Raw genomic sequence first — 43,531 nt, forward strand, 5'->3', positions numbered from 1 at the left:
CTCATCGGTCAGGTCACTGTCGTAGTAAGGCTGACTCATATCCTCAAGCCATGTAGATGTCACTCTTCTGGTATCGCGCCTTTGTGACCGTAGTTGTCTTCTACTTCACATACATTTACAAACAGTTTCTTACTTTTCAGCGGTCAAGCTGGAACCTACTTCGGCACAGAATATGAAGGCTTACCCGCCGATGTGCATTCCAGCCTTCATGAGGTTGGGCAACTGCTTCTGAGTCAAGGTTTAGCGTATTTAGGCAAACTCACTTGCTCCCAATTTTCTCAGATAGAAGTGTATGCCTATGCCACGCCCGATCAACGTATCGCCGTCTCAGTCATGGCGACAGAATCGGGTTTAAGTGGGATTGATTGCGTTTCTAAATTTCTAGACGAGAGCTTTCTCACAACAACAACCGTGCAAGTTCTGCACAACGCCTACGACGAACAGAAGCTCTTTCGGCTTTCCTTTCCTGGCTTCAATGCTATAGAACTATTGGCACAGCATTTGACGTTTGTACAAGATTTTGAGCAGCGGTGTGGAGCGGCACAAGCGATCTTTGTAGACCTGTTGGCAATCGCTCAAATGGTAGATGAATACACGACCCGTCAGGAGTCCAACGTGGGGCACGGCTGGTGCCAATTCGCGGGTGGCTTTGCCCAGGCAAGTGTGGCTCGAATGATGGGGGATGATGCGGACGAGGCGGACGAAGATGATGAAGACAACGATGACGACGATGAAGAGCTTGACGACGATCGCATTGAATACGACGAAGACAACGTATCGCCGCTAATTCGAGCCATTCTTCAAGATGACCTTGCTCAGGTTGAGCGGTTGCTAGAAGCAGGTGCAGAACTAAATCCTAGTAGTTGGGATACAGAAGTTCCACTCGTAGCAGCCGTTTATCAGGGCGATCCGATGATGATTCAAACCTTGATTGCCGCAGGAGCCAATCTGGATAAACTCGACTTTTCTGTGGATGCTCGTCCGCTGGGGATGGCAATTAAGCAAGATCGCCCCGATCTGGTCAAACAGCTGCTGAACGCTGGCGCTTCCCCAGAAGGAGGTGATCTCAGTTGGACAGGCTTGACAGTAGCGATCGAGAAAAATAATCTGCCCATCTTGCAAATGCTATTAGAAGCAGGCGCAGATCCAAATACAGGGATGGAGGATGACGATCGCGCCATTATGCACGCGGTATGGCACGGCAATTTAGACATGGTAAAACTCCTTATTACTAATGGCGCTGATATTAATGCCTGGAGCCAAGGCGATACAGCCATTATGAGTGCGGCTCGAAACGCTCATCAAGCTGTTTACGAGTACCTTTATCCTCTTGTGGACGAGGAAACCCGCCGCCATGCGGATAAGCACGGTCAAAAGGACATTGCCAAAGCAATCAAACGCAAAGCTCGTGAAGCTAATAAATTGGCTGAGAAACTGGGGGATGCCGCCCTGTTTGGCAAATTAACCAAAGTGCAGCAACTGCTAGCAGAAGGCACAGACCCCAATGCCATTACCGAATGTGGCAAAAGTCCACTGATGTTGGCTGCGATGTATGGTCACACAAGCGTAATAGACGCACTGCTAGAGGCTGGAGCTGATCCTAACCTTGGCAGCGACGAAGAGTTTGAAGAAGGCACAACGGCTTTGATGTACATTGCCAGCAGTTTCTTTGCCTCAAACCGGGCTGAGGTGATTCGGTTTCTTGTCGAACGGGGAGGCAACGTAAATGCCCAGAATGACAAAGGGCAAACTGCACTCATTATGGCTGGCAGTAACACTGACGCAGTGAAGGCATTAATTGAGGCGGGTGCTGATGTCAACTTACGCGATAACGAAGACAACACTGCCATGATGCTAGGAAACTGGGCAATACAACAGCTACTACGTAAAGCTGGCGCATCTGAAGAAGGGCTAAATGATGTTGCTTTAGTGGATGCTGCTTACACAGGCGATTTAACGAAGCTAGAGGAATTATTGCAGTCAGGTGCAAACGTGAATTATAAGGACGGCAACGCATTGGTTGCAGCGGCGGGTAAAGGGAACTTAGCTATTGTCGATCGCCTGCTCCAAGCCGGAGCTAATGTCAATTTAGGCTGGAAAACTGGGGCTACCCGATCGCTAAGGCATCCTATGCAGGCTATCTAGATGTGGTAGAGCGCTTACTGACAGCAGGGGCAGATCCCTTCCAGCGTACTCATGGTGATGAGTTTGATGACGCATTGGACTACGCTCGACGAGGTCAAGCCGAAGGGCACCATCCAGGCAAAGATCACGCAGCAATTATTGAACTTCTGAGCCGTCAACCGCGTGAGTGAGAAAGACGAGCGGGCGGTTGACATCACAAGCGCAATGAGCAGTTGTTGCGTTCTTCACGTTGTGATATCGCAGAGGTATTCAGAGAGATGCGATCGCCTAAGCCAGCCGGAATCCTTACTAAGGCTGTGGTGGCAGCAGCCGATCGACAATAGCTGCCAGACGGTTAATCGCCTCTGATTGGCTACGGTTGCTTGCTTCCATAGCGGCGGCGATGCGATCTATACTACGGCGCTGCTCTTCAGAGCTTTTTGCCAGTTGCTCGATACGTTCGCCCTGTTTGTCGATCGCCTCAAGTTGCTTTTGGGCGGTTTCTGCCTGGGCTTGCACTAAGATCCTGAGTTCTGTTAAGCCCTCAGTGAAGTACCCAACCTGGTCAATCAGGATGTCGAGCTTGTCAGTGGATGGAGGTTGCGTATTGCTAGTCATGAGAATGATCCAAAAATGACGTGCGCCGATCGCCTCAGTTGCCTGCCAGAAGTGTACAGTGGTTGGGCTAAAACCTATGCAGAGAGATAGGTATAGCGGCTCAAGCTACGCTCGTAGTTTTGCAGCAGCAGTTGAGACTCTTGCAGCGTGATGCGTTTTTCTTGCAATGCTAGTTCGGTTTGCTGACGAATGCTTTCGATCAGGTCTTCAGAGTCGTACTGGACATAGCCCAGCACTTCTGTCATCGTGTCGCCTTTAACAACGTGTTCAATTTCGTAGCCTTTAGGCGTGAGATGAATGTGAACCGCATTCGTATCGCCAAATAGGTTGTGCAGATTGCCCATGATTTCCTGGTAGGCACCGCCGAGGAACATTGCCAGGTAGTAGGGTTCGTGAGAGTGAGGAGTAGCCTCTGCCTTCTGCCCTTTGCCTTCATTCTTTCTCAGCGGATGCAACTCCAACACGGGTTTCACATCCTTCAGGTCAATGAATTGGTCGATTTTACCGTCGCTATCGCAGGTGAGGTCAGCAAGAGTAGCGCGTTTTGTGGGTTCTTCGTCCAAACGATGGATGGGCATAATGGGGAAGAGTTGGTCGATCGCCCAGCTATCCGGTGCCGATTGAAACACCGAGAGGTTGATGTAGTAGATCGATGCCATGATCTTTTCTAGATCTTCCAGGTCATCTGGGACGTATTCTTGCTGACGGGCAATCACCAGAATCTTCTCGCAGCACAGCCAGTAGAGGCGTTCGGCTCTGGCGCGTTCGGGTAGGCTGACGTAACCAAAGTTAAAGAGGCTAATGGCTTCTTCTTTGAACTGGGTCGCGTCGTGGTATGCCTCCTGGTAGTTTTCGACAGTGATGGATTCGTAGGTTTCGTACAGGTTGCGGATGATGAGATGTTCCGTTTCCTGAACGGGGTCGGGCACACCGGAGGGTACTTCACTGGTGCTAAGGACATCAAACACAAGGACGGATTGGTGCGAGGCGATCGCGCGTCCGCTTTCGCTTACTAACGTGGGTACGGGCAACTTGCGCTCGTCGCAGGCTTCCTTCACTTCAGCAATTACGTCGTTAGCGTAGTTCTGGACATTGTAGTTTTTGGAGGCGTAGAAATTAGTTTTGGAGCCGTCGTAATCTACGCCTAAGCCGCCGCCAACGTCTAGATATTTCATGTTTGCGCCAAGCTTTGCCAGTTCCACATAGATCTGGCTGGCTTCTTGAATGGCAGTTTTAACAACGGCGATCGAGGAAATTTGCGAACCGATATGGTAATGCAGCAGTTGCAGCGAGTCCAGCATATTCGCCGCGCTGAGCTGCTCCACTGTGCTGAGAATTTCGGGAACGGTCAAGCCAAACTTGGCACGATCGCCGGCTGATGTGCCCCAACGTCCAACACCCTTGCTGCTTAGCTTGGCGCGTACGCCCAAAATGGGACGAATACCCAACTTGCGACCCGCTTCGATCACTAACGGCACTTCTTCAACTTGCTCCAGCACAATGATGGGAATTTGTCCCAACTGCTGTGCCAGAATTGCCATTTCAATGTATTCCCGGTCTTTGTAACCATTGCAGATCAGCAGCGCACCGGGAGTTTTCAACGTTGCCAGCGCAATCATGAGTTCAGGTTTCGACCCTGCCTCTAAGCCAAACTGATGCGGTTTGCCAAACCGAACGAGCGCTTCGACTAAGTGCCGCTGCTGGTTGCACTTGACGGGAAACACACCACGATACACGCCAGGATAGTTGTAGCGGGCGATCGCTTTTGCAAAGGCAGCATTCAACCGTTCAATGCGGTCCTCCAAAATGTCGGAGAAGCGAATCAGTAGCGGCAGCCCCAGGTTTCGCTGCTTGAGGGCATTAACGAGGTCAAACAGGTCAAGGGAGCCGCCGCGATCGCCTTCGGGAGAGACGGTAACGTGTCCAGCCGCATTGATCGAAAAATATGGTTCGCCCCACCCTGTAATACGGTAGAGTTCCTCACTTTTCTCGATCGACCAGCCATTAGTCGAGGGGTTCACCGCTGTCTCTTTGATCCCGTTATTTGCTTGAAGCGCTGCTTTTGCCGCCTGTCGATCGGCTGTATCGGTCGCGTCCGTTTTCAAGCTAGCCTTTGCAGCACGTGCCCCCATTCTTTTTGACCTCACAATCGTTTCTGAAGTGCTAGTCTATCGCATCCATCTAGCTGGCGTAGGTAAGGCAGGGCACGTAGCTGCCTAATCAGAATCTAACGAAGACAGACTAATCAGAATCTAACTCCTCTGTGTTTGGGGCTGGGGGCGTTGAGGGTTTAAACGGAGGCTCCGGTGTCGGTGTGGGTGCAGGTGTAGGCGTGGGTGTGGGTGGTGGCGTTGAAGCGGATGGCGCGCCTGCGAAGAGCGGTTCTGCCTTGTCTTCAATGCCGAGCTGACTCTTAGCTGTAGCGATTGCGTTAGAAAAAGCTGCTTTACTGGCTTCTAGCAACCCTTGACCTGCATCTTGTGCCACGCGCTCAGTGTCCGGTTTTTCAAAATTGTTGATCCATTCGCGGGTGCTCCAGCCAGTGCGGTAGCCAGTGCGCCACAGCCAGTCGCCAAACACCAGCGTTAGGCAAACGACGAGCCAAAGCAGATAGCCTGTTTCTTTTAAGATGAGCCAGGTTGTGGTAGCCGTTTGAGTATAAGTTTCGCCTGTTGCTGGATCTTTGATAATGCCCCAAACTCTTGCAGCTTGCGATTGAATTTGATTATTCATCTAGAATTCTCCTCATTTCCTCATTTAGTTATAAGCGTCAATGGTTCTTCTTTCGGCACTGCTGCCAAATCTCCATCGTTAGCAGTAGCTAGAGCGACGCATAACAAACTCTTTATATAGCTTGCTTAAGTCATATCACTAAGTTCTAGCGCTTACACAATACGATCGTTTTCACTAGAATATCGAAACTGGCTGAAAGATTTTCGCCATCGGTCTGATCCTGGCTTTCTCACAAGGAATTCAGACACTTTTAGATTTTTCGGCGCTGTGGTTGACAAAGACATGACATTGGTTGTTGCTACGTTTTACAAATTTGTCAGGCTTCTGGATGCTGCCGAAAAGCAGTCGCCATTGCTGTTGCAGTGCCAGTCGCAGGACGTGAAGGGCACGATCTTACTGGCAGAAGAAGGGATCAACGGCACGATCGCGGGAGCACGAGAGGCGATCGATGCGGTGCTGTCTTTTTTACGTAGCGATCCCCAACTCACCGATTTGGAGCACAAAGAATCGTTTGCTGATGTGCAACCGTTCGACCGCATGAAAGTTCGCCTGAAAGCAGAAATCGTCACGATCGGCGTACCTGAAGCAGATCCCAATGCTCAAGTCGGTACTTATATTGACCCTCATGACTGGAACGCAGTCATTTCTGATCCTGACGTGACCGTCATTGACACTCGTAACGAGTACGAAGTCAGCATCGGTAGCTTTCGGGACGCAGAGAACCCACACACGCGATCGTTTCGCCAGTTTCCAGACTACGTTCGCACGCACCTTGATCCGGCAAAGCAGAAAAAAGTGGCGCTCTTTTGCACAGGTGGCATTCGGTGCGAAAAAGCGTCTGCATTCATGCTGGCGCAAGGCTTCGAGGAAGTCTACCACCTCCAAGGCGGCATTCTAAAATATTTGGAGGAAGTGCCGCCCGACGAAAGCTTATGGGAAGGCGAATGCTTTGTCTTCGATCAACGGGTTGCCGTGCAGCATGGTTTGGTACCCGGAACTTATGCCATGTGCCGTAGCTGTGGACATCCCATCTCTGAGGCGGATAAGGCTTCTCCAGCTTACGAAGACGGCATTGCCTGCCCTTATTGCGTTGACCAACTGACAGAGGTCAAGCGAGACCGTCGAGAAGACCTTTCTGTAGGGACGTTACAGGTAGCGTCTCTACAGACGAAACCAGCATCTTAAACCAAATTGCCTAATGCTTTCGTGCCAGCGTTAGACCATCGCCGATCGGCACCATGCTAAGGCTTACTCGCTCATCTTCGTGTACTTTCTGGTTAAAAGCGCGAATGCTGTTAGTGCGGTTGTCTTGCACCTGAGGATCAACCACACGTCCAGACCAGAGGACGTTATCGATCGCTACCAGTCCCCCCGATCGCACTAGTTGGAGCGATCGCTCGTAGTAGCCATCGTAGTTACTTTTGTCGGCATCAATAAACGCAAAGTCAAAGGTGCCTGCCTGCCCTGCTGCCAGCAGTTGATCTAACGTCTCTAGAGCAGGGGCAAGGTGAAGGTCAATTTTGTCTGCTACACCTGCTTGCTGCCAATAGCGACGAGCGATCGTGGTGTATTCTTCACTGACATCACAGGCAACTACTTTGCCATCGGGTGGCAACGCCAGCGCAACGACCAGCGCACTGTAGCCTGTAAAAACTCCAACTTCCAGCGTTTTCTTTGCGCCCATCAATTGCACCAACAGCGCCATAAACTGTCCTTGCTCTGGTGCAATCTGCATCTGGCTCATGGATTGTTGCGCCGTTTCCTGCCGTAGCTGCGTGAGGATGGCTGGTTCCTGCAAGGAGACAGACTGCAAATAGCGGTACAGTTGGTCGTCGAGTTCGATCGTTTGGTTTGCCATAACGTTAACGCCTTCAAAAGTTGCGATGGCACAGGACAGCTCTAGCAAGCAGCAAGTGCTGCAATGCCGCTGTGAAAACTATAGTTGAGCGATCGAGCGTTTCAAGCAATGTCCGCTTGAGCCTCAAGCACTTGATGAATGTTTTCCAAAAGCTCTTTAGTGGTGAAGGGCTTGGATAGTACTGTTGACGTATGAATGCCTTCCAGTTCAGATATTTGGGTACTTGAGAGCAAGCCACTCAGGGCTAGCGTTTTTACCTGAGGGTTCATTTTCAGCAGTGTACGAATCGTTGTCATGCCATCCATTGACGGCATCATCATATCAACCAAGACTAAACGGATCGTATCTCTGTGCTGAGCATAGAGCGCGATCGCCTCAATGCCATCGCTGGCAGTTAAAACCTGGTAGTTATAAGCTTCGAGCGAGGCTTGAGTCGTTTGGCGAATCATCGCTTCATCGTCTACGACCAAAATCAACTCACCCTTCCCATGGGGCAATTCATTGTCCTGCACGGGTGGCGCTTCGTGCACTGGGATGGCTGGTAGATACACTTTAAAGTGAGTACCCCGTCCCATCTCGCTCACCACATCAATAAAACCACCATGACTTTTGACAATACTAAGCACGGTTGAAAGCCCTAAACCTGTGCCTTTACCTAGATCTTTAGTGGTGAAGAATGGTTCAAAGATGCGACCAAGCGCGTCGGCGGGAATGCCCGTGCCCGTATCTGAAACCGTTACGAGAATGTGGGCACCCACCTGAGCTTCAATGTGCATACGAGCAAAGCTTTCATCAATCATGAAATTGTTCGCGGCGATGTTCAGCGTGCCACCATTAGGCATCGCATCACGGGCGTTGACACAGAGATTCATGAAGACTTGGTGCAAGTGCGTTGCATCGCCAGAAACAAGCCAGAGATCATTGGCAGAATCAACGCTCAGATCAATAGACTTTGGAAAGGTCTCAAAGGCGATGTGCTGAATTTCTGAAATCAGATGACGTACTTGTAGAACAGCTCGCTTTCCTTCTACTCCACGGGCAAACGACAGCACTTGCTTAACGAGTGAGGCACCCCGCTTGGCGCTTAATTCGATCGTTTTCATAAAGTGCTGCTTGCGATCGTCTGTCAGCGTGTTTTGCATTAGCAGCAATTGCGCCGAAGACAAGATGGGAGTCAAGATATTGTTCAAGTCGTGGGCAATACCACTTGCCAGGGTGCCAATACTCTCCATCCGTTGCACGCGTAGGAACTGCGCTTCTAACTGTTTCTTCTCAGTGATATCAGTGTTTACAATCAGAATGGCTTTTGGCACGCCCGTTTCATCCAGCATGAGAGTCCAGCGACTGGCGATAGTAATGGCTTGACCAGTTTTCGAAACCTGAGTCAACTCTCCCTGCCAATCGCCCTGCGCAACAACAATTTTCAGCGCCTCGTTCAGTTGCGTCAGGTCGTCTCGATGCAGTAGCTCGATCGCATTCTTACCCAATGCCTCGGCTGCCTGCCAACCATACAGCCGTTCAGCACCCTTGTTCCAATAAAGAATCTGGTGGTCTAGGCTGCGTACAAAAATGGCATCAGTGGCGACATCGAGCAACGCCGCCTGCTCAAGAATTTTTTGTTCTGCCTGCTTACGGCTGGTGATATCAAGCGTGATGCCATCCATCCCTATCAGTACACCATCGCCGTTGTAGGTGGGTCGCCCAAACGCCAAAATCCAGTGAATGCTGCCATTGGGCCACACGCAGCGGTACTCGGCTTCGTAATCGGAGAGGGTTGCCAGAGCTTGTTGGACTGACTCTCGTACCCGTGCCCGATCATCCGGATGCATCCGCTCAAATAAGGTTTGATACGAAAAGTTTGCTGTCGCTGCAAGACCAAAGTTCGCTTTGCACTGGTTTGACACCGAAAGCTCATTGGTCTGCAAGTCCAATTGCCAGAAGCCAAGCTTTACCGCTTGCAAGGTCAGCTTGAGATGTTGTTGGCTTTCCTGCAGCGCTAACTGTGCTTGCTGCCGTTCGACTTCATGCTGCTTACGCTCTGTGATGTCTTGAAAATAAACGGATAGTCCGGCTTTGGCAGGATAAGCATGGACAGCAAACCATGAATTGAGAGGCGGATAAAACGTCTCAAATTGGACGCTGACTTGTTCTAAAACAACCCGTTTGAACTCCTCGTAGAAACTGGCTTTTACCGTTTCTGGAAACTCATCCCAAAAGCTTTTGCCTAGCAAGTCAGCTTTCGATCGCTGAAGCAAGTGTTCGCCTTGATGATTTAGGTAGGTAAAGCGCCAGTCATCATCAAGCGCAAAAAAGGCATCGGTGATACTTTCCAGAATATTGGTAATCCGTTCTCTGGCAACTTCGGCTTCTGCCCGGGCTAGCCGTTCCCGCTCCAAAAATTGGGTACGTTCTTCCTCTGCCAGCTTGCGATCGGTAATATCGGTCTGGATACCGACAAAATAGAGCAACGCTCCTTGCTTAGATCGAACAGGAGCAAGCTTTAACTCATTCCAGAAGGGTGTGCCATCTTTGCGATAGTTTAGCAGCGTCGTTTGAATCTCGCGCTGTTCGTCCATGGCGGCTCGAATATCTGCTACAACGGCGCGATCGGTGCCAGCACCCTGCAAAAAGCGGCAGTTGCGACCCACAATTTCCGAAGCTGAGTAACCCGTAATGCGAGAAAACGCAAGGTTAGAGTAAATGATGGGGTTATCAGCCTGGTGCGGATCAGTGATGACCACTCCATCTGAGACCGATGCCATCGCCTGCGCCAATTTGAGGTTCTCTGCTGCTGCCTGCCGAAGGGAGGCTTCTGCCTGCTGATATTGAGTTGTGGTACGCGACAGGCTAAATAAATTTCGTCTGAGTTCTAGCTGACCAACTACCTGGCGGCTCAACGCTCGCAGTGCCTCTACCTGTTCTGGAGCGAGTTGCTTGGGTACAGCGTCAATGACACACAGCGTTCCAATGGTATGTCCCTCTGGTGTTTTTAACGGCATACCCGCATAGAAACGAATGTAGGGATACGACGTTACTAAAGGATTACTGGCAAGAACAGGGTCTGCTACTGTATCCGGCACAACAATAACATCCCCATGCTCGACGCAAAGATAGGAGAGACCCACATCGCGCGGCATCTCTGAAACATTTAGCCCCACCCTTGCCTTAAACCATTGGCGCTTTTCATCAATAAGGTTGACGATCGCGATCGACGTGCCGCAAATATAGGCAGCAAGACGCGCAATATCGTCAAAGACTGTTTCCGGTTCAGTATCAAGAATTTTGTATTGGTAGAGAGCTTCAAGTCTCGCTACCTCTTCAACAGACCGTAATACGCTCATTTTTGACCCTAGAGATTGAAGTGCTGTGTGGCGAAGGTTGCATTTTCTGACTTGAGGTGTGGCTTGAGGGGTACTGCCACTTCTGCAAGGCAAAAAACGGCTGATGCTTCAATACGAGGACACTCGGCAAGCCCAGATGGCTTTAGAGGGAGAGCCAGATCAGTCAAATGATTGCCCCCTTATTTATGATAGACATCCCTTCTCGTAGCTGGAGAGCATTCAGAAAAACACTACTCCCTAAAGATAGAGATGCCCTAAAACCTGCTCTATCTCAACAATAGAGCGACAAAACTAAAAGCTGAAAATTCGCGTTTCAAAGCTTAATATTAGTTAACACAACGGCAACATTTCGACTTCAAAGCCCTTTTCTATAAAGCCACTTTTTATACAGATAGTTCAGCGATACGTAGCTTTGCTGATCGCGCTCTCACATTCTCTGCCACTTCATCCTCCTGGGGCAGAATTGGCTTTTTGGTCAGCACTTTGAGTAACTCTGACTCGCGAAAGCGATGTTTGACAATGCGGTCTTCGAGGCTGTGGAAACTGATGATGGCAATTTTGCCGTCTGGTTTAAGCCAATGAGGAGCACGCTCGATGAACGTCTCCAAAACGCTCAGTTCTTGATTGACCGCAATGCGTAACGCCTGAAAGACACGAGTAGCAGGATGGATGCGTCCGTAACGGTAGGACTTGGGCACGGAGTAGGCGATCGCCTCTGCCAAAGCGGTTGTGGTTTCAAAGGGTCGCCGCTCGACAATCCGGCGGGCAATCCGTCGCGAAAGCCGCTCTTCGCCGTAGGTATAAAAGATATCAGCGAGTTTCGTTTCGTCCCAATGGTTAATTAAGTCGGCGGCGGTGAGGTCTTGCTGCTGATCCATCCGCATATCGAGGGGGGCAGCATGGCGAAAGCTAAAGCCGCGATCGGGGATATCGAACTGTGCAGAACTCACGCCTAGATCCGCCAAAATTCCGTCAAAACGTTGTGCTCCTGGTTGAAACGCGGCAAAGTTAGTACGGTAAAACTGCACGCGATCTTTGAACTCTACCAATTTTGCCTGGGCTGCGGCGATCGCTTGTTCATCCTGGTCGATCGCCGTCACCCGTACATCCGGTGCAGCAGCCAAAATCAACGCGCTATGCCCACCGCCACCTACGGTTGCATCCAGGTAATGCCCGCCTGAGCGCACTGCCAAACCCTCTAGCACCTCACGGCTCAAAACAGGAATATGTACAAATGCCGTTTCTGGGGATGGATCAGGCAAAGTAGATGCGTCGTCGGGTGGGTCTTGTACAGGTGCCATGTAGCGGGTCTAGGGTAAGAAGGAATGCGATCGGGTCGTTCGACCCTACTCTATCGCTTTCCTTTCAAAGCCTGATACCGATCGCCGTCAGCTTCGACACTTCTGCCGTCGATCAATCCGTATAATCTAAAGAGAACGCAGTTATGAGTTGTTAGTTCTTAGGTGTTAGTTGTTCGGTCGCCTCTTCACTAACAACCAAAAACTAAAAACTAAAAACTAATCCAACCGCTCAGAGGGAGACTGTTCACCTATGTCAATGATCGAGACCAAGACAGAACCCATGGTGATCAACATGGGTCCTCACCATCCTGCGACACACGGATGTTTCCGACTGGTTGTGACGTTAGATGGTGAAAATGTCATTGACTGCGAGCCTGTTCTGGGCTACCTGCATCGGGGCATGGAGAAGATTGCCGAAAACCGTACCAACATCATGTACGTCCCCTACACCAGCCGATGGGATTACTACGGCGGGATGTTTAACGAAGCTGTCACTGTTAATGCAGTGGAAAAATTAGCTGGCGTGCCCGTGCCCAAACGTGCCAGCTACATCCGCGTGATCATGCTGGAACTGGCACGAGTGGTAAACCATTTGCTGTGGCTGGGTCCATTTGTGGCGGATTTGGGTGCACAAACGCCGTTTTTCTACACCTTGCGCGATCGTGAAATGATCCTTGACTTGTACGAAGCGGCAACTGGCTATCGTATGGTCAATCACAACTACTTCCGCATTGGTGGCATCGCTGCTGATGTGCCCTACGGTTGGGTAGACAAGTGTGAAGACTTCTGCACGTACTTCATGCCCGTTATTGATGAGTACGAAAGACTAATCACCAACAATCCGATCTTCCGTCGCCGTCTGGAAGGGGTCGGTGTTTTAACTCGTGAGGAAGCCATTAGCTGGGGCTGTTCGGGTCCCATGCTGAGAGCCTCTGGCGTGCAGTGGGATCTGCGGAAGGTGGATCACTACGAATGCTATGACGATTTTGACTGGGAGGTTGCCTGGGCAACTGAGGGAGACTGTCTGGCACGCTACGTAGTGCGGATGGCAGAAATGCGCGAATCGGTGAAGATTATTCAGCAGGCGATCGCGGGTCTGCCAGGTGGTCCCTTCGAGAACCTGGAAGCGAAGCGCATGGAAGCAGGTCCCAAATCTGAATGGAATGGCTTTGACTACCAGTACATTGGTAAAAAGATTGCGCCCACCTTCAAAATTCCTAAAGGCGAACATTACGTCCGTATTGAAGCGGGTCGGGGTGAAATGGGCATCTTCATCATCGGCAACGATACTGTCTTCCCCTGGCGGTGGAAAATTCGTCCTGGTGACTTCAACAACTTACAGGTTCTACCCAGCCTGGTAACGGGGCACAAGGTCGCGGATATTTTTGCGATTCTGGGTAGCGTTGACGTGGTGATGGGATCGGTCGATCGCTAACTGCTTCCACTTAATCTGTTAGAGACTATTAGAGAAGCCAGGGTTTGCCCTGGCTTTTTTGTTGTCACCATCACACAATCACTTCATCAAAAAGCGAGACGGCAATTCCCGTTTGAACCTGCTAGAACAGATGTGTAGACCACAGGATGCAGGCTATGAACTGGCGATCACAGTTAGCAACCGCACTATCCCTTTCCCTTAGCACTGTCGCGCTAGTCGGTGTTTCGGCGCAGGCAGTCAAACTAGCAAATGGCACAACCCATTTCGTTCAGCCGCCGCGTTTAGAGAGTGCTGTGGCGACCCAAAAAGTTGCTCGTTTTCTGGGATCAACATACTACTTCACACTGACGTTACCTGAGAATGCGGGAGAGTCATTGCAAAAAGTGGTGATCTCGCCTCAAGAAGCGCCCGATCGTGCACGGTTTGATGTCAATCGCACAGAGGCGTTTGAAGGCACGTTCGAGCGAGAAGGCAACAAGCTACCGCTTCAATCAGTGACACAAGATTCTAAGACGCAAGCGATTACGATTACCTTTGACCCAGCAGTCGCAGTCGGCAAAACGGTGACGATCGGACTTTATGCTGACCGCAACCCCGATCTCGGTGGCACCTACCTTTATGGCGTTACAGCTTTTCCAGCAGGCGATCAGTCGTCTGGACAGTTCCTGGGCTACGGACGCATCTCCATCTACGATGGTGGTCAGGATTCTTAGTGATTCCGTCAGGGTAGATGGATGCGATCGCTGGGCAGCGTGCAGGCATACGGATGGGCTGTAGATGTAGAGATTGCTACCTAGTATCAAGATAAGAAGACGAGATGAAAATCGGTAAATTGTGCTTAAGTGCAGTCTTAGTGCTAGCAGCAAGCGGTGGTATCGGCTTACCGATGCAGGCGGTGCAGTTAGCAAATGGCAAAACATATTTTGTGCAGCCACCACGGTTTGAGGGTGCAACGGCAACGCAAAAGACAGCTTACTCTTGGGGTTCGACCTACTACTTTACGCTGACTGTGCCTGAGAATGCGGGGGAATCCTTACAACGGGTTATGATTGCACCCGAAGCCGCACCCTCTCGTGCCCGCTTTGATGTCCGGCAAACAGAAGCAGTGGGCAAACTGGGCGATCGCCAAACGAGACTTTCAATCCAGGACGTAACTGAAGATCCCAGAACACGCGCTATTACTGTGACGTTTAATCCACCAATTGAACCAGGTAGCCAGGTTAAGATTGGGCTGTACGCCACGCGCAACCCAGACGTGGGTGGTGTTTACCTGTATGGCGTGACAGCATTTCCCACTGGGGAGCAGCCGTACGGTCAGTTTTTAGGCTACGGGCGCATCCAGATTACCGATCGCGACTTCTTCTTCCGACGCGGGTTCTTTTAGATAGCCAGCAGCGATGCAGTCCTCAATTACCTGCTGCACTACAGACCATAACTCTGGTGCGCCTGTTTGAACAGGAGCCATGCGCTGCAAGACGCGATCGCTCGTGATACCATGCAGTTTCCAGCTATAGCCACCTGTTTGCTGGTTGTTAAGAATGGGCTGAAGTCGATCAAGGGCAGCCGCAAATTTAGCCGCAGGCGTTTCCTGTGCTTCAAACTCATCCCATAAAGCGCGAAACTCACTGCTCTGATCGAGCGGCAATAAGCCAAACAGGCGATCGGCTGCTTGAGTTTCCCGAGCGGCTTTGCTCTGGTTGCCCTGATTGTCATAGCAGAAGGTATCGCCCGCATCAATCTCGACCAGATCGTGCAGCAGCAATAGTTTAATAACGTGTAGCAGATCGAGGGGAGCCGGAGCATACTCGGCAAGGACGATCGCCATCAGTGCGATATGCCAGGAATGTTCGGCACTGTTTTCGCGTCGAGAGCCATCAGTCAGCAACGTCTGCCGCAGCACTTGCTTGAGTTTATCGATCTCAATCACGAACTGCATTTGCTGTACGAGTCGGGTTGATGGCACTCAAAACTCCTTTAAAGGCGCATCGAAATCATCTGGAACGGTAAACTCGCCTGCACATAAACCAGAGAGGCAAAGTTGTTTAGCTATGGCGATTAGCCTGAGTTCCGCGATCGGTGTCTTAGATCGAACAATAACCAGCGTCTACTTGCTGTAGATCTTTCAGGGATCGCGTTAAATCTGATCAATTGCCACTTTGACCATCAGCCCAACTCAGTGCATCTCAGTTATTTCTACCAGTGTTGCGACAGATTCATACAGTTAACTATGCTTCTGAAGTCTCTTCGCCGGGATAGGGAGTGAGGATTTCCACGCCTGTTTCGGTAACGGCGAGTGTATGTTCGCATTGGGCAGAGAGTTTGCGATCGAGTGTGACAGCCGTCCACTTATCAGCGAGAACTTCGACTTCCCAAGTGCCTTCATTAATCATCGGCTCGATGGTAAACACCATGCCGGGTCTTAGCTTTTTGCCAGTACCGGCTTTGCCATAATGCGGAATCTGAGGCGCAGTGTGGAACACTCGGCTGATGCCATGCCCCACAAAATCTTGTACGACCGAGAAGCCTTGCCCTTCGGCATACTCTTGAATAGCAGCGCCAATATCGCCAATCTTGGCACCAGGTTTCACGGCTGCAATACCGCGTCGGCGGCATTCATCGGTAACTTCAACTAGCTTACGGGCGATCGGCGATGGTTCTCCCACAAAAAACATTTTGGAGGTATCGCCGTGATAGCCATCCAAAATCACCGTCACGTCGATATTAACAATGTCGCCATCTTTCAAAAGTTGTTTGGCGTTGGGAATGCCGTGGCAAACCACTTCGTTCACGCTGGTACAAATGGATTTTGGGAAACCTTTGTAGCCTAATGGGGCACTTTTTGCGCCATGCGCCTGCGTCCAGCGTTCGGCTTCGTCATTAAGTGCAAGAGTGCTTACACCAGGCTGCACCAGCGACGAAAGGTGATGCAGTAGTTGTGCTGCCAGGTGTCCCGCCTGACGCATTTTATCGATCTCTCGTGGGGACAGGAGAGTAATTACTTCGCGTTCCATAGGTTTCTATTCTACTGACAAAGGGCTTCCAGTGGGCGGAGTTCTGCGGACGTGAGATCGCGCCATTGTCCGGGGGCGAGTCCGTCGAGTTGAAGGTGGGCGATCGCCACCCGCACTAGTCGCAGTGTGGGAAAATTGACCGCTGCTGTCATGCGTCGTACCTGCCGATTACGCCCCTCGGTCAGCGTTAGCTCTAGCCAGGCAGTCGGCACTGTTTTACGAAACCGTACGGGTGGGTCACGCGGTGACAGAGTTGGTTCCTCGGTTAGCAAGGTGACGATCGCAGGACGGGTTTTGATGCCCTGAATGAGCACGCCCTGCCGCAGTTGTTTAAGAGCTGCGTCATCGGGCAGACGTTCAACCTGCACCCAATAGGTACGCGGGTGCCGAAATTTGGGATCGCTGAGGCGATGTTGTAGTGAGCCATGATTGGTCAACAACAGCAAGCCTTCACTATCGCGATCGAGCCGCCCAACCGGATAAACACCTGCTACAGGAATGTAGTCTTTGAGGGTACGCCGCACGCCATTCGAGCCATCATCAGTAAACTGACACAGCACATCATAGGGTTTATGAAAGAGCAGATAGCGGTAGGACACGCTGGGAAGTTTTTAGTTTTTAGACATCAGTGTTGATGTGCATTGACTCATTGGGTTAGCCCAAAGAGACAGTGCGTTACGCTGAAGCTTTTCTTTGATAGCGAAGCCTATACAGCACTCTATACGGCTATTAACCCTTAAAGCACTAACAACTAACAACCAATAACTATTAATTGACTCTGACCCGGAAGCGCACGAAGCCAAAGTTATTGCCGCTTGTATTGGGAATGTCGCCCAGGTCAAAAATGACTGTCCCATTTTGGTTACTGGCATCCGTACAGGAGTTGCCAACCGGCAGGGGTGCCAATGGCGCAAAGACAGTACCGCCAGCTGCGATCACGCCGTTATTGCGCTGCACCTGCGTGGTATTAGCAATGAGCGTTGTGCTTAAGGGAATTGGGTCGCAGAGACTCACGCCGATCGCCGGAGCCGTACCATCCGAAAGATAGTAGACCGTATATTCCACATCATCGCCACTCTGGAGCTTAATGGTAGCGGGATCAAGGTTGATCTGCCCGATCGGTGCGCCGCCTGGCTGAAGCTGCGTGAACCCAGGCGCATTATCAACATCCCCAGGCGCATCAATAAAGGTGCCAAAATTGATGCTGCTCAACGATGTGCCATTACGAGTTACGTTCGTGATCCGTTTCACTAGGCGAAAGGCACCGCTACCACCACCACCAGAAGTTGGAGACAGCGAAACAACAGTTGGTGTGTTGTTGTTGTTTGGGTTGCCATCTCCATCTGGATCGGCATTAGCACCGTCGTTAGACTGATCGCTGAGTGGAGAACCGCCCTGACTGATTGCCGCTACAGTCGTGGTATTAGGGAACGGACCTAAACCGTTAGCTCCTGTACCAGGCGTAACATTAACGCTAAAGGTAATCGTTGCAGTGGTGCCTGAGGGCAGCGTATCTGTGCCCTGTAAAAGATTTTGGTTGCTGCTGCCGTTAAATGCAGTGTTTACTGTCAACGTTGGGCTTTGAATGCTCGTAACGCCATTAAGTGTTGCATTGGCAAATGTTTGCGCCAGATTGTCGGTCAACTGCAAATTAGTGATGTCAAACGATGACTGCCCAACAGGTGCAAAGTTACGCACCAGCACCGTATAGGGAATGGTATATGTACCGTTAGCGTTTAGCACCGGAGTTCCCACACTTTTGGAAACACCCAGCGTGGGAAGGCATTCCCGCACGCCTAGCGCGGTAAAACCAAAGTCATCACCAAAAGTATCGTTTGCCTCGTCAAGAATTTGAAACGTCGTTGGATTTGGTGTTGCACCCGTTGTAAAGGCAAATTGAGTGGGAATCCATGACTGTCGCACATTGGGAAGCTCCTCAAACCCTGGCACAGCCTGAGCTGGATCGCCTACTCTTAACTGCGTTGTGGGCTGGATAAAGCCGGTTGGGTCTACAGGTGAACTAACCTGCAAGCGGATCTCTGGCGGCACCCCGTTACTACCTGGTGGTCCTACATTTACCAGCAGGTTAAAGAACAACCCCTTGAAGTTGTAGGTAGTGTTGGGGCGTAGCGTTGTTAAGGTCTGTCGCCAAACCACTGGATTCGGAAAGGCTGACTGTGGTACCCCAGGCGTGGTTGCATTCGCATTGGGGTTGGAATAGAGATAGGTATTAATAGGAGTATTGCCAAGACCTGCCCGACTCGCTTCTGCTGCCGTAACACCACGACCACTCACAATCCCACTAGGCGTTGCTGGATCGGTCAGCGGTCCATTTTGAATGGAAAGCCCTCCTACGTTGTCGCTGGGATACACTCCGTCACCGCGATACGGCGTACTGCTAGTAAAGCCAGCCGGATTATTAGGAGGAAGGGGACCGACGACACCAGGGGAAGCAGTAAAGGTGCCGTTGTTAATTAAATTGAGCTGCCCTTCGCGGGTGCCTGCGGGACAGCCATTGGGACCAACAGCCGATTGTGCGTGGGCTGGCAGTGTGGGCAAGAACGCTTGTGAGCCCAGTAGCAGGCTGACAGAGGAGAGGGCAAGGATTTTTTTAAGGGGACGGTTCATCAAGCCTCACACAGGAAAAATACTCGAATGGGGTTAATACGATCGCACTTCAACTGAGGGTGTAATCGGCTCATGGTTCGATCTGCAAATCTTGTTCCTGGATGATTACTTCAATGTCTCTGACATCGCGGTAGATAAATTCAGCGCGTCGATCGCGGGCATAATCCAGTCGAGTACTGCCAGGAGCAACCCGCTGGCGCTCGCCCAGCGATCGAATAGTCAGACGCTCGGGTGCAATACCACGCCGTAGCAGGTAGTTACGCGCTGCGATGGCTCGTCGTTCGCCCAATGCCAGGTTATAGATATCGGTAGCACGGGGGTCAGTATGCCCTTCAATCGTCACGAGAATGTACGGGTTCTCGACCAAGACTTGAGCAATGCGATCAAGCACTCTAGCCGTTGCAGCACTGATAGTGGATTTGTCGAGCGCAAAGTGAATGTTTTTGGGCACCGTGAGCCGCACAACGTCCGGCGGTGGTTCAGGCTGTGGGGGAGGCTGTTGAGCAACGGGGGTTGTACAGCGGGGCGGTGACGTAGGGGACTGAGGAGCAGGCACGGGAGACACAGCAGGAGCGATCGCACGCACAACGGCAAGACGGGCAGGCTCAGAGGAGCCGTAGCGGGGGTCAATGGCGATCGCACTAATCTGCTCACCCACAGAAGCAGCGATTGTGGTGCTAAAGTTGCCGTTTGCGTCAGTTTCGGTTGTGGCGATCGGTTCACTCAACGGGCCATACCCATCATCCTTGCCAGACACCTGGTAAAGCTCAATTTTGGAGCCGGGGTCTGCCTTGCCAAAAACCTGCACCGATGGTTTTGCAGCGGCTGCATCCAGCGTAAAAAACTCTTTGCTAGCAAAGCGTGGCGCATCGATCGCCCCATTACCGGTTTCTTTGCGGCGATTAGACGTATCTCGCTGAGGGTTGACACCATCGCCGCGCTGATAGTCGGACACATCCGTTCCTGGCTCCACCACTGGATCAGCGTACTGCGATCCGCCTGTGCCTTGCCGTGTGACTAGATCGATGCTTAACCCTTCTAGATTGGAGAACCGATTCGTCTCAATCTGATTCTGGTGACTAGTAGGATAAGCAGCGACCACGACACCGGGACCTGTCTGATAGCGAATCTGGTTGCCCGTCACCTGATGATTACTGCCCATCAGGTAAATGGCTGCACGCCGCAAACGCCTACCGTTGTAAATGATCTGGTTGTCTTTAATCTGCACAGCACCGCTGGGTTTAAAGAGATACACACCGCTGCCATCATTTGCACAGATGAGATTGCCTGTAATCTGCGACTGGTTGACGGTACCTTCCAGCCGAATTGCATCCGGCATCCCTGCTACGCCATTGCCAATAAGCACGTTCTCGCTGACTTGTAAATTTTGTGCGTTCACCGAGGTGATGATGGCACTACCGTCGTGATCCGCAATCCAGTTACGGCGAATGGTGGTATTAACGCCATTGAACACCGACACACCAAAGGCAGAGCGGGGCGTTTGAGTTGCTCCTGACTCTCGACTCCCGACTCCCGACGCTCCAGACAAAGGTGGAATGCCCAACCAATTGTTCTCAATCACCACATTCTGCGCAGGCACATCATCTTTGTAATACGGCGCAAAGTTAGCAGGGGTTTGCTGTTTGCTGATGTCGGGTGGGGGCAAGCGATGGGTGATGAAAATATCCGCAGGGGGCGTGCTGGCTGTCTCGCGGTGAGTCGAGGTGAAGCCATAAAGACTCAAGCCGCGAATGGTGATGTTGTCAGCGGCAACGGTTAGCCCCCGAAAGACTTCTTTGCCCTCTGCTGGGGCGACCGTCACCACAGGAACGGGCATTGGCAGTTCATTAATCGCTGATCGCTCTGCTTGATAGCCTGGTTGCGTAGTGCCGTCAAGCAGCAACCCGTTACGCTGGAGTGCAGGCAACACATCCACAAGGCGAATGGTCGTTTGTCCCTCTGGCAGTTGGAAGGCAATCTGCGATGACGCAGTACCTGTAAGTGGTTCTACTTGCCCTTGTTCAGCAGGCGACAGGCGATCGAGTGGTAACGTGCCGTTGACGATCGCGATCGCCTCCCGCAGCGTCAAGCCCTCATCTGCTTGCACGGCTCCATCCTGGTTACTGTTCACCGTCACCCGTAGAACTTGCGCTGCCGTTGTATCTGCTGTCTGCGCCACCCCAACACCGCTTGCAAAAACACTCAGAACCACCAGCAAAAGCGGCACCTGATAGAGCCTTCTGCCTTTTGCCTTTTGCCCTTTGCCTTTCACCTTTTGCCCTTTGTCTTCTGCCTTCTGCCTTCTGCCTTCTGCCTTCTGCCCTTTGCCTTCTGCCCGCTGATTCATACCACCCTGATACAGTTTGCTCATTGACCTTGCCCTCCATTGAGCGTTGCTTCTGGAGCCACAGAAGCGCCTGCTATGGGTTTAACGATCGACTCCTGTTGCTGCGGCGGGGCGATGTTGCGCTTAAAGCCAAAGATGTCAGAGAGCTGATCCAGCTTCAGGCTAAGACCAACGAAGAAGCCGCCCCGATCGCGATCGCCAAAGTCCCGATCCTGAGCATCGCCAAAACTGTAGCCTGCTGCTACGCGCAAATTGGGCGTGACGTAGTACCCAAGTTCTGCGACAAAGCCAACCTCCTGATAGCCACTGGCGGGTTGCCCAATCCAGCGCACTTCGCCCGCGACATCCCAGCGATAGCCAAAGCGATAGCTCGTGCGGAACTGCGCCAGGGTAATGGAGTTGGTGCCCAGCAGATCTTTTGCCAGGTAGGATTTGGTGTTTCGCAGCGCAAATTTGCCGTAAAACTCCCAGCGGTAGTTGGGTGCATAAATCGCTTCTGCCGCAAACAGATTCACTGTCGAACCCGTGCCGCTGCCAAACAGAAGTGTATCAGGTGTATAGGCGGGGTTTTGGCGATATTCGTAGCGCATCAGCGCATTGAACTTATCGCTGCTGGGGTCGCGGTATGCCAGACCCACTTTGAGGTTAATCGTGTCGCCTAACCCAGAGCCGACGAGCAGTTGGTTGGCAAAATTGCCCTGGTCGTAACGTGCGAGTGCGGTGAGTGCTGGCGATAGTTTACCAGCAGCTCCGGCAGAGATGACAGTGTTGTTGCCTGCTTTGGAGGTGCGGTATTCATAACGTCCCGTTGCTTTGAAGTTAGGGTTGTCGGTGTACTCCAGCCCAATGCTGTAGCTGTCACCGCCTGTAATGCCCAATGAGGCGGCGCTTTGTCCCACTGCGACAGGTTGGGCGAACTGTTGTCCTGCGGCAGTGTAGGCGAAAATGTCACCAAAGATGCGCTCGTAGCCAAGGTTTGCCCGTAGACCAGGCGCGATTTTGATACGGTGATTCAGCCCGATCGCCCCCTGATTAGTCAGCCCATTAACACCCGTCAGGATGGAGTAGCGTCCGGTGAAGGTGGTATTTTCCGTCAGGCGTTGATCAACGATCGTATCCAGGCTGGTGATGGAGTTGGTACGGTAGACGCTTGTTTCACTGAGAAACTGTTGTGCCAGCCGCATCGTTACACCTTGCATCACTGCCCAATCAAGCGCCACTGTTGTCCGATTGGGGTAAAGCGGATCGGGTGTAGCGATGTTGGTTTCGTTCTGGGCGCGAAACAAGAGCGTTTTTGCCAGCGGCACGTTCAACCGAGAGACTAACTGGCTGCTGCCCTGATCTAAGAGACCGGGAGCGATCCGATCCTCGCGAGTGCGATTTATAAAATCAACGCCCACTTCTGCTTTGCCTAGCGTTTGCAGCACACCCAGCCGAATGGTGGTCAAGCTGTTATCGACCCGCGTACCTGGAAGCGGGTCTCGACTGAGGTTAAACAGGTCGGTTAAACCAGTCGAGGTCGTGAAGCCGCGTACTGCTGTGGCAATGCCAAAGTTAACTTCGCGATCGACCTGAAAGAGCAGGCTGGTTGTGGGTGTTACTTTGGCAGACACTTCTGCTCCGTAGTTGGTCTGCCCCGGTGCAAAGCTAAAGGTTGCATCGTTGGCAAAGTTCTCTTCGACCGATCGATAATAAGCGCGTGCCAAAATGCTCGGTGAGAGTTTGCCGTTAAGTTCTACCCGATAAGCACTGCCGCGAATGGTGCCGCGAAAAACGGAATCGTTGGTCGATCGGGCATACTCCGCAATTAATCTGGCATCTTTGCCTAAGGGAATCAGCGCATCCAAGCCAAACAGCGCAAAGGTATTGCCGCCCTGGTCTTCGTTTAGGTAGCTGGCTGCTGCCCAGCTTTCTGCCCCTGGCGTACGAGCAAAGTTGTACTGCACCCGCCCAGCGTACAGGCTTGTATCCTGCCCTAGGCCTTCATACTGATAGGTGACCACGATGCGGCGTACCAGCGTCCGTCCAAACAGGTCAAACTCAGTCGTCTGAACCGGGCGACGGAACAGTAGTGAGCCGCGATCGTAGTCAAACTCGTAGTCTTGCCCCTGAAACAGTTGCTTGCGATCGACCAGCGTACCGGGGCGACCCAGTTCCTCCGTTTCCAGATAGACCAGTTCGCTGCCTGCCTTCACCAACCGCCGCGAGAGGTAGTAGTAACCACTGGTGCCGTTGGGGATAAGCGAATCGCGCTGGAAGCCCTCCAAGTTGTCGGCGTAGAAGCCCGTCAGTTGGAAATTGCCCAGATTGTAGTTTGCCTTGAAGCCGTGCAGTTGGCGGTTGGTTGCCGTGTAGTACTGCGATGCTGTTGCCAGTTCTGGTGTGCTGTAATCGCCCCACATAAAGAAGTCTGATCCGGCTTGGGGCACCTTAGACGTGCGCTCCAGCTTGAGATACAGGCTATCGATTGAAGGAGCCAGAAAATCGGTAGTCGAGCTATCGCCGTAAACGGGATAAACCTGATCGCACGCCTGGGTATTTCGAAACAGATTAGTGGTGCCATCGCACGTTTGGTTGAGCGGACGCTGGCTATTGAATGCACCCGTAAACAGCCATTCCCCAATGCGACCGGTAGCAAAGGCAGCGGCACCAAAGTCAAACCGGGGCGAACCGTCATTCAGGCGATCGGGGTTGAGAAAATCACGGAAGCTGCCGTAATAGTCGGTTCCCGGTGCACCCAGCCGCAAATTGATGGAACCCGACATAATGAACGGGCGCAAATTGGTGATGAACTCAACTTGCGTATAGGCTTCGAGTTCTGGTAGTTGGGCAGAACGACCCGGCAGCGGTGTCCGAGGTGCAGGAGTAAGGACGGGGGCAGACCGCGATCGCCCATCGTTCGCCTTTTGGATCGGTGGCAGGGGACGGTTGGAGTCGTCCGGTTGGAGCAGTTTCGCCTCCTGTAAAGCAACAGCCGCCCGGATACGAACTTTTTGGGGTGCCAAATTGGACTGAAGCTGTGCAGTAAATTTGCCGCCTTGCGCCAACACCTGAAAGCCAGAACGCTCTGCATCTTGATCAACACCGACAAACTTGCCTGCACTGGCAGTGAGCGTAACGATCGCATCCTGAGTAATCACCTGTCCAGCTTCGTCTACGACCTGACCTTCCACCGTGACGGACGATCGCCCATCGGCTGGAACGCGCGGATCACTGGTCGGCAAAAACTCTAGACGGGCTGCTGTTTCTTTCACCGTTACCACAACACTTACTGGCGTACCACCCTCCGGCTGTACCGTCAGCGTATTCTCACCAAACCGTAGCGGAATGTCGTACCAGACTTGCGTGACACCATCTGCACCAGCCTGTGTCTGGGTTTGAATGGCAGGGTCGATCGGCGTTTGGTTCACCGTGACCTGCACCTTCGTCGTGGCTGGATACTGCACGATCAGGTTGGTCGAGCGTTCTCCAATTGTCGTTGTCTGCGGTGCCAAAATGCGGACGACCGGGGCGATCGGAGTTGGTGCTGGTTCAGGTGGCGGAGACGTTTGGGCAAGCAGTTGATCGTGACTGGGTGCGTCATTGGCTGGAGTGCTGCCTGGTTTGCGATGCGCTAGATCAGTGCTGGCTGCATCAAGATTCGTTGATGTAAAACTGACTACATCAGAACTCGCTAGAACAGGACTGTCTGGTTCAAGAGTATGGGCGGGCGCGATCGTGGCAACAGCACCCAATAACGAGGACAGTAATGCTAGACCCAGAGTTAAATTTTGCATCCTACTGTCCCCCTTCCTTAAAGCTAGGCGTAACAGCAAAATTCATCCGCACGGTTGAGCCGGAAGCTAACCGTACCAGACGGGATGGACTATTTGCCTCAATGCGATACAAGTTAGGAGCAATGGTGTAACCTGGCAGGCTCGTCAAGTCCAGCGTGCCAGTGCGGGTGCCTGAAATCACGTAAGCCAGTGAAAACAGCCCAGCAGCATCGGTTGTGATGCGGTTACCGTCATCCATAAAAATGACCGCATTGGGAACTCCCGGCTCTCCAGGCTGCTGCTCGCCATCAAAGTTTTTATCAACAAATACACGCCCAATCACCGTGCCGCAATCCGCCAGAATGCCAGGGCGAATTTGCAGTCTGTAGCTGGCAGTATTGCTCTGTACAGGAATGGTTGCCGTTTGCCCCTGCGCTACCGCAAGGTTTCTGCCCGTACCCCGAACAGCATCAGGCGTAAGGAGTGCTGCGTATACCAGCGTCAGTGTTTGCTGCGGAGCAAGGCTGGGATAGGTAAATGTAATCGTGCGACCGCTGACAGTAGGCGCTGCAATTGCCACCTGTGTTGCATTGCCACCTGTCCCGATCGAGCCACTCACCGATTTGGCAATAAACTGTAACCCCAGCGGCAAGGTATCTATCACTTGCAGGGGCGATACGGTCGTTGCACCCGTATTTTTGATTTGCAAGCGATACACAACGGTATCGCCCGGTTCAGCAGCGGCACGATCGGCAGTCTTAATAATTTCTAGGCTCGATCGGCTTGGTACTGCTGTAAGGGTTGTTGGATTAGAATTTGCAGTCCGATCAGCGCCACCCGGTCTGTCTTTAAAGCGAGCTGAAGCGGTATTCGTGATCACAACGTCATCAGCAACCACAGGCAAAGCTAAGGCAATCATGCCTCCAAGCAATCCCCAAGCTGCTAAGACGTGGAGAGACCCCAGTCCTGGCAGTTTCTTCAAAAAATGCACTCCTCACACTTAGCGAAAACTCAGTTCAGTAATCCTGCGGAACTGATGTAAGCGAAACGTCGATGCAAACCCCTGATGAACAAATCTACAGCAGGATTGTTCAAAAGCAACAAAAGCCTTAAACCCTTTATTAGCAGAATTCTCACCCCTACTTGAGCAACTGACCATGAACGATCAGGATATGGCTAGGAACACACTCAAGTCAGTAATCGTACTGAATCTAGTTATAATCTTTCAGAAAAATATAAACTCCGCAGGAAAGTTAAAAAACTTAATATTTTTGTAAAAATCTTAATACTGCACTGTAAATTAGTGACTGCGCTCCCAGAAAGATGTTGAGCAGCAGCCATCCTCACGAATTAGGCGATTACACGGGCAGGGTTACACAGGCGCAATCGCAGCTTTCAAACTTTGGCAAAACGTCTCGATCGCCTGTAGCCCTTCTGTTGGTGAACCATCTGCTAACCGCTTGACAAAGGCACTACCAACGATCGCTGCATCTGCGCCCCATTCCATTACCTGGCGAGCGTGTTCCGGTTGCGAAATACCAAACCCTACGCCGATCGGCTTGTCTGTAACCGTGCGTAGCTCTAAGAGCAAATCTTTCACTCGTGACTGCACCTGCGTTCGCATACCCGTTACGCCTGTAGTGCTCACCAGGTAAATAAAGCCCTGCGACTGCTCTGCGATCGCCAAAATACGCTCCTTCGGGCTGGTCGGCGCGATCAGCAGCGTCACATCAATACCAAACTCTGCCGCTGGTTTCAGCAACGTTTCTGCCTCTTCCAACGGCAAATCGGGCACGACTAACCCCCGCACTCCAGCCGCCGAAATTTGCTGCAAGTATGTCTCAATGCCGCGATTCAAAATCGGGTTGTAGTACGTGAACAGGATGATCGGCGCTTGCAATGTCGGACTAACTGAGCGCACTACTTCCAACACCTGATCTAGCCGTGTACCCCGTTTCAATGCCCGTGTGGCTGCCGCCTGAATGACAGGACCATCTGCCAGCGGGTCAGAATAGGGCACTCCCAGTTCAATTAAATCAGCCCCACTGCGATCGAGTACCCGCAGCGCCTCTGCCGTCGTCTCCAGATCAGGATCACCCGCCGTAATAAAGGGAATGAGCGCACAACGGGCATGGTCGCGCAGAGTTTCAAAGCGTTGAGCGATCGAAGTCATTTGAATCGTTTTTAGTAGTTATGTGGTTAGTTTTTGGCAGTAAGAAGCCAGAAGACAGGAAAAGTTTTGAGTTTTGAGTGAATTCTCTCCCTTGCTGCCCCTACTCCCCACTCCCTACTCCCTGTTCCCCCTTTCCGCCTCAATCTCTGCCTGCAATTTCGCTAATTCCTCTGGCGTCAGCTCCTCCAGACGTTTTTGCAGCACGGCTTCCTCGTAATCTTTAAGCTGCTGGTTATAGGTCATGGTTTTTGTCACAGCGCGGAGTGCGTAGGTAGCAACCCAGCCGAGCAGCCCACCCACGAGTGCAACCTGTGTCCAGATGCCTGCGGTCGTGCTGTCTAAACCTGCACCTTGCAAAAATAAGTAAGCCAGCCCACCGGCTGCAAACACTCCGAAGCCAATTCCAAGCGCATCAATCCGTCGCATCTATGTGTACAAGTAGGAACGCAAACTCGACCCTTTTGAAAAAGGGCAAAAAGGGAAGACGGAGAGACACGATCTCACCCTCTCTAGCCAGCCACTTCACGGCGCTGTGGACGAAAGTTAAGAAACGGCGCTAGCAGCAACAGCCCTGGGAAAAACATGAACACCAGAAAATACATAAATGCCCGCTCAAACGAACTTGCGACATACCAGCGCTTGTTTAAGTAGAAGTAGAGGGCAGCCGGAATAACCAGCAAAAAGGCACCGGCCAAAACCAGATACAGAAGGGCAACCGTAATATCCATAGAGATGGTAAGGGATGGAATTCACAATATTCTACCGCTTGCCCGTCGTCAACGCTGCGTTTTTGTTGACAAGGATTATGCGAGCGAGGGTCGATCGCCGTAACGCGATCGTGAGGCAACACAAAAGGAAGTTGTACAAATACTCCAATTGATGGTGCAATAAATGAATGGATTAACATCCAATGGATTCACGTCCAACGGATCGACGTTCAATTTACGGGGGCATGGCGGAATGGTAGACGCAACGGACTTAGACAACTGAGCCTTGATGGAGAAATCGATCAAGTGACCGCTCTCAAACTCAGGGAAACCTAAATTAGGGATGAGGGATGAAGGATAAAGGCGAAGGGATAGATAAAGTTTTGAGCGAACTCAGAACTGCCTCTTTTCTCTACTCCTGACTCCTAAGCCCCATAACCCATCCTCAACAAGGCAATCCTGAGCCAAGCCGAAGTATTTGTGCTGAGTGACGGGTTACAGACTTTGAGTGACTGCTTTAACTCAAAACTGCAAACTCAAAACTCAAAACTTCTTACCTCGGAAGGTGCAGAGACTCGACGGGAGCTACCCTAACGTGCAGCCGAGGGTAAAGGGAGAGTCCAATTCTCAAAACCAGCAGGCAGCCCCTGTTGGCAGCAGCGAAAGTTGCAAGAGGATGAAAATCCGTTGACTGCAAGGTCGTGAGGGTTCAAGTCCCTCTGCCCCCATACGTCATACAAAGTGATGCAAAAACCGATTTTCTAGACCGAGAAAGGTGTTTTGACACTAAAGCTCGATCGTTAGAAAGTCGGTTTTTTGATTTAAGGGCTAGAAAAAACTGGATGGCAGCACGGGTAGGTCTTTAGCCTCTCAGTCTAAAGGGGCTATTTCCCTGGATTTGGTATACCTGCTAAAGCTAGCCCGCAAGTAAACGCAGCAATCAGAGCGTTGGCTCAACTAGCCTTACATTCGGTCAAGAATGAGTGCGAGACGCTTGTGTTCGTAGCTAAAACCGATGCTTCAAAGCCAGTCTCAGCTCTTCTGGAGTCAATTTCTGTTCGTCAAACTCACGTTAAACTAGGGTCTGAATTCCTCAGGTCGCTGGTTATGAATGCTCTAGAAATCACTCCTGAAATCAAGCAGCGCGTACAGGACTTGCGGAAACTACTCTGGCAAGCTAGCTACGAATACTACGTGCTGGATGCGCCCACCATGGAGGATGCCGTCTATGACCAGCTTTATCGAGAATTAGTAGACCTGGAAACACGCTACCCAGCGTTGATTGTGTCTGATAGCCCGACGCAGCGTGTGGGCGAGCGCCCAGCCAGCCAGTTTGTCTCCGTCAAGCACAACATTCCGCTGTACAGCCTGGAAAACGCCTTTGGCAACGAGGATTTGGCGAAATGGCAGGAGCGGTGGCAACGGCAGCTATTAGCCGTCAGCGGTCAGCCATCAGCAGATGAGCCATTTGACTACGTGTGCGAACTGAAGATTGACGGTAACGCCCTGGCACTGACCTACGAGAACGGCATTCTGGTGCGTGGCGTGACTCGCGGCGACGGCATTACAGGCGAAGAGATTACTCAAAACGTGAAGGCGATTCGATCAATCCCTCTGCGGCTGAATCTAGACAATCCACCACCTGTTGTAGAAGTGCGTGGTGAGGCATTTTTACCATTGTCATCGTTTGAGCAAATTAACCAGGAGCGCGAACAAGCGGGCGAAGCACTCTTTGCCAATCCTAGAAACGCCGCCGCTGGAACGCTCCGCCAGCTAGACTCTAAAATCGTTGCCCGCCGCAAGCTTGATTTCTTTCCCTACACGCTGCATTGGGGAGAGAAGGCAGAAGGCAGAAGGCAGAAGGCAGAGGTAGATGGGGTAGCAGGGGAAATCGGAGAGGCAGGGGGAGTAGAGGCAGCAACAGAGGGAAAAGTAACTCAAAACTTTCTTCCGCAGCCTATTTCTCCCTCCCCACTCCCTACTCCCTCAACTCAGTGGGACTGCCTCGAACTCCTCAAGCAAATGGGCTTTCGTGTCAATCCTGAACGGCAGCAATGTGCTGATTTGCAGGCGGTGCAAGAGTATTGTGATCGCTGGTCGCTCGATCGCACCCAGCTCCGGTACATGACCGATGGCGTAGTCGTCAAAATTAATTCCTTAGCGCTGCAAGCTCAGTTAGGCTTTACACAGAAATTTCCCCGCTGGGCGATCGCCCTTAAATATCCAGCGGAAGAAGCGCCGACGATCGTCAAGCGCATCAGCGTGAATGTGGGTCGCACAGGTGCCGTAACGCCCCTGGCGGAAATGCGTCCCGTACAGCTAGCAGGCACCACAGTAGCGCGAGCAACCCTACACAATAGCGATCGCATCGCCGAATTGGATATTCGTATTGGCGATACCGTCATCGTTCGCAAAGCAGGCGAGATTATTCCTGAAGTGGTGCGCGTTCTCTATGACCTTCGCCCTGAGAATACAATGCCATTTCAGATGCCGAGCCAGTGCCCCGAGTGTAGTCAACCACTGGTCAAGCCCGATGACGAAGCCGTTACTCGCTGTATCAACGCCTCCTGCCCTGCTATTCTGCGTGGCGCACTAGTGCATTGGGCATCCCGGCAGGCACTTGATATCAACGGTTTGGGCGAAAAGCTGGTACTGCAATTTGTGGATACTGACCTGGTACGCTCCGTTGCCGATCTGTATGACCTTACGGTTGATCGCCTACTGCTTTTGGAACGCATGGGCAAAAAGTCTGCCGAAAAGCTGGTCGGGGCGATCGCTGACTCCAAACAGCAACCCTGGGCAAGAGTGCTCTATGGCTTGGGCATCCGCCATGTGGGCAGCGTTAACGCGCAAATTTTAACCCAGCGTTTTACCAGCGTCGAGGCATTAGCAGCAGCAGATGTGGGAGCGATCGCAACCGTCTTTGGCATTGGCACCGAAATTGCTGAATCAGTTCATGACTGGTTCCAGAACCCTGGCAACCAACAGCTAATTCAGCGCTTGCAAGCTGCTGGACTACAGTTCATTGGCGAGGTGGTAGACTCTGACCAAGTGAGTGCGGCGATCGCGGGCAAAACCTTTGTCGTCACGGGCACCTTACCCACCCTCAAGCGTGACGAAGCAAAAGCCATGATCCAGGCAGCAGGCGGCAAAGTTACTGATTCTGTAAGCAAGAAAACTGATTATCTGGTTGTAGGCGAAGATGCAGGCTCCAAACTTACAAAAGCGCAAACGCTAGGCGTCGCCCAATTGTCTGAAGTAGAACTACTGGAGCTACTGGATCGGGGGGAGGAATGAGGGCTGAAGGATAAAGGATGAGGGCTGAAGGTTTTGAGTTGCTTTGACCACTAACGACCCTTGTGCCTTGTGCCCTTTGCCTTCCGCCTTCTGCCCTTTGCCCTCTGCCTTCCTCCCCCTCTCCTGTTCATCAGTGTCTCGGATGGGAACACTAGAGCTACCGATCGCCCCTTTTTCGGTCACTCATGAGCAAGCAAACAGGCAACCCCGTTCCCAACGCAGCATCGAGTGCTGAAAGTATTCTCTCAATGCTGCCACCTGAAGCACAGCAGTGGGCGGAAAGCTTACCCTGGAACCAGCGTCGCTTTGTGCTGTCACTCTGTCATCTCATGTGTGCTGCCACGCCTGAAATGCGCGCTGGTTTTTTAGACGATTACACAGCCGATGGGTTGATTTCTAAAGTTTTAGAAGACCGAGATACAAAGCAAAAAGTCAGCCATTACTTAGAAGAATTTAACGTCAAAACAGAGCTAGATCCGATCGCGTTAAGACTCTACATTCGGCAGTTCTACATCCATTCCGCGCAAGATGTGCGGGGGCAACCCGATCTGTATCTAGAATCAGCGCTGCGACTGGTCATGAATACCGCAGAGCGCAATAACGTATTCAGCTACATTCTGGGTTTTGAACTCATTAAAATGATGTTTCGGATGAGCTGGTTTCAGCATGAAAAGCTCTATCGGCTACAGCGAAATCAGGATGAATTTATCAACACCTATATCCGACCGATTCAGCATACGCACAAGATCAATCGCATTATTGTGCCGAAAGACGAACGGTTGTTTTTTGCACGACGCGACTATTTTGTCCAAAAACCTGCCATCAGCGAAAGAAAGTTGATTGAACTGGCGATCGCCACCTTCACCACTGAAACCACTACTAATCTGGGCTTCTCCATTATTCGCCACTCCCAGTCGCTGATCTTTGACTACGATTACATTTTTGAAGCCGAGCAAGAAGTGCTGTCTTATATAGAATAAGCAAGTGGCGATTCAAGCTTGATTAAAAAGCTCCGCTCACTGTTTGCGTTACGATAGGCAGTGCAGCAGCGAGCAGGTTCATGAGTCAGCATTACAGTCTACCAACGGCAGAACGGCTTGCATTCGGTCATGCTGGCACGATTAGGCGATGGGGCAGCGCGATCGCCCTCTTTACCGTCGCTCTTCTAGCAGGATGTACAACCCAACCCCAAAGTGGCGGGAACAGTATACCAACCCCTTCTGTCTCCATTGTGGCTAGCCCTACGATTACGCCTAGCCCTACAGCGACCAGCAAATCGCAAGCAACAAAAGATTTGGAAAGCCGCTTAAGCAAAGCGTTTACCGATGCGACAAAAGTTCCAATCAATTCAGTTGATTGCCCAGCACAATTTGATGTCAAGACAGGCAACCGTTTCAACTGCCAGGCAACATCAGACGGTCAGTCGTTCGCGCTTGTGGTGGAGCTAACGAATCCAGATGGTCAATTTCAGTGGAATACTCAAGGCTTACTCGTCCTACCAAAGCTAGAGCAATTTATCCAGAATCGCATTCGTGCGAAAGGTGGACCTGATGTGACAGCAGATTGCGGCGGTAAGATTCGTGTCGCGCAACCAGGAGACACCTTTGAATGCAAAGTCGAGGGTGCACAATTGCAGCCACGGTCTGCTCAGGTTAGGGTTAAAGACGAGCAAGGCGGCGTTGATATTTCGTTGCGCTAGAACGGTGAAGCTCCTTCACAGTACGGTAAGTAGGGGTTGCGAATCTTAATCCTGTGCTAATCTAGGATGCAGAGTTTGATTCGGTTGCAGTGTTTGTTCTTGGTTTCAGCAGGCTTCTCTCCGGATTTAAACCCCAACACCTATTACTCTCCGGAGATATTTCATGTCAATCTATGTAGGCAACCTTTCCTACGCCGTTACACAAGAGGATCTCAGCGGTGTTTTTGCAGAGTATGGCACGGTCAAGCGTGTCCAGCTACCCACTGATCGTGAGACGGGTCGTCCTCGCGGCTTTGGTTTCGTTGAGATGGAAACCGATGCAGAAGAGACTGCCGCGATCGAAGCCTTAGACGGTGCAGAATGGATGGGGCGCGATCTCAAAGTCAATAAAGCACGTCCACGCGAAGACCGGAAACCGTCTGGTGGCGGCGAGGGCAGAGGCTATTCCAGCAGTCGAGGCGGCTACTAGGATCATTAGCCGGCTTTGAGAATGGCAATTTGTTGGTGATAACACTGTCTTTGCTCCAGCGAAGCCGTTTGTAAGACGGTTTGCTGGAGCGCTTTGGTTGATTGATTAGATTAGGAGAGAGCATGACTCAGGTAGTTTTAGGCGAGAACGAAGGTATTGAATCAGCGTTGCGGCGGTTCAAGCGGCAGGTTTCCAAGGCGGGTATTTTTGCCGATATCAAGCGGTTGCGGCAGTTTGAAACCCCGATCGAAAAGCGCAAGCGCAAGGCGATCGCCAAGCGCAAACATCGCTTTAAGTAGTTCGTTCTCTCGTCATCGTTAAGAAATTAATCGGTCTTTCTACCGATAGCCATTATTCGCCTAGCTGCTTTTTATCACTGCGGTAGCGAATAAGTTCGGCTACAAAGAAAAGTAAGCCGGATGCCAGAATCAGGATGACGCTCAGGGCGTTGATATCCGGCTTTACTCCGGTACGGATGCGACTAAAAATCTCCATCGGCAGAGTATTGGTGCCACCGCCTGCTGTAAAACTGGCAATGAGAAAGTCATCCATACTGAGTACAAATGCCAGCAAGCAGCCTGAGACGATCGCGGGCATTAGTTCCGGCAGCAGCACCTGTACAAACGCTTGTGCTGGCGTTGCACCCAAATCAAGTGCTGCCTCTTCCAAATGCGGATTTAGATCGGTTAGGCGGGTAGAAACAACAAGCGCCACGTAGGACAGGCAGAAAACAACGTGGGCTGCTACGACTGTCCACAAACTCAGTTGCACTAGACCCCCGCTAAACGGGATCGCAACGGCAGCTAGAAAAACCAGTGTCGAGACTGCAATCGCAATATCGGGAATAATCAGCGGTAGGTAGGCAGCACCTCGATAAAGGTTTTTGCCCGGAAACCGATAGCGTGCTAGCCCCACTGCCATTAACGTGCCGATGATAGCGGCGATCCCAACTGCAAAAAACGCGACCCTCAAGCTATCTGCCAACGCCGAAAGAATGCGTTCGTCGCTAAAAAATTTGCGGTACCAATCTAACGTAAAGCCCGTCCAACCAGCGCTGTAGGGTGACTGGTTGAAACTGTAGAACGCTAGCACCAGAATGGGCAGATACATAAAGCCAAACATCAGCAGCGAGAAGAGCAACTGCCAGGAAACGGGGAGTTTGGGTTTGGAGGAAGACATGGAGATAGAAGGGAAAGGGGCAGGAGGCAAGGGGACGTTCTGGGTTAATTCTGGCTACTGTATATTACTTACTGACCTTAAAACCCTAAACGTTACTGGTGTTGCGATCGCCGTACTTTAGCAGCAGTGCGATCGCGATGCTGACTGCCAGAATGAGCAGAGTACTAAGGGCAGAACCAAAGCCCCAGTTTTGCGTTGCACCCAAAAATTGGTTGTAAATAAGGCGGGCAGCCGTCATGCTAGAAGCGCCGCCTAGCAATTCTGGATCAACAAAATCACCCAGTCCTGTAATAAATACCAGCAGCGCACCAGCAGTAATGCCAGGGATGGTTTGTGGTACGGTCACCCGCCAGAAGACTTGTGAAGGTGAGGCACCCAAATCAGCGGCAGCTTCTAGCAGTGATCGATCGAGCTTTTCTAGCGAGGCATAAAGGATCAGCACCATATACGGCAACAGGCTATAGCTCATGCCCACCAGCACCGCTGGACTTCGATTGAGAATGTCGAGTGCAGGTAGCCCGACGCTTTGAAGCAGTGAATTAAGGACACCCGTTGGGCGCAAAATTGTAATCCAGGCGTAAGAGCGGAGCAGGGATGATGTCCACAGCGGTAGGACAAACCCGACGACAAGTAGATTTTGCCAACGCTTTGGCACCATGAGAGCAATCCAGTAAGCAACAGGAAAGCCTAGCAGCAAACAGATAATCGTTGTTCCCAACGCAAAGAACACCGATCGCCCCAGTACTTGAAGATAAATCGGCTGAAAAATGAGCGCATAGTTGTTCAACCCAGACGGATTCACGACCTGCCCCGGTCGTATGCCAGGCACCAGACTTAGCTCTACAATTAACAATGTGGGAATAATCAGCAGTAAGCCTAGCCATATCCCAGCAGGTCCCAAAAGCAGTAGTGGCTCTATCCACCGAGGCAACTCTGTGCGATCGCGGGACGGAGCATTTGACGGGGCAGGAGGCGATGCTTGGGACATAGAGGAAGGGATGAAGGAGGAAGACTGAGGGATGAGTTTTGAGTTGAAGCTGATGGCTGACCGCTGACTGCTACCTTTTGCTTTTTAACAACCGACCTTTAGCTGCTAGTGAGCTGAGTCCAATATTTTTCATATAGCTCTTCGATCGATGCTTTCACTGGTGCAACGCCCTCACACTTCGTTAACAGGCTTTCTGGCGGAAAGAGAATCTCATTGTTGCGTAAAGGGGCTGGCAACTGGTCGAAAGCAGATTGATTGGGAGAGGCAAAGTTGAGGCGCTCAGTCATCTGGGCAGCAACAGACGGTTGCAGCACGTAGTTAATCCAGGCATAAGCAACATCGGGGTTAGGGGCGTTTTTGGGAATCACCATTGTGTCGCTCCAAAGGGAGGTGCCGCTACTGGGAATGACGTACTTCAAGTCGGGATTGGCAAGCGTGACAGACATAGCATCTGCCGAATACCCCATCGCAAGAAGCAAATCCCCAGCAATCAGCTGATCGCGCCACGCATCTGTAGTAAAAGAGGCGATCGCTGGTTTCAGGAGGGCGAGCTTTTCGTATGCCTGCTGAATTTCTTGCGGATTGGTGGAGTTGTAAGAATAGCCGAGCAATCGCAGGGTTGCGCCCATCACCTCTCGCGTGTCGTTAATCAACGTCATCCGACGAGACAGGGTTTGCTGCTCTGCCCAGAGATAGCTCCAATCAGTTGGTGCAGGCTTCAGCTTTACACTGTTGTAAATCAAACCAGTAGTGCCCCAGCTAATCGGCACGTGGTAGCGATTGCCTGGATCGTGAGCAGACGACTGAAACTTTGGCAGGATATTATCCAAACCCTGAATACGGCTTAGATCAAGCTGCTGTAGCAGTTTGAGTTGAATCATCTTTGCCACAGCATAATCAGAGGGGTAGATGACGCTGTAGGCAGCTCCCTTCCCAGCCTGAAAGGCTGCCAACATCGTTTCATTCGAGTCAAATGTATCGGCAATGACTCGAATGCCCGTTTGCGCTCTAAAGCCTTCTAGCAAGGCATTATCGATATAGCTTGACCATGTGTAGATACGTAATTCATTCGCTGTTTTAGCATTGGGTTGCAGTGGTCGCACCTCTGCCAACGTCCAACCACAGCTTGAAAGGGTCAGACCAGACAAGGCACCTGTCGCTGCCTGCAAAAACGCTCGCCGCGATCGGTGCATCCTGCCAGGACGGGATGAGGACGAAGCTGGCGTTGAGTAGAAGGAAGGAGGCACGATGGGGAATAAGGCTAAAGGCTAAAGGCTGAAAGTTTTGAGTCTTGATTGCACCACTGCGCTAGAGCATGAGAGTTGGTTCTGACGGTCGACGGCTAGCTTCTAACTCACGGCTAGCTTCTAACTCACGGCTGGAATCGCCAAACAATCGTTCGGTGCCCACTGGACGTAAATGGGTGTATCGGCACCCGGCAAACCGTCGATTGTGTTGGGTTGCATAATGGTGAGGCGATCGCCAGAGAGAAGTTCGACAACATAGTGAACATGGGTACCCAGGTACATCACGTGCCGTAAGCGCCCTTCAAAACAATTGACCACGTCGCCAGGAATAGTGCGGCTGACATGAATTTTTTCTGGACGCACACTGACGACAACTGACCCTGATGTTAAAGGGATTGCTGTTTCGATCGGTCTTACCTTCATCTTCAGCCCGTTGGCGGTCGTAATCCAGAGCATCGCTGGATGGGCACCTTCGATCTTGGCAGGAAAGAGATTGGTATCACCAATAAAATCAGCTACAAAGGGAGTCTGCGGCTGCTCATAGATCCGGTTGGGTGTATCCACTTGCTCGATTTTGCCACGGTTCATGACAGCAATGCGATCAGAAAGACTCAGCGCTTCTTCCTGGTCGTGAGTCACCATGACAAACGTCAGTTGCAGTTCCTGATGCAAGTTTGACAGTTCGACCTGCATTTCTTTACGCAGCTTAAGGTCAAGTGCACCCAGGGGTTCATCCAAAAGCAGCACAGCCGGACGATTGACAAGGGCACGTGCCAGCGCCACTCGTTGCTGCTGTCCGCCAGAAAGCTGAGCAGGAAAGCGATTGGCAAACGCTTCCATCTTAACGAGCTGCATTACTTCCTGAACGCGATCAGCGATTTCTGCCTTACGCTGTCGCTTAATGCGTAGCCCAAAACCAATATTTTCGCGCACAGTGAGGTGGCTAAACAAGGCATAGCTCTGAAACACCGTGTTGACAGGACGACGGTAGGGCGGCACCTGAGTCATCAACTGACCTTGAATAAGCAGCTCTCCTGCAGATGGCGTATCGAACCCTGCAATCATCCGCAGCGTGGTTGTTTTGCCGCAACCAGAGGGACCCAGGATACTAAAAAACTCGCCGCGACGGATGCAAAGGTCAATGCCTTGCACAGCGGTTTCGCCATTGAAAACCTTGAAGACCTTACGGAGTTCAACATCAAACCTAGTATCCGTTGCCATAGAGCGCTGGTTATGCGTGATGGTTTGAGACATAGCGGCGATTCCCTATGGTTGATTCCGTACACAATGCAGGGGGCAATTGAGGCGTGGAAGGAGTTTATAAGTTTATAGCTAAAGGTGCTTTGGAACCTGTACTGAGAAATATCAGCTCATCTTCTGATAAAGTGACGGATTGTACCTGCTGGTTTATTCTACCGATCGAACGTTGACTCAATGACCAATCCTTACCCTTATAATCTGCTTTCAACCTTTGAAGTAATCGCCTGCCGCCAAGAATGAGCCATTTTCTCAGCAACTGAATTAATCTCAGGATACGGTACTGGTGATACTACATTGCAGCATAGAGGGAGAGTGGGATGGAACAGTGCGTTACTTTAGATTGCCCAACTTTTTTACCAACGGCTCATCGGCGATCGAGCAACCTGGCAAATGGCTCGTCTACCTTGCAGCTAATGCTACTTTGATGCCTGTATGACTTTAACTCAACCTTCTACTGTTGTTACTCAGACCACGCCCCGTACGGTGGGACGGCGCTACCAATCGATCGCCTTGATGCTGGGCGTTTCGCTAGTCATGATGGTGGGCATGGGTAGCCGTCTTGTATACCTACAACTGGTGGAGGGCGATCGCAATCAACAGTTGGCTGAGAATAATCGTATTCGCTTAATTCCGAAACAGCCAGAGCGCGGCAAAATCCTCGATCGCAAAGGCAGAATGCTGGCTGGTAGCCGTTTGTCTCATTCTGTCTTCCTTTGGCCTCTCGCTCGTAAAAAGGCAGAATGGGCAACTACATTGCAGCGTTTGTCGCAAATCCTCAACGTACCCGAAGCAACTATCAAAAATCGTCTGGAACAAGCAGGCTACAACTCTCCTTTTTTGGTTCGCATTGCGCGTGGTGTGAGTCCGGCACAGGTGACAGCGCTGGCAGAATACGGCAGCCAGATGGAGGGTGTGCAGGTCGATGCGGAAGCAGTACGCTATTACCCTAATGGGGATTTGGCGGCTCATGTACTTGGCTACACGGGTGAAATGGACGATCGCGAGCTCGAAAAGCGGAAGAGCGAAGGCTATCGGCTTGGCGATGTCATTGGTCAAATGGGCGTTGAGTCAACGTACGAAACGCTGCTGCGTGGCGAGTGGGGCGGGCAACAAGTTGAGGTTGACGGTGAAGGACAAGTGGTTAGAGTCCTGGGCAAAAAGCCCACACAAGCAGGGAAGGATGTACAGCTTACCCTAGACCTAGAGCTGCAAAAGGCGGCGGAAACGGCACTAGGCAATCGCAAAGGGGCGATCGTGGCGATCGATCCAACCAATGGTGCTGTGTTAGCAATGGTCAGCCGCCCCACCTTTGACCCCAATTTATTTTCTACCCGCATTACCGATGCCCAGTGGCAGCGCCTACAAAGCGAAGATCATCCGTTTGTTAACCGTGCCATACAAGGCTTTCCGCCTGCCAGCACTTTCAAAATTGTCACCACTACAGCCGCTTTAGAAACGGGTAAATTTAGCCCAGATACCGTACTGGGAACTTACCCATCCATTACGGTCGGTGGCATTGAGTTTGGCGACTGGAACCGTGCTGGCTTTGGTCCATTGGGTTTTGTCGGTGCTATGCAATGGAGCAGCGATACCTTTTTCTATCAGATTGGGATGGGTGTCGGCGATCGTGACCTCATTCAATGGACACGGCGCTACGGCTTTGGGCGCAAAACAGGCATTGACCTGTCAGAAGAAGAAAGCGCCGGACTCGTACCCGACGAAGAATGGAAGCGCAAAGAAGTCAAAGAAGGCTGGTATTTGGGCGATACGGTCAATATGTCGATCGGACAGGGCTTTCTACAAACTACGCCACTTCAGGTCGCTGTCATGTTTGCAGTACCAGCCAACGATGGCTATCTCGTCAAGCCACATCTGCTTAAAGATAATGAAGCCGCCCAAAACTGGAGGGAACCCCTAAACCTGAAACCTGAAACCGTTCGCATACTCCGCGAAGGGCTTCGTGCGGTCATTGATGGCGGCACAGGTGAGGCGCTAAACGTAGCATCACTGCCTCCAATGTCTGGTAAAAGCGGTACAGCAGAAGACATCGGACGGGAATCCCATACCTGGTTTGGAGCCTACGGTCCCACTGCAAAACCAGAAATTGTCGTCGTGGCATTTGGTGAGAACTCTGGTGGCGGCGGCGGGTCGTTTGCAGCGCCCATGGTACGGCAGGTGCTAGCAGCCTACTTCAATCCCAAAAAGAAAATCACCAGTCCTAGCCAGATTGAACCAGTGCAGACGGATTAGAGGAAGGCAAAAGGCAAAACTCATCCTTTATGCCTATCTCTCTGCTAGCGCTATCAACTAGGACAAACACGGACTAGACTGTTAAAACAATCTTGACGTCATGATGGGTTGGTCTTACTCCTGGAATGTCTTTGTCTGAAATTCCCTGCTTGAATTTGGCGATCGCACCTTTACGCACCGCCAACCACTATGCGGTTCATGTCACCCAAGCTCCATACCCAGGGGGCTATGTTTTGCACGACTGTCTGTGGTCAGACAACTTACAGCATCTTTGGCTGGGCTGGCAAGAAATGTTTTCTGCCAGAAGCCTACCGGACGTGCCGCAAGTTTCACAAGTTGATGAACTGCCCCCTGATCTTGTCTTGCCACTAGAAACACCGCCACCGACTCCCGGTGCGCCTGTAAGCCAATCGGGTCGGTTGATGCAGAGCCTGGGCATGAGCCTCTGGCAGTGGCTTTTTGATGGTCCCATCCAGGGTAGCCTCAATCACAGTCAGGGGATTGCCATGGGTCAATCAAAACCGCTGCGGCTGCGGCTAGAAGTTCGCGATCCCAATTTGGTGGCGCTGCCATGGGAAATTATGCAGGATGGCGCGGGCAAACAACCCATTTCGCTCCAACAGCAACTCTTGTTTAGCCGTACAACGAGTGATGTCCGTTCCTTGCCAGAACTGCGATCGGATAACATTCTCAAAATTCTGTTAGTCCTGGGTCAAGATTCTGAACCCGTGTCAGGCTTCTCTCAAAGCTCTGCGAACACAGTTCAACCTGAAACCCTACAGACCTTACAGCTTGAACAAGAAGCCAATGTGCTGGCGCACCTACTAACTACCTCCGGCAGCAGTGGCATTGGCGGCGCAACGATTACGCCCTGCCAGGTGGATACGCTCGTGCAACCCACGCCTGCTGCTCTAATTAGTCAGCTTGAGAAGCAGACGTACAATGTCTTTTTCTATGCAGGACATGGGGTTCCGGCTCCAGATGGTGGACTACTATTTTTACGACCGGCTATGACCTTGAATGGCACTGAGTTAGCGCAAGTGCTTACTCGCTGCCAGGTAAAGCTAGCCGTCTTTAATGCCTGCTGGGGCGCGCAACCTGACCACGAAACGATTGCTGACTCTACCGTGGCACCAGAATCACGATCGCAGGCAATGCCGCGTAGCAGCCTTGCAGAAGTGCTGATTCATCATGGCGTTCCTGCCGTTTTAGGTATGCGTGATTCCATCACCGACGAAGAAGCGCTGAGTTTTATTCAAGCATTTGCCCGAGCGCTCTCAGGACGAGTGCCGATCGACCAGGCAGTTGCGGTTGCCCGTCAGCACCTGCTCACGCTGTACCGCTTTAACCAGCAAGCCTGGACACTGCCGGTACTCTACATGCATCCCGAATTTGATGGCGAACTGTTGCAGCCGCTTGAGGGTAGTCTGACCGCTATGCCAGGGCTTATCACGCGTCTGGGGCAGCCCAAGCCGGATGCAGCGTTGCGATCGCTTGTGACTGCAAAAGTTTGGCACATCCAGAGCGGGTTTATGCGAGTCGGTCGCGATCGAGGTGAAAACGATTTAGTGCTACAAGAAGACCAGGGCGGAGTTTCTCGCAAACACGCCGTTATTTTTTGCCGGCAGCCTCAGCCTAATAGCAATGAAGCAATATCCTACTTTCTCGAAGATTTTTCGCGCTTTGGCACTTGGATGTTGGAGCCTGGTCTGGGCTCCAGAAACTGGCGCAAAGTCCATCGTCAGGAAGTACCCCTGCAACCCGGCACTCAATTAAAATTTGGCAGTTCCCAAAATGAGGTGCTGGAATTTACGACATCGTTAGATGCATCTAGCGCTCGCCCCACCATTTAAAGAGTAATATCAGAAGCCGAAAGCACTGCTGCTTAAGGGGAAACTGATGATAGAGTGGTCACTTTTCAGCCAGATGGCGTAAATCAGATTGAGTTGCGGAACAGGCAGTGATCCCCCTGTAGGTAACACCAACGAGGTCATTGTTTTCAGTGTATGCAGGAAACCCACTATGGAAAGTAAGGTAATGTGTTCTGACGATCAAGCCAATTCAAAAGCTAAGGTTGAGCAAGCGTTGTGGGCAGCATTGCTGCATGCAGAAGGTGTTGCTTGTGCCTGGAAGGACGGCGAACCGTTGACTGAAGATCAGTTCACAGTCGCAGAAGACCCACAGGCTACCATTCCTTACGTCTGGAATCCAGCGGCTCCTGAAGCAGAACCTTTTTTTGCAGCCTTAGAACAAGCCTTACCCCTGGATGACTGGAACGCCGCCGAAGTTGCTACCCGTTCTGATGTGTTCTTTGCTCAGGTAAATCAACTCTGGTCTACTGCAACCCTCCAAGAAACACTGACTCAGCGCTTCGCTGCACGGGTTCCTCAGCAATTACTGACCGCGATCGCCACTCGCGCCCAACAAGTTTTGTCTAGCTCTATCTCTTTAGCCGATCAGCTCGTACAGTGCGTTCAAGAAGCACTCCCTCATCTGGCAGAAGACGATTTACACGTATTAGCACGTCCCCTTGCCTATGCGATGCGAGGTAATGACTCACCTGTTGAATCGACTCTTGAGCGCGTCCGTTCTGTTGAATGGGATGCGCTTTCTGATGTTGAACAGGCTCGTTTAAGTCTGGCGATCGCTCGTTATGCGTTAGCTGAATTGGAAAGCGAGAAATAAGAAGCTAAAAGGTATGAGGCAAAGCTAAAGCCTGAATCACCCCGTAGCTCTATGAAACCAGTCAAATGTTAGTCAGAAACCAACCATTAGGGATATACACGAGCCTTGTGGTGTAAGGAAAAAGACATCCGGATCGTAGTTTTCCTCCTGGCTTTTGAAACCGCCAACGTGCAGTAAGACTCTATTCTCATTCACAACCCTCATGCTCACACCTCGATTTTCCATCGAGTAAGTGACACTAAGTTCTAAAGATTCGTCGTTTGGCAGCACTACTTTTTCAAGATGAAGCCTCCATAACTTTTGTAAGAAAGTGTTTGTAAATGCTGGTTAAGCAGGTTTCAAGTTCCTCGTTCGTCGGTTGTTTGTTAACCGCCTCAGCATCAACCGAATCATGACCACATAAACCATGCCTTCATGATTTTCAGG

General features: G+C 51.5%; 36 protein-coding genes. 14 read left to right on the top strand and 22 right to left on the bottom strand.

Annotation, left to right across the window (positions count from 1 at the left end; genetic code table 11):
- The first annotated feature begins 93 nt into the window (after positions 1 to 93).
- Entirely contained in the window at positions 94 to 2,145 is a 2,052-nt protein-coding gene (locus tag H6F86_RS03290) for an ankyrin repeat domain-containing protein (RefSeq protein WP_190446685.1), read from the top strand.
- Between the two features lie 2 nt (positions 2,146 to 2,147).
- On the top strand, positions 2,148 to 2,315 hold the full coding sequence (locus tag H6F86_RS03295) for a hypothetical protein (protein ID WP_190446686.1): 168 nt from the start codon (positions 2,148 to 2,150) through the stop codon (positions 2,313 to 2,315).
- Between the two features lie 118 nt (positions 2,316 to 2,433).
- Here H6F86_RS03295 and H6F86_RS03300 read toward each other — a convergent pair whose 3' ends face one another.
- The 3 genes from H6F86_RS03300 to H6F86_RS03310 all read right to left on the bottom strand — a co-directional run bounded on the left by H6F86_RS03300 (position 2,434) and on the right by H6F86_RS03310 (position 5,475).
- Positions 2,434 to 2,742 carry a hypothetical protein gene (locus H6F86_RS03300; protein WP_190446687.1) on the bottom strand — a complete coding sequence of 103 codons (309 nt, stop codon included), beginning with the start codon at positions 2,740 to 2,742 and terminating at the stop codon, positions 2,434 to 2,436.
- Between the two features lie 74 nt (positions 2,743 to 2,816).
- The gene (speA, locus tag H6F86_RS03305; protein WP_190446688.1) at positions 2,817 to 4,874 is read right to left on the bottom strand and encodes a biosynthetic arginine decarboxylase; all 2,058 of its coding nucleotides are present in this window, start codon (positions 4,872 to 4,874) and stop codon (positions 2,817 to 2,819) included.
- 109 nt (positions 4,875 to 4,983) lie between these two features.
- Positions 4,984 to 5,475: a hypothetical protein gene (locus H6F86_RS03310; protein WP_190446689.1), complete on the bottom strand. Its 492-nt coding sequence runs from the start codon at positions 5,473 to 5,475 to the stop codon at positions 4,984 to 4,986.
- 267 nt (positions 5,476 to 5,742) lie between these two features.
- Here H6F86_RS03310 and H6F86_RS03315 point away from each other — a divergent pair, with 267 nt between their 5' ends.
- On the top strand, positions 5,743 to 6,660 hold the full coding sequence (locus tag H6F86_RS03315; RefSeq protein ID WP_347240076.1) for a rhodanese-related sulfurtransferase: 918 nt from the start codon (positions 5,743 to 5,745) through the stop codon (positions 6,658 to 6,660).
- Positions 6,661 to 6,670: 10 nt separating this feature from the next.
- On the opposite strand, the gene H6F86_RS03320 is transcribed toward H6F86_RS03315, so the two are convergent.
- The 4 genes from H6F86_RS03320 to rsmH all read right to left on the bottom strand — a co-directional run bounded on the left by H6F86_RS03320 (position 6,671) and on the right by rsmH (position 11,975).
- Entirely contained in the window at positions 6,671 to 7,333 is a 663-nt protein-coding gene (locus tag H6F86_RS03320) for a class I SAM-dependent methyltransferase (RefSeq protein WP_190446691.1), read from the bottom strand.
- A 101-nt stretch (positions 7,334 to 7,434) separates the two neighbouring features.
- A complete protein-coding gene (locus H6F86_RS32035) occupies positions 7,435 to 10,674 on the bottom strand; it encodes a PAS domain S-box protein (RefSeq protein WP_242033340.1) in 3,240 nt (1,079 codons plus the stop codon).
- 8 nt (positions 10,675 to 10,682) lie between these two features.
- Positions 10,683 to 10,841, bottom strand: a complete 159-nt coding sequence (locus tag H6F86_RS03340; RefSeq protein WP_190446692.1) for a hypothetical protein — start codon at positions 10,839 to 10,841, stop codon at positions 10,683 to 10,685.
- Positions 10,842 to 11,057: 216 nt separating this feature from the next.
- Complete coding sequence (rsmH, locus tag H6F86_RS03345; RefSeq protein ID WP_190446693.1) at positions 11,058 to 11,975, bottom strand: 16S rRNA (cytosine(1402)-N(4))-methyltransferase RsmH; 918 nt, start codon at positions 11,973 to 11,975, stop codon at positions 11,058 to 11,060.
- Positions 11,976 to 12,225: 250 nt separating this feature from the next.
- Here rsmH and H6F86_RS03350 point away from each other — a divergent pair, with 250 nt between their 5' ends.
- From H6F86_RS03350 to H6F86_RS03360, 3 genes are all read left to right on the top strand, one after another.
- The gene (locus H6F86_RS03350) at positions 12,226 to 13,410 is read left to right on the top strand and encodes an NAD(P)H-quinone oxidoreductase subunit H (protein WP_190446694.1); all 1,185 of its coding nucleotides are present in this window, start codon (positions 12,226 to 12,228) and stop codon (positions 13,408 to 13,410) included.
- A gap of 155 nt (positions 13,411 to 13,565) precedes the next feature.
- Positions 13,566 to 14,123, top strand: a complete 558-nt coding sequence (locus tag H6F86_RS03355; RefSeq protein WP_190446695.1) for a DUF2808 domain-containing protein — start codon at positions 13,566 to 13,568, stop codon at positions 14,121 to 14,123.
- Between the two features lie 104 nt (positions 14,124 to 14,227).
- Positions 14,228 to 14,794: a DUF2808 domain-containing protein gene (locus H6F86_RS03360; RefSeq protein ID WP_190446696.1), complete on the top strand. Its 567-nt coding sequence runs from the start codon at positions 14,228 to 14,230 to the stop codon at positions 14,792 to 14,794.
- Here the strand turns inward: H6F86_RS03360 and H6F86_RS03365 are convergent.
- From H6F86_RS03365 to H6F86_RS03410, 10 genes are all read right to left on the bottom strand, one after another.
- The gene (locus tag H6F86_RS03365) at positions 14,732 to 15,373 is read right to left on the bottom strand and encodes an HD domain-containing protein (protein ID WP_190446697.1); all 642 of its coding nucleotides are present in this window, start codon (positions 15,371 to 15,373) and stop codon (positions 14,732 to 14,734) included. The genes H6F86_RS03360 and H6F86_RS03365 overlap by 63 nt on opposite strands.
- A gap of 262 nt (positions 15,374 to 15,635) precedes the next feature.
- On the bottom strand, positions 15,636 to 16,421 hold the full coding sequence (gene map, locus H6F86_RS03370; RefSeq protein WP_190446698.1) for a type I methionyl aminopeptidase: 786 nt from the start codon (positions 16,419 to 16,421) through the stop codon (positions 15,636 to 15,638).
- Positions 16,422 to 16,432: 11 nt separating this feature from the next.
- Entirely contained in the window at positions 16,433 to 17,020 is a 588-nt protein-coding gene (locus H6F86_RS03375) for a pseudouridine synthase (protein WP_190446699.1), read from the bottom strand.
- Positions 17,021 to 17,189: 169 nt separating this feature from the next.
- On the bottom strand, positions 17,190 to 19,049 hold the full coding sequence (locus H6F86_RS03380; RefSeq protein WP_190446700.1) for a hypothetical protein: 1,860 nt from the start codon (positions 19,047 to 19,049) through the stop codon (positions 17,190 to 17,192).
- Positions 19,050 to 19,119: 70 nt separating this feature from the next.
- Positions 19,120 to 21,420, bottom strand: a complete 2,301-nt coding sequence (locus H6F86_RS03385) for an OmpA family protein (protein WP_206756000.1) — start codon at positions 21,418 to 21,420, stop codon at positions 19,120 to 19,122.
- Complete coding sequence (locus H6F86_RS03390) at positions 21,417 to 25,172, bottom strand: hypothetical protein (RefSeq protein ID WP_190446701.1); 3,756 nt, start codon at positions 25,170 to 25,172, stop codon at positions 21,417 to 21,419. Before H6F86_RS03390 ends, H6F86_RS03385 begins: the two co-directional genes overlap by 4 nt.
- 1 nt (position 25,173) lies before the next feature.
- The gene (locus tag H6F86_RS03395; RefSeq protein WP_242033341.1) at positions 25,174 to 26,133 is read right to left on the bottom strand and encodes a hypothetical protein; all 960 of its coding nucleotides are present in this window, start codon (positions 26,131 to 26,133) and stop codon (positions 25,174 to 25,176) included.
- 390 nt (positions 26,134 to 26,523) lie between these two features.
- On the bottom strand, positions 26,524 to 27,324 hold the full coding sequence (gene trpA / locus H6F86_RS03400) for a tryptophan synthase subunit alpha (protein ID WP_190446703.1): 801 nt from the start codon (positions 27,322 to 27,324) through the stop codon (positions 26,524 to 26,526).
- 114 nt (positions 27,325 to 27,438) lie between these two features.
- Complete coding sequence (locus tag H6F86_RS03405; RefSeq protein WP_190446704.1) at positions 27,439 to 27,750, bottom strand: DUF3007 family protein; 312 nt, start codon at positions 27,748 to 27,750, stop codon at positions 27,439 to 27,441.
- A gap of 83 nt (positions 27,751 to 27,833) precedes the next feature.
- Positions 27,834 to 28,052: an NAD(P)H-quinone oxidoreductase subunit L gene (locus tag H6F86_RS03410; protein ID WP_190446705.1), complete on the bottom strand. Its 219-nt coding sequence runs from the start codon at positions 28,050 to 28,052 to the stop codon at positions 27,834 to 27,836.
- 1,086 nt (positions 28,053 to 29,138) lie between these two features.
- On the opposite strand from H6F86_RS03410, the gene ligA reads away from it, so the two are divergent.
- Positions 29,139 to 31,328: an NAD-dependent DNA ligase LigA gene (gene ligA / locus H6F86_RS03415; RefSeq protein WP_190446706.1), complete on the top strand. Its 2,190-nt coding sequence runs from the start codon at positions 29,139 to 29,141 to the stop codon at positions 31,326 to 31,328.
- Here ligA and H6F86_RS03420 read toward each other — a convergent pair.
- The gene (locus H6F86_RS03420; RefSeq protein WP_190446707.1) at positions 31,305 to 31,511 is read right to left on the bottom strand and encodes a hypothetical protein; all 207 of its coding nucleotides are present in this window, start codon (positions 31,509 to 31,511) and stop codon (positions 31,305 to 31,307) included. The two genes, ligA and H6F86_RS03420, sit on opposite strands and share 24 nt — an antisense overlap.
- Before the next feature lie 2 nt (positions 31,512 to 31,513).
- Between H6F86_RS03420 and H6F86_RS03425 the strand changes: the two genes are divergently transcribed.
- The 4 genes from H6F86_RS03425 (at position 31,514) to rpsU (ending at position 33,795) form a co-directional block, all read left to right on the top strand.
- On the top strand, positions 31,514 to 32,308 hold the full coding sequence (locus H6F86_RS03425; protein WP_190446708.1) for a cobyrinic acid a,c-diamide synthase: 795 nt from the start codon (positions 31,514 to 31,516) through the stop codon (positions 32,306 to 32,308).
- Between the two features lie 80 nt (positions 32,309 to 32,388).
- Positions 32,389 to 33,027, top strand: coding sequence for a DUF4333 domain-containing protein (locus tag H6F86_RS03430; protein ID WP_190446709.1), 639 nt, complete (start codon positions 32,389 to 32,391; stop codon positions 33,025 to 33,027).
- A 163-nt stretch (positions 33,028 to 33,190) separates the two neighbouring features.
- Positions 33,191 to 33,496 (top strand): RNA-binding protein, encoded by a 306-nt coding sequence (locus H6F86_RS03435; RefSeq protein ID WP_190446710.1) that lies wholly within the window; start codon positions 33,191 to 33,193, stop codon positions 33,494 to 33,496.
- A 122-nt stretch (positions 33,497 to 33,618) separates the two neighbouring features.
- A complete protein-coding gene (rpsU, locus tag H6F86_RS03440; RefSeq protein ID WP_190446711.1) occupies positions 33,619 to 33,795 on the top strand; it encodes a 30S ribosomal protein S21 in 177 nt (58 codons plus the stop codon).
- Between the two features lie 52 nt (positions 33,796 to 33,847).
- Here rpsU and H6F86_RS03445 read toward each other — a convergent pair whose 3' ends face one another.
- From H6F86_RS03445 to H6F86_RS03460, 4 genes are all read right to left on the bottom strand, one after another.
- Positions 33,848 to 34,675: an ABC transporter permease gene (locus tag H6F86_RS03445; RefSeq protein WP_190446712.1), complete on the bottom strand. Its 828-nt coding sequence runs from the start codon at positions 34,673 to 34,675 to the stop codon at positions 33,848 to 33,850.
- A gap of 85 nt (positions 34,676 to 34,760) precedes the next feature.
- The gene (locus H6F86_RS03450) at positions 34,761 to 35,663 is read right to left on the bottom strand and encodes an ABC transporter permease (RefSeq protein WP_190446713.1); all 903 of its coding nucleotides are present in this window, start codon (positions 35,661 to 35,663) and stop codon (positions 34,761 to 34,763) included.
- Between the two features lie 98 nt (positions 35,664 to 35,761).
- A complete protein-coding gene (locus tag H6F86_RS03455; RefSeq protein WP_190446720.1) occupies positions 35,762 to 36,856 on the bottom strand; it encodes a spermidine/putrescine ABC transporter substrate-binding protein in 1,095 nt (364 codons plus the stop codon).
- A 174-nt stretch (positions 36,857 to 37,030) separates the two neighbouring features.
- Entirely contained in the window at positions 37,031 to 38,164 is a 1,134-nt protein-coding gene (locus H6F86_RS03460) for an ABC transporter ATP-binding protein (protein WP_190446714.1), read from the bottom strand.
- Between the two features lie 438 nt (positions 38,165 to 38,602).
- Here H6F86_RS03460 and mrdA point away from each other — a divergent pair, with 438 nt between their 5' ends.
- The 3 genes from mrdA (at position 38,603) to H6F86_RS03475 (ending at position 43,105) form a co-directional block, all read left to right on the top strand.
- Positions 38,603 to 40,420 (top strand): penicillin-binding protein 2, encoded by a 1,818-nt coding sequence (gene mrdA, locus H6F86_RS03465; protein ID WP_190446715.1) that lies wholly within the window; start codon positions 38,603 to 38,605, stop codon positions 40,418 to 40,420.
- Positions 40,421 to 40,545: 125 nt separating this feature from the next.
- Positions 40,546 to 42,273, top strand: a complete 1,728-nt coding sequence (locus H6F86_RS03470) for a CHAT domain-containing protein (protein ID WP_190446716.1) — start codon at positions 40,546 to 40,548, stop codon at positions 42,271 to 42,273.
- 169 nt (positions 42,274 to 42,442) lie between these two features.
- Positions 42,443 to 43,105 (top strand): hypothetical protein, encoded by a 663-nt coding sequence (locus H6F86_RS03475; protein ID WP_190446717.1) that lies wholly within the window; start codon positions 42,443 to 42,445, stop codon positions 43,103 to 43,105.
- Positions 43,106 to 43,531: the final 426 nt, after the last annotated feature.

The organism is Phormidium sp. FACHB-592 (genome assembly GCF_014695795.1).
Lineage (GTDB): Bacteria > Cyanobacteriota > Cyanobacteriia > Leptolyngbyales > Leptolyngbyaceae > Stenomitos.

Bases quoted from the DNA above. Each gene is read 5' to 3' on its own strand.
- H6F86_RS03460 (WP_190446714.1), bottom strand. From the start codon at position 38,164: ATGTCTCAAACCATCACGCATAACCAGCGCTCTATGGCAACGGATACT.
- H6F86_RS03475 (WP_190446717.1), top strand. From the start codon at position 42,443: ATGGAAAGTAAGGTAATGTGTTCTGACGATCAAGCCAATTCAAAAGCT.
- H6F86_RS03350 (WP_190446694.1), top strand. From the start codon at position 12,226: ATGTCAATGATCGAGACCAAGACAGAACCCATGGTGATCAACATGGGT.
- H6F86_RS03450 (WP_190446713.1), bottom strand. From the start codon at position 35,663: ATGTCCCAAGCATCGCCTCCTGCCCCGTCAAATGCTCCGTCCCGCGAT.
- H6F86_RS32035 (WP_242033340.1), bottom strand. From the start codon at position 10,674: ATGAGCGTATTACGGTCTGTTGAAGAGGTAGCGAGACTTGAAGCTCTC.
- speA (WP_190446688.1), bottom strand. From the start codon at position 4,874: ATGGGGGCACGTGCTGCAAAGGCTAGCTTGAAAACGGACGCGACCGAT.
- H6F86_RS03385 (WP_206756000.1), bottom strand. From the start codon at position 21,420: ATGAGCAAACTGTATCAGGGTGGTATGAATCAGCGGGCAGAAGGCAAA.
- H6F86_RS03445 (WP_190446712.1), bottom strand. From the start codon at position 34,675: ATGTCTTCCTCCAAACCCAAACTCCCCGTTTCCTGGCAGTTGCTCTTC.
- ligA (WP_190446706.1), top strand. From the start codon at position 29,139: ATGAATGCTCTAGAAATCACTCCTGAAATCAAGCAGCGCGTACAGGAC.
- H6F86_RS03430 (WP_190446709.1), top strand. From the start codon at position 32,389: ATGAGTCAGCATTACAGTCTACCAACGGCAGAACGGCTTGCATTCGGT.
- H6F86_RS03390 (WP_190446701.1), bottom strand. From the start codon at position 25,172: ATGCAAAATTTAACTCTGGGTCTAGCATTACTGTCCTCGTTATTGGGT.
- H6F86_RS03360 (WP_190446696.1), top strand. From the start codon at position 14,228: ATGAAAATCGGTAAATTGTGCTTAAGTGCAGTCTTAGTGCTAGCAGCA.
- H6F86_RS03410 (WP_190446705.1), bottom strand. From the start codon at position 28,052: ATGGATATTACGGTTGCCCTTCTGTATCTGGTTTTGGCCGGTGCCTTT.
- map (WP_190446698.1), bottom strand. From the start codon at position 16,421: ATGGAACGCGAAGTAATTACTCTCCTGTCCCCACGAGAGATCGATAAA.
- H6F86_RS03380 (WP_190446700.1), bottom strand. From the start codon at position 19,049: ATGAACCGTCCCCTTAAAAAAATCCTTGCCCTCTCCTCTGTCAGCCTG.
- rsmH (WP_190446693.1), bottom strand. From the start codon at position 11,975: ATGGCACCTGTACAAGACCCACCCGACGACGCATCTACTTTGCCTGAT.
- H6F86_RS03320 (WP_190446691.1), bottom strand. From the start codon at position 7,333: ATGGCAAACCAAACGATCGAACTCGACGACCAACTGTACCGCTATTTG.
- H6F86_RS03425 (WP_190446708.1), top strand. From the start codon at position 31,514: ATGAGCAAGCAAACAGGCAACCCCGTTCCCAACGCAGCATCGAGTGCT.
- rpsU (WP_190446711.1), top strand. From the start codon at position 33,619: ATGACTCAGGTAGTTTTAGGCGAGAACGAAGGTATTGAATCAGCGTTG.
- H6F86_RS03435 (WP_190446710.1), top strand. From the start codon at position 33,191: ATGTCAATCTATGTAGGCAACCTTTCCTACGCCGTTACACAAGAGGAT.
- H6F86_RS03355 (WP_190446695.1), top strand. From the start codon at position 13,566: ATGAACTGGCGATCACAGTTAGCAACCGCACTATCCCTTTCCCTTAGC.
- H6F86_RS03455 (WP_190446720.1), bottom strand. From the start codon at position 36,856: ATGCACCGATCGCGGCGAGCGTTTTTGCAGGCAGCGACAGGTGCCTTG.
- H6F86_RS03405 (WP_190446704.1), bottom strand. From the start codon at position 27,750: ATGCGACGGATTGATGCGCTTGGAATTGGCTTCGGAGTGTTTGCAGCC.
- H6F86_RS03310 (WP_190446689.1), bottom strand. From the start codon at position 5,475: ATGAATAATCAAATTCAATCGCAAGCTGCAAGAGTTTGGGGCATTATC.
- trpA (WP_190446703.1), bottom strand. From the start codon at position 27,324: ATGACTTCGATCGCTCAACGCTTTGAAACTCTGCGCGACCATGCCCGT.
- mrdA (WP_190446715.1), top strand. From the start codon at position 38,603: ATGACTTTAACTCAACCTTCTACTGTTGTTACTCAGACCACGCCCCGT.
- H6F86_RS03300 (WP_190446687.1), bottom strand. From the start codon at position 2,742: ATGACTAGCAATACGCAACCTCCATCCACTGACAAGCTCGACATCCTG.
- H6F86_RS03470 (WP_190446716.1), top strand. From the start codon at position 40,546: ATGTCTTTGTCTGAAATTCCCTGCTTGAATTTGGCGATCGCACCTTTA.